Genomic DNA, 57,671 nt, shown 5'->3' with positions numbered 1-57,671 from the left:
TCAGCGAGAAGTGCTTTGGCTTTCTCCGGATCATAGGTGAAGGAAGTGACATCCTTGTAACCCGGGTAGGACGACGGCACGACGCCGTTCCATTGTTCGGCCTGACCGAAATAACCGTTCGCGATGATCTGGTCATAGGGCACGGCATAGGCGATGGCCTCGCGCAGCTTCGGATTGTCGAACGGTTCGACATCGAAGTTCATGTGAACAAAGGTGCTCTCGTTGCCCGTCACACCGGACACAGCGAGACCTGCACGGCCACGCATGCTGTCATATTCGCGTGGCGTCAGACCGGAGGCGAGTTGCGCCTGCCCGCTCATGAGGACGACGGCGCGGTTGGAGCTCTGCGGCACGCGCTGGACCGTCACCTTTTTGATCGCCGGCGCGCCGAGGAAGTAGTCCTCGTTCGCAGTGTAGACAATCTTCTCGTTCTTCGCCCACTCGGACACACAGTAGGCGCCAAAGCTTGCGGAGCTCGTGGCATTCGCCCAGTCGTGCGTCCACGGGTCGGCATCGGTCGCGTGGGCCTCCATGGTCTCTTTGTCGAACATCAGAAGACCAAAGGCCGTCAGCGCCGGCAGGAAGAGCGCATTCGGCTCGGATTGTTTGATCTGAACAGTGTAATCGTCGATTTTAACGATTTCATCGCCAAGCTCTTTGGCCGCCGGGTCATCGCCGAAGACCGAGGCATCAAAGCCTGCAATAGACGACACGTTGGAGAGGAACCAACCAATCGGAGCAGCGCCGGAGACGGACTTTGCGCGGGCGAAGGTGTAGAGCACATCGTCTGCGTTGAACGTCGCCCCACCGCAACCGACAACGCCCTCGCGGAGTTTGAAGGTCCATGTCAGGGTCTCTTCATCATAGGTCCAACTTTCCGCCAGACGCCCCTCGATGGTGCTGAAATCCGGAAGTTGCACGCCGTCTTCGTTCACTTCACCTTTGGGGTAGAACACGAGAGGTTCCATGGTGTTGACCATCCCCTGCTGGGAGGCCGGAACAGCGGCAGACGGACCATCATAGTCGAGGCCCGACGGGACGTCTTCTGCAAGGATCAGGATCTCTTGCGCAGAGGCCGCGACGGGCAAAAGCGCTGCGAGAGCCACGCTCGCCAAGAAAGGCGAAGACATATTCTTTCTCTTCATGTTTAATTCTCCTGTTGGTCTCTTTGTTTGTATTTTGTGGTTAGAAATCAGTCGGGTAACGCCACGAGAAACGGCACGATCTGCGCCACATCGGGACAGTTCTCGATTGTCTTGACGGCCTCGATCACACGGGCAGCACTCTCTTCCGGAAGCCGCCCGGCGTAACGCAGGCAGGCGAGGAACTTTTCGACATTGCGCTCTTCCGAGAGTGGCTTGTCCGGATGGCCGATGGCGGCGGTGAGGAGCACGTCGTGGGAGGTTCCATCCGACAGATAGACCTCAATCCGCTGCGGCATCATCGCGTTCTCGTCGGGGTTCTCGTCCTGCACCATCTCGACACGCCCCGCGAGGGCGTGGGTGGCCGGATCATTGAGAATGTCACGCGAGAGGAAGTGCTCGATCGTCACATCTCCGAACCGCATGGCGAGCGCCGAGACGAACGGAAGACAGAGTTTCGCGTAGTTCGGTTCGGGTTCGGGAACATCGGGCCGCCCCATGAGGCGATAGACGAGTGACGGCATGGTGAGCACGACACGCTCCACATCCGACGCACCGAAACCATGCTCGCTCATCAACGTGGTGAGAGCATCAATCGTGCCGTGGGTCAGTCTACCCGAGGGAAACGGCTTGTGCGCCATGCGCTCCATGACGTGATGTGCTTCGAGAAAGTCCTTGGCCTCCTGAAGGTCGTAGGCATCGCCCTCCACGAGGCGGAAATAGCCATGCTCCCCGAGAAAGGCCTGCTTCGGCGCGGGGATGGCGGCTTTGACCATATCGACTGAAATGAGCGCCGCGCGGGCGTTGTAGCCGATCTGAAGACCGAGTTGGGGCGAGCCCTCGACATGCGCCTGCATCGTGCCGCACATCTGGCCGTATTGATGTCCCATCGCCTGCCGCAGCCCCTCGCGATCAAACCCTTCGAGCAGGGAAATCGCCGCCGCCGCTCCGAACCCGCCAGCGGTCGCCGGACGGAAGAACCGAAGCCTCTGGCGTGAGGCGAGCCCGAGGAACACGGCGAGATCAATCCCGAGAACAACCGCACGGATCAGATCCTGACCCGACACCGGACGGCCCGCATGCGAGCGCCGTTCCACATGCGCCATGACCGCCGACATCATCGTCGCCATCGGGTGCATCACGGCCTCGTCACAGAGACAGTCGAATTCGAGGGAGTGAATCTGGTAGCCATTAAGAAAGGCTGCTGTCGGGGCGGGAACGCGTTCTCCGCTCACCCAAACCGTTGCCTCATCTCCCTGCCCCCACGCGCGGGTCAGATCGCGGATGCGGTCGAGACCGAACCCGTGACACCCAGCAACACCGACGCCAAACGTATCGAGCAGAAAAGTCTTCGTCTTCTCGATCGCGCGGTCCGGCAGGTCCTCGTAGGAGGTCTCAGCGACACGCGTCAGCAACCACTCGATGATTGCATTTTCTTCATCCGATTTGGAGGCAGTTTCAATCGTCATGAGGCAACATTCTCAGCAAGGGGGGAGAGAGTTTCGGCGACACGGCATAGCGTGGTGTCAGACCAAGGGCGGCCGATCAACTGGACCGAGGCAGGCAACCCCTCATCGGAGGCTGCGACGGGACAGGCGACCGCAGGACAGGCCGCGAAATTCGCGAGAGAGGTGAAGTCTGCCTGATTAGCAGGAACGGGTTCCCCAAATCGGAAGGCCCGCTGCGGCGCGGTCGGCAGGAGGATCATGTCGTAGGCCGCTAGCGCCCGATGCACCATCGCGCCCGCCGCCTGAATACGCAGCATGGCTTCTGCGAGGCGCGGCGCGCTGGCGGAAGCGCCATAGGACAGGAGCGCTTTGAAGTCCTCGCTCAATGCGCTCTCGGGGTTCGCCAGCTCATCCGCAAATATCCGCGCCCCGTCCGCCTCAATAAGAAGCAGCCCGCCACGGCGTGTATGGCTCGGCGTCCAATCACCGAGGGGCGCTCGCGCGACCTCAGCTCCGCAGGCCTTCAGATACGCGGCGGCGCGCTCCATGGCGGCCAGCACTTCGGGCTCACTGTCCGTTTCATTGATTTCTGTAGGGCAAAGAATGCGCAGCCCGTCGAGGCACACTCCCTCGTCTGCGCACCCGTCGGGCGGCAATAGGCGAAGCGGATCGTTCGCCTCAGCTGTTCCCGTCGCCATCAGTTGCAAAGCGGGCAGTAGCAACGCTGGATCGTCAGACAGCGGCCCGATGCAATCCAGATGCGTGCACAGAAACGCCAAACCGTCGCGCGGAACGAGACCATCTGTCGGTTTCAAACCAAAGGTCCCGCAATAGGCAGACGGAATACGCACAGACCCCATCGTATCCGTGCCGAGCGCGAGATCGACCAACCCAGCAGCGACCGCCGCACCGGACCCGCCGCTAGAGCCTCCGGGCGTGAAGCCTTCCGCAAGCGGGTTGGCGCATTTGCCATAGAACGGGTTATCGTTCGTCGCGCCGAGCGCGCCCTCGTGCATGTTCAACGTCCCAAGAACGACCGCACCACCCACGCGCAGGGCCGCGACTGACAGTGCATCGGCTCCTGCAATCACGCCGGAGAGTGCTTTGGTCCCCGCGCTATGCGGCAGGCCTTTGACAGCGAGATTATCCTTAACCGCGACGAGTTTCCCGTCGAGCGGCCCGAAGCTTTTCCCTTCCAGCGCCCGAGCATCTGCGGCGCGGGCTTCTTCCAACGCAGTCTCGCCACAAACGGAGATAAAGATGTGGTCGCGATCGTTCTCTGCAGAGATGCGCGCGAGAGCCGCTTCGGTCCGTGCAAGGACCGAAACCGTCTGCTCCGTCGCTTTGGAAGAAGACGCGCCGATCATGCATCAACCCCTTCAGCCGCACGTTTCACGAGGCGGATCGGTTTTTGACGCTTTTCGAGTTGGGTAACTTCAGCCGTGGCACCCGGTGCGCAAAGCTTCACCTCGATTTGGACGCCTAGACGCGAGCGCAGGAGGTCTTCCATCGCGGACGAGAGCTCGGTGCTCCCGTTCGTCGCCTCCACATGCACTGTCATTTCCGCGCGATCCGGATGGGTCACGACTTCGCAGAAATATTCACCGTTGGTCTCGGCAAACCCTGCCGAAAGCACGGCCCCGATGCCCTGCGGATAGATGTTGATCCCGCGCAGTTTGACCATGTTATCGGAGCGCCCAAGGAAGCCTTCGGTCTGGCGGAAAGGCAGGTTCAGAGGGTTGTCGCCCGATTTCACGCGCGTCACGTCGTGGGTGTTGAAGCGGATGATCGGGAAAACGTCGGTGGTGTAGAGGCAGGTGCAGACGAGATCACCAAGCTCGCCATCTGCGACGGGTTCATGCGTGTCTACATCGAGCAGTTCGACATATTGCGCGTCTTCCATGATGTGCTGGCCGGTGCGATCGGCGCCTTGCCCTGTGATCGCGCCTGTGTCCCCAACGCCATACCAGTCGAAGACCTGCGCGCCGCCCCAGAGCGCACCGAGGCCCTCTGCCGTTTCCGACCCGAGGTGGCCGGAGATCATCCGCACCGGGATATCGCGACCCGGCTCAAACCCGGCCTCTTTTGCAACGATGGCCAGTTTTCGAATGTAGTCCCCGAAGCCGACAATCGCGGTCACGCCAAAGTCGCGCATCAATTCGACTTGCTTGGCGGAGCGGGTTTCGATCCCCGTCCCCGCGCTCAGGAATTGCGCGCCGACCCAGTGCGACACGGCTTCGCGAATGTAGTGCCCGCCGTTCACCGTGCCGTGGCCATACACGGAATGAACCACATCGCGGTTGGTGAGACCCTGCATTTGATACAGACGGCCGAGCAGCAGGTTCTGCACCTCGCGGGTCATCGGACCGTAGAGGAGCGGCTGTGGACGACCGGTCGTGCCGGAGGTGGTTTGGAACACGAGCGGCGGACGTTGGTCTTCGGGATAGGTGTCGAACAGGTTAAAGTCGCCGAGCGGCGGATACTTTTCCACCGATGCCATCAGATCATCTTTCGAATAGGTCGGCAGACGTGTGATGTCTTCGAGGCTTTTGATATCGCCCGGCTCGATGCCCGCTGCGCCCCAGTGACGCTGGTAGAAAGGCACCTTCCATCCTGCGCCCATCAGTTCGAGGAAACGCTCGTTCTGAATGGCGAACAGTTCGTCTTTGCTCATGCCGACATAGCGATCCATGAACGCCTGCCCGACGGGATAGCGTTCGCGCAAAAGTTTGAGATCGAGGGCTGCGAAGTAATCCATGACGGACTCCTTAAATTTCGGCAAAAGTTGCGTTGAGGTCGGCAAGTCCGCGCGCCCAAGGCAGCGACAGCGTGGCGTCGATGATGCGGGAGAGCGCCTGATCAGAGACGCCGGCGTAGTCTCCGAGCATGCAGAACTTGCGAATGATGCCGTCCTGATCGAGCGGTCGCTCCGGATCGCCCCATGCATCCGCGACGGCGAATTCACGCGTCGAGCCATCGGTGAGGGTGAGGGTCGCGGACGCGCCATAGTGATCGGGATAAGCGGCGGTGATGGCAGGATCTTCGGTGACGGTGACGCGCCCACGAAGATCCGTCAGAGCGCGGTCGGCAAAGCTTTCGATCGCGAAATCTTCCATCTCCGGCTGCTCACGCAGCAGCGCGACTGCCGCCGTATGTTGCAGACTGAACTTGGCGTCGTTTTCTGTTTTCGGCTGGGGACGGTTACAAAAGCGCGTCGCATCTCGATACACCTTAAGATCAATTGAGCGCACATTTTCGGATCTAATTCCTTCCTCACGCGCCATGCGCACAGCATCGAGCGCAGGGTGGGTGTGGCGACAGGACGGCCAAGGTTTGAACGAGGTCTCGTGAATGAGCCATTCCGCATCCGGATCGGCGAGCACGTAGTCAGGATCAGCGTCAGGCGCGAGGGCTTCGAAAAATCCATCTGTTCCTTCCAGGACAAAAGTGCTCCCCGAGAAGCCGCCATCTGCCAAAGTCGCGGCACGCAGACCGGACGACGCGGCAAGCGCATTGTGCCACTGCTTTGTCATCACCTGCTCATGGATACAGCGCCAGACACCGCCTGCGGTGCCGCCTGCGTTGCCGAGCGCCCAAACAAAACGTTCCTTTTCGAGGCCGAGTGCACGCGCGACTCCAGACGCTGCGCCAAAGGTTCCGCAGGTCGCTGTCGCGTGGAAATGCCGGTAGTGCGCCGGACCAGCGGAGCGCCCGATACGGATCGTTGTCTCGTAGCCACAAATGATGCTCTCGAGGAGGAACTTTGGAGAGAGATGATGGATTTCGGCAGCTGCAAGCGCAGCGGGGATCACAATCGGACCTGGGTGAAGGATCGAACTGCGATGGATGTCGTCCATCTCGAGGATATTGCCCAACCCGCCATTGATGAAGGCCGCACCGTCGGCCGAAAGACCAGCGTTGTGACCGATAACGATGCAACCGCCCGTTCCATAGACTGGGCCGACTGTGGTCAATTTACGGCCGACCGGCGTTACAGAGCCGCCAATGGCACAGCCGATCCAGTCGAGCAGATGAAGAGGAGCACGCTGAAGAGTAGCTTCGGGAATGTCACGCTGGAGAAGGTCAAACAGCCCCTCGGTCAACGATTGCTCAGAAGTGTTAATAGTCATCTCAGGGGCCTCAGCTGAATTCAGGGCTGCGTTTTTCCAGAAAAGCGCTGTAGCCTTCGCGGAAGTCGTCGGAGGAGAAGATGTCTCCCAACATCCGGTTGACGTGCGTAGGCGCGTCGGATGTCTGGGCGACGATTGCGTTCACTGCTGCTTTGGCAACGGAGAGCGAATTTCGGGAAAGGCTTGCCAGTTTGGCGGCGCGTTCATTGACGAAGGCTGTGAGGCCGTCAGACGCGCAGACGCGGTCGATCAGACCGTCACGACAGGCATCTGACGCGGCAGCCAGTTCCGCGAAGAACAGCATCTCCTTGGCACGACCCGGCCCGACCAGTTGAACGAGACGGTTGGTGTCGCCGAAACTGTAGGCCGCGCCGATTTTCGTCGGCGTGATGGCAAAGCGGCTCCGGTCACTGGCGTAGCGGAGATCACAGGCCATGATCAGCGCACAGCCACCTCCGACACAGAGACCGTCGATCTCCGCGATGATCGGTTTCGAGCAGTGCATCAGAGCGTCCAGCGCGCCTGTGAAAATCTCTGAAAACGCGTTGGCGCTTTCAGGTGTCGCGTAGGTAACGGAAAACTCGGAGATATCCGCGCCACAGCAGAAGGCCTTTTCACCTGCGCTGGATACGACAATCGCGCGGGTTTCAGGGTCGGCATCCAGATCGGACACCATCCGCCCCAAGGCGCTCCAGCTTTCTGTATCCAGCGCATTGAGCTTGTCCGGCCGATTGAGCGTCAGACGTGCGACGGCACCGGACTTGGACAACAAGATTGAGGGTTCGTTGGTCATTTCAGCTCCGAGAAAAGTCACCGCAGCACTGCCGGCAGCCATGTGGCCAGCGCAGGGAATGCGGTCAAAAGAACGACATGCAGGATCATCAAGAGGCAGAATGGCAGCGCAGCCCGCGCTAATCGGCCAATCGGATCCCCCGACAAGCGTTTCAAAACAAAGAGATTGATGCCGACGGGCGGCGTGATCTGGGCCATCTCGATCGTGACGATCAGAAAGACGCCGAACCAGATCGGGTCAAAGCCCGCCGCCGTTACGAGCGGCAATGTCACCGGTAGCGTCATCACGATAGTGGATAGCCCGTCGATGACGCAGCCGAGCATGAGGTAGAACACCACCAAGAGGGCGATGAGGGTCAGCGGCGCGAGGTTCATCGCCTCGATGGTGGTCGCGATCTCACCGGGGATGCTGAGCCGCGCCATGGCTTTGGTCAGGAACAGTGCGCCTGCGAGGATGAGAGCGATCATGCCGCAAGTTTTCACCGTGCCCATGAGCGCCTCGGCAATTTTCGCGATCGATCTGTCCGGTTCGATGAGCAGGAGGACGAGAGCACCAGCGACACCGATGGCAGCCGCCTCTGTAATCGACGCGAGGCCAGAAAACATAGACCCCATCACGCAGAGCACCAACAGGAGGGTCGGCGCGAGTTTAGAAATCGCCCGCAGGCCGGAGAGGAAGGTCAGCGGCGCAACATCGGCTTCTTCAGGCGCTTTGGATTTGAAACCGATCCACGTCATGAAGAGGACGCACAGCAGCAGCCCTGGAACAACACCCGCCACAAAAAGGTCGAGGATCGAGACCTGAGCAATCACGCCGTAAACGATCATCGGGATGGACGGCGGGATGAGCAGGCCAATGGAGCCAGCGCCCGCCAAAGAGCCACGATTAAGCAAAGGATCGAACCCGCGGCGGTCGATCTCATCGAGCGTAATGCGTCCGACCGTGGCGGTTGTAGCCGCAGAAGACCCCGAAATTGCGGCGAAAAGCGCGGACGCGAGCACGTTCACCTGAATGAGACCACCGGGCAACTTGCGCGCAAACGGAGCCAGACCGTCGAACAGGCTTTTGGACAGTCGGGTGTGATAGAGCAACTCGCCCATCAGAACGAACAGAGGCAGTGTGACCATCTCGGCAGACGTCGCGTTCGCCCAGATGTCGGAGGCGAGAAAGCTCCCGACCTTCATGTTTTTGAACAATTCGAGGGAAAGGATTCCGACGCCCATGAGCGACAGTCCGATCCACGTCCCGCTCACCAGAAGGAGCGCCAGAAACCCGAGGATAAATGCAGCCGGAAATCCCATATCTTAGACCTCCGTCAGCGGATCGAATTCGTGCGGCGCGGCTTCTGCGAGACCGACCAATTCGAGAATGCGGGCGAAAATTCCGATGACGAGGAGCCAAAGAGAGACCGCGAGGACCATCTGCGGCACCCACATCGGCGTGCGGGAGGGGTAGAGGCTCACAGAACCGCGATCGAGGCTCTTCAGCGCGTATTCCGTCAGATGCCATGCGGCGAAAGCGGCGATTGTCAGGCCGATGAGAGCGGTGATGACAGCGAAGATGCGTTCAACCTTGGGAGGTAGTTTATCGGTGAGAAGGCTGACACGGATATGCCCCTCCTCGGTCAGCACCCATCCAGACCCTGCAAACAGACCCGCACAGAGGAAATAGCTGGCGTATTCGGTCGCCCAAGGTTGGGACGTTTTAAAGACCGAGTTCAGCACAACCTCAAGCACCAGCATGGTGGCGAGGATCGCCGTGGCGACAGCACCAAACACGGCTCCGGCGCGCGTGAGGACAAGGCAAAGACGGTGGACCGCTTTCATCGCAGACCTCTCGTTAGGGAATTGGTTAGGAGGACTGCGGGGTCTACCATCCCGCAGTCCATGAGGCGTCGCGTGGCTTATTCGCCTGCGTGGAACGCCTCGAGTACTTCTGCGGCTTTCGGACCGGCGCGTTCGATCAAAGCGCCTTCCATATCCGCTGTTGCCGCACGCATGGTGGCCAGAAGTTCCTCGGAGGGTTCTTCGATGGTCATGCCATTGGCTTCCAGTTCGGCGATGCGGGTCTCGTGTTCAGCCGCTGCGACTTCCCAGAACTCAGGTTCCATTTTCAGGGCGAGGTCTTCGACGGTCTTTTGCGTCTCCGGATCGAGATCGTTCCAGTAGTCCATGTTTACGGACATAATGTTGAGCGAAATGATGTGGTCGGTGACGTAGCCGTAGTCCATGAACTCCCAATATTTCTGTGCGACAGCCGTGGTGCCGGAGGTCATGACGGACTCAAGCTTGCCGGTCGCGAGCGCAGGAACAATGTCACCGGAGCCGAGGATCAGCGGGAGCATCCCGAGGCTGTCGGCCATCGTGGTCGTGATCGCATCGAGCGTGCGGATCGGCACACCTTTGAGATCGTCGAGTGTGTTGACCTCTTTCTTGGTGTAAATGAGCTGGGTCGGCCACGGCACAGCGTAGAGCAGTTTCTGGTTCCGTTCTTCGAGCGCCTCGGCCCAAACCGGACGGATCAGCGCGAAGAACCGGTCGAGATCCTCTTCGGACTGGATGAGGAACGGAAGGCCATCGAGACCGAGGAGCGGCACGTCACCGACATTGAGGAAGGCCGCAGTTTCGCCCATCGGAACGACGCCGTCTTCGAGGGCGCGCACGGTTTCATTCGGCCGAACGCCCAGCGCACCGGCGGGATGGATGATGAGTTCAAGCTCGCCGTCGGTGGCCTCCAACACAGCAGCAGCAAAGTTCTGCGCGTCGATTGTGTGGAATTCGGATGGACCCCAGGGAATGGAGACATCCCAGGTTTCAGCGTGAGCGGCAAATGTTCCGACCGTCAGAGCGGCCGCAAGAGCGGTAGATTTGAGGAGGTGTTTCATTGGTCTCTCTGTTGGTAGATGTTGGTGGTTTTTTATTTGGTTATGCCTGTCTGAAGCCGCTTCCCCTCCCCAAGGCGCGGCACGCCGTCAGCCCCCTGAGAAGGGGTGTGCTGACATAAAACTTTCTGCGATTTTCGCGCGGCTTGTGATCCAGACCTCGTCGCGGAACTGGTCCACGTGATCGAGGAATTTTTCGAGCGCCCAGATGCGCCCGGGTCGTCCGATGATGCGAAGATGAAGCCCGACCGAGGTCATCCGCGGACCGAGCTCGCGCGCCTCGCGCAGATACCAGTCGAAGCTCTGGATGTTGTAGGCGAGCCATTGCTCCGGCGTGTAACTCGGAGAGGTCCACATCTTCATGTCGTTGGTGTCGATTGCGTAGGGCACGCAGAGGAGCGGCTTGGTGCTTCCGTCTGTCATGGCGACCTCTTCCCAGAACGGAAGATCGCTCGACAGGTTGTCCATGTGGTAGCTGTAGCCCTCTTCGAGCAGCAGGCGATGCGTATTGTCCGTATGCAGATAGCGGCTCAGCCAACCTTGCGGGCGGGCGCCGCAGGTACTTTCGATGCTCGTCGCGGCCTTCGAGATAAACTCCCGCTCGCGCTCTTCATCAAAGGAGAACTGGTGCACCCATCGGTAGCCGTGTGAGCAGACTTCATAGCCATTTTCGACAATGCGTGCCGCGAGAGCGGGCGCACGTTCCAAGGACAAAGCCGCCGCCGTGACCGTGCAATCCATCTCGCGCGCCTCGAGCAAATCAAAGACACGGCGCGCGCCCTCGTTGATCCCGTAGGCATAGTTGCTCTCGTTGATATAGTTGCGGATTGGAATGCGCAGCGCGACTCCAAGCTCATCGACCGGCTCCGGTTTTTTGTCGCCTTCCTTGATCGAAAGCTCGGAGCCCTCTTCAATGTTCACAACAATCGAAATGGCGAGCTTCTTGCCGTCAGGCCACGAGAAATCAGTCTTCGTCATAACGTCGCCCCCGGTTCATCACTGGCCATAGGTCACAGTCAGACTGGCCTGCCCAAGCGAGTAAGCGCCCGTCAGGAACCCGACGAAGGCGGGCATACTGTCTGCGGTGATCATGTCGGCTGGGAGTTGCGGGATGCTGAGCGCGTCGAGCGTGAAGACATAGCGATGCGCGGGGCCTTCCGGCGGACAGGCCCCACCATAGCCCGGCATCCCGAAATCGGTGCGCGTTTCCAGCGCACCGGCGGGCATTGGCCCACCTTCGGGGATACCCGTCACATCCGCCGGAAGATTGACGACAACCCAGTGTGTCCACCCGCCAATTCCGGTTGGCGCATCCGGGTCGTGCATGCGTAGAACAAAACTCTGAGTGCCCTCAGGCACATCGCTCCAGGTCAGTTGCGGGGATAGATTTTCTCCGTCACATCCAAAGCCATAGGGCTCGGAGAGCAGTTGCGCGTTCTTGAAGACCCCGTCAGGAGCCGATGAAGAAGAGAGGGAGAAGTCTGCCGCCCAAGCCGATGTCGGCCCTGTGAGACAAAGCGCGGAGAGCGCAGCGGTAGCTGCAGATTTCAGAGGGGTCATAAGTGCGTCCGTTAGTCTGTTTTCTTAAACTCAGACTAACGAGCGAGACTCACTGCGTGATGCCGTTCCGATCAACCTCGGCGCTGAAACGATCAATTTCATCGGGAAGGTTGCGCACATCTGACGGAGCGAACCCGAAACGCTGCCGGAACCGAATTGCAAAGCGGGATGCAGATTCGTAGCCCACGTCGAGCGCGATGCGATTAATAGGAAGCTCCGTTTCCTGAAGCATGCTCAGCGCACAAGACATCCGCGTGTTCACTTGAATAGCAGAGAGAGATGTGCCGAGTTTCGAGAGGCGCCGTCGCAGTGTCGCCTCACTCATTGCCATGGCTTCTGAAACTTCTGCGGCTGTCCAGCTGTGTGCGATGTCTTTGGAAATCAGGGCACGCACGAGTTGGTCGATCTCTGGCTCCTTGTTCGCGAGGTGAATACCGCTCTCGCGCAGCCATGCGAGCGTCTCGAACAACCGCAGATAGGCGACGAAATCGGACACCTCATCCGCGTCAATCAAGGCCTGTCGCGTCGAGATAAAGCTTTGTTCGAACCCTTCGTATACGGGCTCAACCCGTCGAATGTGATCCAACGCCTTTGGACGTGCGAATTCCTGACGGCGTTCGTTCTCGTCGAGCACTTCGGGAGCGAAGATGATCCAGTCTGCGATATAGGGCGCGTCTTCCGCCGGCTCGTTATAGCTATCATAGACGCCTGGTGTGATGACGATGTATTCGCCGGCATTCACCGTCACTTTGCCTTTTGCGTTCCGAATGATCTTGCGACCAGACCGGATCGCCACGAGCATCGGAGCATCGACCGTGACATGCATGGCCATGAGCGCCTGACTCTGCCGGATTTGCGCAGTCAGTCCAAATCCTTCACGCTGCCGAATCTCTCGAGGCGATTGAGCCGACAGGCGCACGCCCGTGGCTTTGCCACCATGCGTGCGTGGTAAAGAGTGCTGCATCCCGTGGGGCATCATGATCATGGCAGAACCTTAAATGAAAAGAGATCAAAGAAGGGTCATAAAGGCCCGACAAACCAAAGCCGCAAAATCCGGCTCCGTCTCTTCAAGCTTGTCGCTTAGATAGAATTTGCAGAAGGACTCGCAGCGAAATGGGTCAACGCATCATAGATTTTTGGAGGAAACTGACGTAATTTTGGGCAAACCGAACCGAAATGCCGCATTTACGAACAACTTAGCGCAACCGCACGCTGCTTCTGTGCATAAGACCACGACTCAGAGAGAGAATCTCTTCGCTGGCAAATTTTGTTCACCGCCATGAAGGAAATGGCGAGTTTCCGGAACCGGGGCTTGAGCGGCGCCACACCCACAAAGCCCTAGCACCGGCCAACACCTTGATATATGTGATAAGTGATCACAAATAGGCGCTTCATATGACCAAATCCCGTTTTCAAAAGATTTCCCGCGAACCGCTTCACGACAAAGTTTATCATGAATTGCGGTCTGCCATCATGGCTGGTCGATTTGCCCCAGGCGAGCGGTTGACGGTTCGTGGCATTGCGGATGAGTTCGGTGTGTCTGCTATGCCGGTCCGTGCGGCGCTTACGCGGCTCGTCGCAGAAAAAATCGCAACACAAAACGCAACTGGCGGCGTCGAACTTCCGAAAATGTCGCACGAAGAATATTTGGAGCGTATCGAACTTCGCGCGCTTCTGGAGGGACGTGCGGCTGCCCTCGCGGCAGCGAAGGCGAACAAACGTACAGTCTCTCATCTCGAAAAGCTGGCTGACGCACTGAGCGAAGCCTCTGTGGCAGGCGATGCTCGCGGCTACGTCAACGCCAATAAGAAATTCAAATTTGCGGTCGTAGAAGCCGCAGCTTCAGAGCCCCTTCAGGACCTCGTCTCGCGCCTATGGCTACAGGTCGGCCCATTCATGTACATGTTCCAAAACGATGTCGCGCACCAAGCTGAGATTGACCGACATCACCAAGTCGTCGACGCGATCCGTGAGGGCGATGCAGAACGGGCACGCGTCGAAATGGAGCGCGATATTCTCGACGGCATTGAATTCCTCAAGCGAACAGCGCCCGAAGACTAACCTCAATCGACAATTCAATGAATGAGACGCCCTCGGGCGTCCTGTCGGCATACGCTGACAATCAAACGCTTACACAATTTTCACGTCGTTCATTGCGTGATCTGTGATCACGGATTACAGTGGCCTCGAAACATCAGATTCGGAGCCCGAAATGGACCAAACGCCCTCTACCCATAACCTCTCCCTTGAGGAGCTCGACAAAGAGCGTCTCCTGCACCCCGCGACCTCCATCGCGGATCATCTGGCCAACGGGCCACGCATCATGTCGGAGGGCAAAGGCGTCCATGTGACCGACAGCAAGGGCAACACCTTCATCGACGGCGCCGCAGGTCTATGGTGTGTGAACGTCGGCTATGGCCGTCAGGAAATCGTTGATGCCGTGAACAAACAGATTTCGACCCTGCCGTTCTTTCACTCCTTCACGTCCATGTCGAACGAGGCCTCAATCCTTCTTGGCGACAAGGTCCTGAGCCATACCCCGAAAGGCATGAGCAAGATCATTTTCGGCTCCGGCGGCTCCGACGCCAACGACACCAACATCAAGCTCGTCTGGTATTACAACAACCTGCGCGGCAAACCGGAGAAGAAGAAGATCATCTCCCGCGACCGCGCCTATCACGGCGTGACCATCGGTTCCGGCAGTCTAACAGGCCTGCCTCTCTATCATGAGAAGTTCGACCTGCCGCTGCCGCAGATGCGCTACGCTTCCTCCGTCGACATGTATCGGGGCAAACCGGATGACATGAGCGAAGCCGATTTCGCCAAGAAACTCGCGAGCGAGATTGAAGACATGATCATCGCAGAAGGCCCGGAAACCGTTGGGGCCTTCATCGCAGAACCGGTGATGGGAACCGGCGGGGTTCTTCCGCCGCCCGCCGGCTACTTCAAAGAAGTTCAGAAGGTCCTCGACAAGTACGACGTGCTGATGATCGCCGATGAGGTGATCTGTGGCTTCGGGCGTCTCGGCCGCTGGTTCGGCTCCGATCTCTACGAAATTCGCCCGGATATTATGACGATGGCGAAAGGCCTGTCCTCCGGCTATCTCCCCCTCTCCGCCAGCGCGATCAGCGAACGCATTTGGGACGTGCTGCGTGACACATCTTCGCAGATGGCAAGCTTTGGCCACGGCTTCACCTACTCCGCGCATCCCGTTTGCGCCGCAGCAGCGCTCGCAAACATCGAGATCATGGAACGCGAGAACCTGATTGAGAAAGCCGCAACGACAGGCGCATACATGATGAAACGCCTGAAAGAAGAACTGGGCGACAGCCCGATTGTTGGTGACATCCGTGGTGAGGGGATGATCTTCGGTGTCGAATTCGTAAAAAACCGCGACACCAAGGAAGCTTTCGAACTGGGCCTCAAAACGGCAGGCAAGGTTCAGGCACAAGGCTATGAGAATGGTCTGCTTGTCAGGACACTTCCCCACCGCGACGTGATCGCCATGTCTCCGCCGCTCACGATGACCGAGGAAAACGTCGAAACTCTCGTCTCCGCCCTCAAGACATCCGTCGCGACCGTGACAGACCTGCACAAGACAGCAGGCGAGATTTAAGTCCCCTCATAACAATAATCTCTTCCCAAACATCTAGACCGGAGGCTCGCCTCCGGTCCTTTTCATTTGTGCGTCACTGGGAACAAAAAAGGCCGGACGAAAATCATCCGGCCTCTTCAAAGGTCTTCTTGATGCTAAATCACCCAACCCGCATCAAATAATTGCTTTCGGTATCCAAGGTGATCGAAACGCCCTCCGGCACATAGATCGTTGTCGTCGGCTCCTCAATCAATGCAGGCCCTTCGATCATATCGCCCGCGATGAGATCGCCCCCCATGTGCACAGGACACTCCACTTTGGCCCCTGCCGAATAGAGATACAGCGGGCGTTTCTGCCGGACTGTCGCCTCTTTTGTCTCTGAAGGTACTTTGCCTGCAGGCGCAATTTTCTCTGCGCATTCTCCCGTCACACGCACTTTCCAGGTGGTGAACTCGACCACATCCTCATCCATACGAACTGAATAGATGCGCTCGTGCATATCATGGAAGGCCTTCACGAGCCGCTCCAAATCTGCTTCCGTCAGCCCCGCATCCGTGAGCGTGAACGGCACCTCGATTTCCCAGCTCTGATAGCGATAGCGTCCGAGGAAGATAAACTCGAAGCGGTGCTGTTTCTCCGCGACGCCCGCGGCGTCGAGGAATGCCTTACCCTGCGCTTGTAGCGACATAAGCGCCTCCGTCACGCGGTCAGCGTCGAAGGCTTCAGACGATTGCATAAGCGTCGCAGTTTCCTCACGCCGAATATCGGAGATCAGACCGCCGAAGGCGGAAAGTCCCGCCGCAAAGCGTGGGATCAGGACTTCGCGAATACCCAATTCTCGCGCAATCTCTGCGATGTGTAGCGCCGTCGCACCGCCACCGACGACGATCGAACTATCGCGTGGGTCGATCCCCTCTTTGACGGTCATGTCATTGATCAGGCCGACCATGGCATTGTTCGAGGTCGTGTAGATCGCATGGGCGGCCTCTTCGAGACTGACGCCCATCTCTTCCGCGAGCGGGGTCAGGACCGCGATGGCTGCCTCTTTGTCGAGCGGCATTGTCCCGCCAAGGAACTGGTCCGGATCGAGCAGCCCCATCACGAGGTTTGCGTCCGTGATTGTCGGTTTTGTCCCCCCGCGCATGTAGCAGGCAGGCCCTGGAACCGCAGAAGCACTCTCTGGGCCAACGCGCAACATGCCGCCCGCATCGAGACGCGCGATGGACCCGCCACCCGCACCGACAGAGCGCACATCGATCTTCGAGATGCCCAACATGTCATGGCCGATCCGCGCCTCTGGTGAGACGACGAGAGCGCCATCACGAAGGGCGGACACGTCAAAGGTCGTGCCCCCCATGTCAGCCACAATCACGCTCTGCCCCGGCATAAGCTGTTGTGCCGCAACGGGAGCTAGCGTCGGCCCCGACATGACCGAGTAGATCGGCTGGCGGATGAGGTCCTCGGGCGGCATCATGCCCCCAACACAGTTCGCCAGAAGCAATTCACCGTCCCACCCCGCATCTTTCAGTGCACCAGTGAGCGCACTCACATAGCGCGAGACGATGGGCTGCAAGGACGCATCTGTGACTGCCGCAATGGTCCGACGATATTCACGGCCGATCGGGTTGAGCTCATGGCCGAGGGTAACAGGCACCTCCGGCCAGATTTCGCGGATAATCTCGCGCGTGCGCAGCTCGTGTGCAGGATTCGCAATCGACCAAAGATAGGAGACGGCAATCGCCTCAACATCAGCGGCTTTCATTGCGGTCACAGCGTCGGCAACTGCGGCTTCATCAAGTGGTTCGATTTCGTCGCCCGTCGCGGTCATCCGGCCAGCGACACCAAAAGTTCGGCTGCGCGGAACATAAGGATCAGGGTAATCGAGACGCCATTCGAAAACGGGCTTCGGAAGCGCCTCTCGGATGGTCAGCACATCGAGGTGTCCTGCATTACACAGGTAGCCTGTCTTGGCGACTTTTCCCTCAACGAGGGCATTCGTCGAGACGGTCGAACCATGGACAATGCGATCCACCTGATCGAGGAATGCGCCGATCTCAAACCCGAAACCTTCGGCAGCTTTGCCAATCGCGTTCATGAATCCGTTCTGGAACACGCCCGGCGTCGTCGGCGCCTTGAAAATGTGGCGTGCGCCTTGAGAGTCTTCAACGAGACAGTCGGTAAAGGTCCCGCCGATGTCGATGCAAATCTTGTAGGTCATCGAGCATCTCCAGCTTTCTCGCGCAACCGTTGCGTTTCTGTTTCGTTCAATGTCCAGTCCAAGGCGCTCGCATCCCATTCAACTGCGACGCAATGGACATCCTGCGCTCTCGATGGGCTGACCCATCCACGTCTGACAGAACGCACCACGCTGTCGGGATCGCGCTCGGACGGCGCACCGTAACCCCCGCCACCGCATGCGCGGAAGCGGACCGCTTGGTCAGACGAAATCGTCGTGTCACCGAATGCAGGCAAAACCCTCTCGGCTCCGTTTTGCTCGCGCATCCAGTTGCCGGAGGTTGCCGCCGCCCCCGCGCCCGCCACACCTTTGGCCGGCGTCACATCTCCATCCGATCCCCAGTAAACAGTCATCTCGCCTGCAAGAGGACGGAAAGTGCCTTCAATACCAGGAGCACCGTCCCACTGCCCGGGGCCACCTGAGTCTTCTGCACAGCCCCTTTGTTCGATGAGCACGGGATACATTCCCTCCGTGATTTCAATGGAGTCGATTTGCATCTGGCCGCCATCACAGGCCGCACCCGATGCCAACCAGCCATCGAAACCATGCGAGGCCCCACCTCCGCCGTAACCGATGAATACCTGATTCACATAAGGCAGACCGTCACGCGTCGGGTCTTGGCCGGATATCACAGCCTCGCCCAGTGCTTGTGAATACGCGAACTCGCCCATCCCGTTTTTCTCGCCGATCTGTGCGAAACAGGACGCCACGGCGGTGATCAGCCGAGAGGTCAGGTTGGTTGTCGCGACAGAGGTCCCAACGGGATAACGCGGGATGCCGACGGCACAGTTTTCGCGCAGCCGGATCTGTATGCGATCCGCACTCCCCTGATTGTGCGGAAGGTCCGGATTGAGGTTGTAGAAGACACCAATACGACACGCGGCGGTCGCAGTTGCTTCGGTTAGGTTTAGCCCGCCCGGAACACAATCGACGTTATCCGTCGCATCAACCGTGATCGTCGCCGCTACTGGATCGATCTCCACTTCGACGTTCACGGGAATTCCGTCATCAGCAACACCGGGAACAGGATCATGGCGCGTCTCAAACCGCCACCGCCCCGCAGGTAGTTTACGGATTTCAGCCTCCATCATGCGATCGCCATAGTCGATCCACTTTCGGATAAATGCCTTCAGAACATCCTTTCCATAGCGGTCCGCCAACTCTTGCAAACGGCGCTCGCCCGTCCGGCAGGCGCCGACTTGTGCGAGGTAGTCACCATACCAGAGATCCGCGACACGAATTTTCGTGCGGCACATCCGAATGATGTCGTTGCGGTCGCGATAATCTTGCTGGATTTGCACACAGGGGAGGTGCACACCCTCCTCATAAATCGTCGCGGCCTCCGTCAAATACGTCGTCGGAATCGGTGCTCCGATATCGGCGTGGTGCGCCCGGGACAAAGTCCAAAACAGGGGTTCACCATCGACGAACACCGGCACACACAACGTCATATCGGCGTGGTGCGAGTTCCCCGTGTAAGGGCAATTATTCATAAAGGCATCGCCAGGGCGGATGTCGTCGAAAAACTCGGTGATCGGTTTCGTCGCATGCTCAAGCGCAGCGATGTGGATCGGAATACAATCCTCGACCGAGAGCAATCTGTGATCATATGTCAAAAGGCCACATGAAAAGTCTTTTGAGTTTTTGATGACCGAGGACCGGCTGCACTTCATCAGAGTCGCGTTCATCTCTCGCACAATCGCGGAGAGGCGCGCAGACAGCACCGGCAGGAGGTGTGCTTCGAGTTCGGGAGCGTCGGTTTCACGCCCCATATTTCCGGCCGCTTCCGTCATGGTCGGGCACTCCATGTTTTTGCTATTGCGTGATCACAGATCACAATCTACGGTTAGCGGCGAGCCACCCATACAGCAAGCGGAAAATCCTTCCGCGTGACTGAAAAATTCAGATTGAACGAAAGAAAGCTATGCCCGCACACAATTACGCCGAGACAATTGAACTCTACATCGGCGGCGAATGGATCGGCCCTGATTCACGAGAAAACAGCCCTCTGGTCGATCCGGGCTCGGGGCGCACCCTCGCATCGATTCCCCATGCGACGACTGAAGACTTAGATCGCGCGGTCGCGACGGCAACCGACGCATTCCTCATTTGGAAAGATATGCCGCCGATCGCACGCGCAAAGATCATGGAAGCAGCGGCAGATCTGATCGAAGCACGCGCTGATGCAATTGCCGAAGTTCTGACTCTGGAGAACGGCAAGCCACTCGCGGAAGCGCGTGCGGAAGTCATTTTCTCCGCCGAAGCAACGCGTTGGTATGCCGAAGAAGGAAAGCGCACCTATGGCCGGATGGTCCCCGCACGCATTCCCGGCGCGCGCCAGATGGTACTCAAGGAACCGGTCGGTCCGACCGCCGCATTTGCGGCGTGGAACTTCCCTGCATCGAACGTCATTCGCAAAATTTCCGCAGCCCTCGGCGCGGGGTGTTCGCTGATTCTAAAAGCAGCCGAGGAAACACCAGGCACAGCGGTCGCGTTCACACGTGCCTTTGAGGATGCAGGGCTGCCCGCTGGCGTTCTCAACCTCGTATTCGGCGTGCCAGATGATATTTCAAAGCATCTTCTCGCAGCGCCTGAAATCAAAAAGGTGTCCCTAACCGGCTCAACACGCGTCGGCAAACTCCTTCAAGCGCGCGCGGCCGAAACTCTCAAACGCACCACGATGGAACTTGGCGGACACTCTCCCGTCATCGTCTATGGTGATGCAGATGTCGATCATGCTGTCGGCACACTTGCGGCCGCTAAATTCCGAAACGCGGGACAGGTCTGCACATCGCCGACGCGCTTCTTCATTCACAGCTCGATCTACGAAGAATTCTGTCAGAAAATGGCAGATGCGGCCAATGCCGTCGTTATTGGCCACGGAATGGACGACGGCACCCAGATGGGTCCAATGATCGCCCCCCGCCGCGTCGACGCGATGCGCGACCTCGTGGAGGATGCGGTCGAAAAAGGCGCACGCCTTATGGCGGGCGGCACAGCTCTCGAACTTCAGGGATGGTATTTCGCACCGACTGTTCTGGCAGACGTTCCCTCTACAGCGAAGATTATGAGCGAAGAACCCTTCGGCCCCATCGCCTCCGCAGTGCCGTTCGACACGTTCGATGAAGTGATCAAGAAGGCGAACGCCCTCCCCTACGGCCTCGCCTCCTTCGTCTTTACTCGTGACGGCGGCCTCGCACAGAAAACCGAACTCGCGCTTGATGCTGGACTTGTCGGCGTGAACCATACGGCCGTTTCGACACCGGAAACTCCGTTCGGCGGCGTAAATGAATCCGGCTTCGGATCAGAAAGCGGGATTGAGGGCCTAGAGGCCTATTTGCGCACCAAGTTCATCTCGGAGCTGTTCTGAGGGGACTTGCAATGATCGAACAGCCGCCTCGCAATCACCTCTCACGCCCCTCCGCCAGAGGGCCCGAGATCGTTGATTTTGTTGTAAAGCTGTTCGATCCGCGCAACCCGGTCCGCACTCTTGGAGCCGAGAGCATCCGTCAACTGAGAGACAATCGTCTCGACACACAAGAGCGTCGAAAGTCCTGTATCGAAGAGAGAGGGGCTCGCGACCGGCAAGGCAATGACCTGATCCGCGTGAGCGGCACAGGGGCTTTGCCAGCGATCTGTAAACAGGATCAGGCGGGCACCTGCCGCGCGCGCTTCTTCGGTAAAGTGGACGATGTTGCTCTGGTATCGACGAAAATCGAACACGACGACAATATCCCGACGCCCGATGTCCGCGAGAGTTGTGACCATGTCACGGGCTTCTGCCTCAACTTCGCGCACTTGACCTCGGACAGACGAGAGGCCGTAACCGAGGATCGTCGCGTGCCCCCGCGAATATCGCCCACCGATGAGATAAACCGGCCGCTTAATATCCGCGAGAATATCGACAACTTCAGCGATGGTTTGGGGCGGAACCATATCGATCGTTTCTTGGACCAACTCCATCGCATAGCGCCCGTATTTCTCAAGCGGCGCCCCACCATCGGTCTCCCCCGCCGCCGCACGCAATCGGCTCAAGGGCGTATCCAACGCCCCCTGAATTTCGTCACGCAGAAACTTTTGAAACTCGGGATAGCCGGAGTACCCCAGCTTCCCGACAAAGCGCAGCACAGTCGCCGGGCTGGTCGCGGCGTCTTTGCCGAGATCCGCCAGCGTCTTCATCGCAGAGACGGGATAATCCGAGAGGATGACACGCGATATTCGCTGCTCCGCCTTGGTCAGACCTGTGTCCAAATTCTGGATGCGTTCTCGAATCGTCACTGGCGCCTCACTCTTTTCATTTCGCGACATTTTTTAGCATATCCATTCGGTTCTGCGTCGAGCATTGGCAGAAAAGCCGGTCGCGCTTTGGAAAAATTTGTTTCATTAATATCCATTGACAATTTTTTTGCAATATTTATCCCATTAACTCAAACCTCGACCGCGGGCATCCTCGGTCGCGCCACAAGACGACCGCAATACCAGGGAATGATATGACGAACACCTCACAAGACCGGATACTAGAGGTCAAGACTCTCTGGCATTACTACGGAAACACACCGGCGCTTCGCGGCATTGATCTCGAAGCACGCCGCGGGGAGTTCGTCACGCTCCTCGGCCCGTCCGGTTCCGGCAAATCGACACTGCTGCGGATTCTTGCGGGCCTTGAGCTACCGACGGATGTGAATGTGATGACGCTTGACGGTCAGGACGTGTCCAACATTCCGGCAAACCGCCGAAACGTCTCCACCGTCTTCCAGCACTACGGCTTGTTCCCGCACCTGAACGTGCGCGAGAACGTCGAATACGGCCTCCGTGCGCGAAAGGTGCCTGCTGCCGATCGACGAGAGCGCGCTCTCAAGATGCTCGAGCAGGTGCAGTTAAGCGACTTTGCCGAGCGCCCCATCGCTCGCCTGTCCGGTGGACAAAAGCAGCGCGTTGCGATTGCGCGGAGCCTCGTTCTCGAACCCGTCATCCTGTTGCTCGACGAACCGCTCGGCGCACTCGATGAAAAGCTGCGGATCGACATGCAGGTCGAGCTGCTCGAATTGCAGCGACGCCTCGAGATGACTTTCATTTACGTCACGCACTCTCAGGAAGAAGCGCTCACCATGTCTGATCGCATCCTTCTGATGAATGACGGCGACATTGTCCAAACAGGGACGCCCGAAGACATGTTTGACCGGCCGAACTCACGCTTTTCGGCGAGTTTCATGGGGGTCGAAAATCTATTTGACGCGAAGGTCGTTGCCGTGTCGGACGCGGGCCTGACCGTCGAGGTCAACGGGGCCTCTATCGAAGGGGTCTGGACCGGCGCCTCCCTGCCTTCAGTGGGCGAGACAATCTGCTGCGGGTTCCGGTCTGAACGGGTTCAGATTGCCGACGACAGCACCACGTCCATGAACAGCCTCGAGGGCAAGCTCACCAGCCATATCTACAAGGGTAAATACCTTGATCTGACATACCAGACCGCGCTCGGACCGATCCGGATGCGGAGCTGGCAATCCCATGCTGCGCCGACCGAAACGGCCCGCATCGCTTGGCACAAGGATCAGACGATCCTTTGCCCAAAATCATAAAACTCTCCTCCAACTCAACGTCCAACAACAGGAACTCCTCCCATGAAAAAGTCCTCTTCTTCGCTGCTGACGCGCCGCTCCGTGCTGCGCGCTGGCGCTGCTCTTGGCGGCGCTGCACTCGCTTCTCCTTTCTATGCCCGCAATGCGTTCGCCGCGACCGGCAAGGTTCGCGTCCTTGGCGTGACCACCGTTGCGCTTCCGGCCTGGGATGGCTTCATGGCCGACACCGGCCTCGAAATCGAATTCGTGCCAATCGAGTCCAACCCTGGCCTCTACGTCCAGGAAGTGATCGCGAACGAAGCTGGCGATGACTTTGACCTCTTCATCTTCGACGGCGGCATTGAAGACCGTCTTGGGGCATCCGGTCACTTTCAGGCCCTCGACCCTGCCGCAATGAAGATGTGGGACAAGGTGTCCGCAGACGTGAAAGCCAGCCCGCTTCTCCAAGGTCCGGACGGCACCCAATACGGCGCCCCGATCGTGTTCAACGCAGACAGCTTCGGCTACTGGGTCAGCGACGACATGCCTGCTGGCGAAGACCTGTCCTGGGGAATGGTTTTTGAAAATGAAGCCATGCTCGGCAAAGTCGCGCTCGAAGACACGTGGCTCACCACCATGCCCAATGCCGCACTCTACCTGAAAGGCAAAGGCGCTGCGATTGGCGACCCGTCGAACATGACGCCGGAAGAAGCCAAAATGGTTGTCGACTTCCTCATTGAGCGCAAGAAAGCCGGACAGTTCCGCGCCTTCTGGCACTCCTACGAAGAATCTGTCGACATGCTCGGCAACCAGGAAGCCATGATCGAAGAATGCTGGGAGCCGGTGGTCAAACAGCTTCAGCGCGAAGGCAAAGACGTGGCCTATGCCAACTGTAGCGAAGGCTATTCCAAGTGGATGATCGGGGCCTATCTGCCGTCGCAGGCAGAAGATGAACGCCTCGCACGTGCCTACACAGCTATCGACTGGTTCCTCGGCGGTGACTACGGCGCCCAGATTGCTGTGAACCAAGGTTACGCAACTGCAAACCCGGAAGCTTCGCTCCAGTTCGCGGCCGATAACGGCTGGGATGCGGAACAGACCGCCGCGATCGAAGACAACATGGCGAAGGTCGAGCGCAAAATGGCGCTGCCGGATTACTGGCAGAACGCATCGCCAGACCACGTCGACGTCATCGAGAGCGAATGGGCCCGCTTCAAGCAGGCTTGATCCAAAGGCGCCGGGCTTTACGGCCCGGCGCACTCCAATCCCTTCCGACCCCAGGAGGCTCCGAGCCTTGTTCCGACCGCCCACTCACGTCGCGCCAGCGAGCTATATGTCTTTTGTCCTGATTTGGGGGCTTGTCGCCCTCCTCCCGACGGCAGGACTTCTCCTCTGGTCAACCCTCACGATGGAAAACTTTCAGATCGTCTGGGAGCCGTCCTTGCAGGCATATCGGGATGTGCTCTCGTCAGGGCGTTGGCAGGTCACGATCCGCACACTCGAAATTGCGGCAATTGTCACGCTGATCGAAATCTTGCTCGCCGTCCCGTTTGCGCTCTGGCTCGCGAAGGGCACGAAAAGTGCGGGCGTCCGCACCGTGAGCCTCGCACTTCTGACTATTCCATTTTTCCTCTCCCTTTCCTCGCGCACCATCGTTTGGCGCGGTGTGCTTGGCTTGAACGGCCCGATCAATGCCGCCTTGCTCCAGCTCGGTATCATCCAGGAGCCGCTTGACTGGCTCCTGTTTTCACAGTTCTCGGTGATCCTCGGCCTGATTGGGCCCTACTTCCCGACTATGGTCTTCCCTCTCTATCTCGCATTCATGCTGATTGATGATGAGGTGCTGGCGGCCTCCAAAGATCTTGGCGCCTCTCCGGCATTTACGTTCTGGAATGTCATTGTGCCGCTCGGCTTGCCCGGCCTTGGCGCTGGCATCGTCTTCACATTCGTGCCGATGATTGGCGATCCGGTAGTGCCCGAACTCCTCGGGGGTGGGAACGTGGTTGTGCTCTCGGCCTCGGTGCAGAGCTTGCTCCGCATTCTGAATTACACCGTTGCCTCGGCACTCTCTGTGCTCATGCTCGTCATCCTTGTGGCCATGATCTCACTTGTCGCGGCCATCACCGCCCGCTTTGCGAAGGGAGGTCTGTGATGTCCAACCGGCAACCCACAATCAATCCGATCCCCCACTGGTCCGAGAAACATGGCTGGCGTCGTCTTGGTGCAGTGACAGGCTTCATTGCACTGTCCTTTATCTTTGCCCCGATCCTCTGGCTGGTCGTAATGTCTGTGTCCGAAGACCCGCTCAGTGGCTTTCCCGGGCCGTTCACCCTTACTTATTATGGCCAACTCCTCGAACAAACGGGCTGGGTTGATCCGCTCCTCAACAGTGTCGCGATCGCGCTCGGCGTAGCCGTCGTCTCCATGATTGCCTCGACCCTGATAGGCCGTGCGATCCCTCGCATTCGCCGCGGGCAATTTACGCTCACAGGTGTGATGTTGCTCCCGATGATGATCCCGGGTGTAGTGATCGGCACAGCGCTATTCCTCTATTTCCGCGTTGGTCTCGATATGAAACTCGGGCTTTGGTCCCTGTTCCTCGGGCACCTGATTTGGGCGTTTCCCTTCAGCTTCCTGTCGGTTCTCATTGTCGCGCTGCGCTTCGATGTGCGTTTGCTCGATGCGGCTGCGGATCTCGGCTCCGGTCCGCTTGAGCGTTTCTGGCGCGTCGAGCTTCCCCAACTCAAAGACGGAATCATATCCGGTGGCCTCTTTGCCTTTCTGCTCTCCTTTAACGAAATCGCGCGTTCAATCTATCTACGCGGGAAGACCGAGACACTGCCCATCTACCTTTGGCAGCAAGCTGCCTCACACTCTTCTCACGTTCCACTGATTTATCCGCTGAACGTCCTCATCCTGATCGTGAGTTCCGCCTTGGTGGCGCTCGCGTTCTGGGTCCTGTTCGGCCGCACCAAAACCTAAGGCAACATTATGACGACTGCTCAAGACCTCCTCGCCCGCGACGCCGCTGCCGTCGCAGGCATCGAAAAACTGCGCTTTTTCCCGATCGCTCTAGAGAGTGGGAAGGGCTCATGGCTGACAGAAGTCGGCGGGCGCAAGCTGCTTGATCTTTCGGCCACATGGACCGCCTGCGGTCTCGGGCATGGCCATCCGAAGATCATCGAAGCGATGACCCGCGCGGCACAATCGCCTGCGGGGGCCGGAGGCCTATCCGCAACGCATCCGGATTCAGTTGGGTTTGCAGAAGAACTCCTCGCACTGACGCCCGGAGAAGGCGAGCGGCGAGTTTACTTCGGCCATGCCGGGACGGACGCGAACGAGGTCATCTTCCGCGCGGCGCGAATGGCGACTGGAAAGCGCCGGATCGTGACCTTCAAACTCGGCTATCACGGCGGCATCGGCATCTCCATGGGCGTCTCCGGCGTGCACATCGACGCGGGTGCTGCGCCGGACCCGGACCTTTACCTCGCAACTTACCCGAACCCGTTCCGCCCCCATGCCGAGGGTCCGGATCCGGTGCAGGCGTCGCTTGAGGCGTCAATTGCAGAGATTGATCGCGAGCTTGCGAAGGGCGATGTTTGCGTTCTGATGGCAGAGCCAATCCTTTCGGACGGTGGCATGATCCTCCCGCCGAAGGGCTTTTTGACCGCGCTCCACGCGACCTGCCGGAAACATGACGTGCTCCTCGCGATTGACGAGGTGAAGATGGGGCTCGGGCGCCCTGGTGTGCTCCACGCCTTCCAGCTTGACGGCATCACCCCAGAGATCGTCACCTTCGGCAAGGTAATCGGATCGGGCCTTCCACTTTCCGCCGCAGTTGCCCCCGCATGGGTGATCGACGGCCCGCCTGCAACCGCACTGCTCACCACCGCAGGCAACCCGATTTGCACTGCCGTGGGCCGTCAGGTCATGCGCACGCTCATTGAGGAAGACCTGCCTGCGCGGGCCGGACGTGCGGGTGAGCGGTTCATCGCAGGCCTGCGTGAGGTGATGGCACAGAGCCCCGTGATCGGCGACGTCCGGGGCGCGGGTCTAGCCATCGGGCTCGAGCTTGTGACCGACAAAGAGACAATGGCCCCCGATGCGAAGCTCGCGGCAAAAGTGGTGTATCGCGCGTTCGAACTTGGCGCGGTTGTGCATTACGTGGGTGGCAACACGCTCGAGATCACTCCGCCGCTCGTCATCACCGACGACGAGGTGGACACGGCTGTCTCGATCCTTGCCCAGGCGATTGCTGACGCCGCTGCGGGGAAAGTCTCGGAAGAAGATGTCGCGCCCTACGCAGGCTGGTAAAACGAGAATGCCCCGCACGGTTTACGCCGTGCGGGGCTCGACTTGGCCTGAAGGGGAGGAGGCATTAGTCGATTTCTGAAAGGACCGCGTCCGTGGTTGCCTGTCGGCAGTATCCTTTGAAAAGAGACAGCGCCCAGTCATGGCGCTCTTGCGTCTCTGTCGTGCAACCGTCGGTGATGCACGTCATGAAATACCCGCGATCCGCGCCATCCCGCACCGTCTGATCGACGCATTGATCGGTCAGGAAGCCGGTGACGAGGATCTGACTCACACCCAAATTCCGCATCACGTAGTCAAAGTTCGTAGAATTGAAGAGCGAAGAGGACGTTTTGGGGAGTACAATCTCGTCGCCCTGCGGCGCGATATCGTCGATGACCTTGGCCTCCCAACAGCCCTTCGGGTAGTTGAAGTTGCTGAGCTTGTAATCGAGGCTCCGGTCGCGTCCGTCGAGCGTCAGGCTTTCCATAACCGTATAAATGACTTCGATCCCCGCCGCCCTGCACGCTGCCATCAGTTTCTGGATGTTCGGCACCACTTTTGTCGTGGCCTGTTCATAGAACCATGGCTTTGTATCTGCGAGACGGTCATTCAGCGTGCCGTTCTGAACATCAATGATCAGCAAAGCTGTGCTGCCTGCTTTCATCGGGACGTGACGGTTTTGGTTAGACATTTTGTCGCTCCATCGGTTCAATTTCACGAAGCGCTGCGAGCATCGCCCGTCGCATCGTCGACGCCAGACGCCTCTGCCCCGCGCAGGTCTCGATCAGATCCTGACAGATTTCGATCTCGACATAGGGAATCCCCTTCGCGATGGCCTGCAGCGGCACAGTAAAATCCTCCTCAATGCCAACGCTATAGGGTTCGTTCCGCCGCACGACATAGGTCTCGTTCGCAAGGTGCTTTTGCAAAGCCGCTGCGAAAGCGCTCTCACCCTCGTAGATCACGCCGATATCAACCTCGCGCCTCGCCCCGCTCTTCATCCGGCGCGTGAAGGAATGCATGGTCATCAGGATCGGCCACTGTCCGAGCACCTCACGCTGGTCTCTGAGCAGGGCGCCGAGGGCCTCCTGATAAGGCATCAGGATTTCCTGCTCACGCTGAAGACGCGCAGCGTCATCCAAGTCCTCATTCCCGGGGATCGCCCGCGCATCACTAACTGCGGGAATGGAGGTCGGGTTTCCGGGTCTGCGATTGTTGTCGATGACAAGCCGGGAATAGGGCTGCGCCACCATCGGGGCCAGCATCAAGCCGGAGAGCCAGCTTGTCACCGCGAATATCCCTATATCAACGCCGATATGATCGTTCAGATGTTCCTCATCCAGCCCGAGATCGGCGAGCTGTGCGGGAACGAGAGCCCCCGCATGATCACAGCAAAAAACAAAAGGGCTCTTGCCTGGCCGGAAGACCTGAATGAGCGGCGCAGGATCATCCTGCGAGAGCAATTGCTCAGAAGCAGTCGACATATTTTGCCACCTGTTCATCGAGATCGAGACCGTCGAGAAGCGAGAGTTCGCTGCGTTTGTTCATCACGTAGGCACCGAGGAACTCATCCCCCATCCACTCGCGCACGACAGGAGAGGCTTCCATGAGATCAAGCGCTTCTGAGAGGCTCATGGGGAGACGCTTGAGGCCGCGCTTTTCGGCCTCTGCCTGGGGAACGGCACTTGGATCCCCGTCGGTCGGCTGCGGCGCGGGAAGGTCTTTCGCAAGCCCTTCGAGGCCCGCCCAGACGAGTGCGCCCAAAAGAAGGTAGGGATTCGCGCTAGCGTCCGAGGCGCGGTATTCGACATTGAACCCAGCTTTCGATGCGCCCTCCGCCAGCGGACAAATCCGCAGGCCCGCCTCGCGGTCTTGAACCGAGAGATTATTGTAGGCCGCACTCCAACGGTTTGGTTGCAGACGTTCGTAAGAAATCGCCGAGGAGGCCGTGAGGGGCAGAAACTCCGACATATGCGCCAAAATGCCCGCGACGAAGGCCGACATCGGGGCGGACATTTCATGCGCGCCAGTCGCATCATATGACATCGGCGTGCCGTCTCGATCCTGTAGGCTGAAGTGCACATGGACGCCATTCCCGACGAGCCCTGCGCCCATCACCGGCGAGAAGCAAGCTTTCTCGCCCTTGGCACGGGCGACAGACCGCGTGACTTCACGCAACTGGACGGCGCGATCCGCGGACGCTACGCCAATCGCTGGAGAATTCGTCACCTCGAACTGGCCTGCGCCATATTCGGGCATAACCATCTCTGGCTCGATCCCCGCCTCATCCAAGGCGCCAACCAAGCGTGACAGAAAATCCCCCTGCTGACGGAAACTGTCCAGCGCGTAGGCATTGCCGCCGCTCTCGGACACGCCGGTGTAATGGAACTCATGCTCGAACGCCGAATAGAGCCGCAGCCCGTATTCGCCCTCCAAACGCGCAAGACCCGCTTTGAGCCAACTGCGCGGGCAACAGGCCCACGGCGCGCCATCGAGCGTCGTCAGATCACACAAGACAAAGCGCTCGGCAGGCCACGCATCACCATGATCCACCACAACTTCCGTCGCCGGATCCGGCATCATCAAGAGATCCCCACGCGGACCCCACGGGCTGTTCACAATCGCCCCGAAACTCGTGATCATCAGGTTCGTCGGCGCGAGACCGACGCCACGGCGAACATACTTCTCTTTTTCCGCGACCGGATAACCCTTGCCGCGCACGCGCCCACCATAGTCCGCGATACAAGCCAACATGACGTCTGACTGTTTCATGGAATACCCTCTCTGATAAATGTTATCTTTTTTTCTTATTTTTTATTTATAAATACAAATGAATTTTTTATTTCATTTTTGATTTGTCATCCATACGGGCTGAACTGCTGAGTTTTTGGTCAGAAATCTCGCCATCCATCCGAAACTCACACATGCCACAGCTTTGCTCAATCCCTGAAGCTATTCGACCCGTTGCAGGAAATCTTGAATAGCCTGCGCCATTTCTTCGGCCGCCTGCGGCTCAAGGTGGAAATGGTGATCCCCCGCAAGTTCAATCGCCTCATACCGCAGGATGAGGTCCGCGCCCAAGCGAGCCAACACCCCGTTGTCGGGGCGCGTCTGCAGCATCCCCTCTTTTGCCCAAATGTTCAGAACCGGACATTGGATCGCTTTGAGCACGGCCTCGACATCGGACGGGGTCAGTTTGACTGCGGAGCTGGCAAACAGCCTCGGATCGCCGCGCAACCGGAAACCACCCTCGTGACTTTCGAGGGCGCGGGCTGCGAGCGCCTCTGCCGTTGCTCTGGCATTCCCCTGACCAGAGCGGCGCTGGATATAGTCTTCGTGTGTTTGAAAGGTTCTCGGCGGGCGGCTCTTTTGTTTTTGCGTTTGCTGAAGAAACGCGCGGAGCGTCGCGACGATGTCGTTTTCCGTCGGCATGGAGACAAGCGAGTCGAGAGAGATGAGGGCTTTCACCCGTTCCGGCAGCGAGGCGGCGAGAAGGGCCGCGATGTTTGCCCCGCGAGAGTGTCCGAGAAGAACGCACTCCTCCCATCCGAGGAGGTCCAGAAGGCCTACGATCTGCGGTAGGTCATCCCAGATATTATAGGTCGCATGGGCCGCACGATGCCCGCTAAGTCCCTGCCCACTCAGGTCGAGCGCGACCACATGACAGCCCGTCAATCGCGGCGCCAACTCGCGAAAACTCTCGGCGTGATCCATCCAGCCGTGAAGGGCCAAAACGGGCACACCGTCCTCGGGACCCCATGCCAGTCCCGTCAGATGCAGATCATCCACATCCCATTGGCACTCCCGCCCTTGTGCACTCATCTTTGCCCTACCTCTTAAAATCTTTTCGAAAGCATAGACGAGATAAGTCACCGAGTTGAACACCTCTCTCCGCACGAGCCACCCGCAGGCCCATTGGAAATGGTTAATGTTCACTTTATGTTCTTTTTATGCGAGTCGATTTCCATAGCTGCTTTCCCCTGCGCCGGTCCCGGGTCCATGAGGTCTTTGGCCCGAGCGCGATGACCTTTGCCGCAATGGCGGCACAGGGAGATCTGCTCTGGATTCGGGAAAGCTGGCTGTCTGACACAATGACACCGCAGGGCCTGTTGCCCTTCTGTGATCCGAGCCGCCTCCTCTTGGCGCGCCCGAAGGAACAGATCGACAGTCTCGCCGTTGCCGAAGAGGCTCTCAAAGACGGTGCATTGCCATTTGTTGTCATTGAAATAACACGACCTCTGAACCTCCGCGAGGGACGTAGGCTGCAATTGGCGGCCAAGGCGGGCGGCACCACAGGACTCTGCATCATCCCCGAAGGCATGGGATCGAACGCGGCCGAAACACGTTGGCTCGCCGCTCCGATGTTCAACCAAACCCCCGATCCTTTGCAGGAAGACTCGACTCTGATGCGGTGGGAAATTAAAAAGAACAAATCAGGAACATTAGGTGTCTGGAATGTTCGATGGAATCAGAAAACGCGTCGTGTGCATGTGGTTCCCCCGGCTGTCGAGTGACCGGGTTCTCCGCGCGCATCCCATTGATGGACCCTTCGCGCTCACGCTGAAAACCAACAACACAGAGCGGGTCTACTGCCTCAACGAGGCGGCAGAGCGCCTCGGTCTCTCGCGCGGGATGAGCTTTGCCGATGCCCGCGCCTTTTGTCCCGACCTCGTCAGCCGCCCAGCGCGACCAGACCTCGACGCGCGGTTCCTCGCCACCCTGCGCCGGTGGGCGACACGCTATTGTCCGTGGGTTGGCTATGAGGGCGAGGATGGTCTCGTGCTGGACGTCACCGGCTCCACCCATCTTTGGGGCGGAGAGGTCGATATGCTCGCGGATATGCGTGACCGCGCCGCCCGTGCAGGTGTCGCCCTCCACCTCGGATGCGCCGAGACGCGCGGCGCGGCATGGGCCTTTGCGCATTTCGGGAACGGGCAAACCCGCTTGGATGACCTCCCCGTCGCGGCGCTACGCCTTGACGACCAAACGATCACCTCACTTCAACGGCTGGGCCTGCGCACCATTGGCGACTTAAACGCCGCTGCCCGCGCCCCTCTGGCCCGACGGTTCGGACCCGAGTTGATGATCCGACTTGATCAGGCCGTGGGGGCGATCCCCGAACCCGTCACGCCCGAAAGTGATCCACCGCATTACGCCACGCGCATGAGCCTTCCCGAACCCATCGGCCTCACCGAAGATGTGATGGGGATCACCATGCGGCTCCTCGCCCCCCTGTGTGACAAGCTCAAAGCCCAAGAGGCCGGCGCACGGCGGCTCTGCCTCACCCTGCGGCGCGTCGATCAGGGCGAGCAGCAGGTCGAATTGCGTCTGGCCGCACCGATGCGCGATCCGCACCGGATTTTGCCGCTGTTCGAACGCGGTGTGGGGGAGGTCGACGCAGGGTTCGGGATCGACCAACTCCGTCTAGAGGCAACACAGGTCGAACCTCTCCCAGTCCAACAGATCGGATCGCGGCAAAGCTCTCCGGATCAGTTGAACGACCTGATCACGCGCATCGGCACGCGGATCGGGCTGGAGAACATTCAGCGGTTTCTCCCTGCGGACAGCCACATCCCCGACCATGCCTTCACTATCGCGCCAGCGGCCTTCAGCCAGCCGGACAGCGGATGGTCCACCCTACGCCCGCGCCCTCTGCGCCTGTTCCCGCCGGAACCGATTGCCACCACAGGATCACAGCCCCCGACACGCTTTCGATGGCGGCGCATGACCCTCACGTCAGGGCGGATCATCGGCCCCGAACGCATCGCACCAGAGTGGTGGATGGCGGACGACGGATGGCGGTCCGGCGTGCGCGATTACTGGCGGGTCGAGACGCGGGAGGGGCGGCGGCTTTGGCTCTTTCACACGCCGCAAAATCCCGGCTGGTTCGTGCAGGGGGAATTCGCATGACCTATGCCGAGCTTTGCGTCACCACGAATTTCACGTTCCTCACCGGCGCCTCGCACCCCGAGGAGCTGATGCTGCGGGCGGTGGACCTCGGCCTCGACGCCATTGCGATCACGGACCGCAATAGCCTCGCCGGTGTGGTGCGCGCTTATTCCGCGCTCAAGACTCTGCGCGAGGACGCCGCCGAAAAGCTCCGCATCCGCTCCTCGCATCAGGTGGACCCGTGTTCGCGCCAAGAGGTCGGTTCGCCGATCGACCTGCCCCGCCCTGCCGTACCGAAGTTTCCCAAACTCATTGTCGGCACCCGCCTCGTGCTCATGGATAGCCCCGTCGAATGGCTCGCTCTCCCGACGGATCGCGCGGCCTATCACAGGCTTGCCCGTCTTCTGACCCTTGGCAAACGGCGAGCGGAGAAGGCGGAGTGTCATTTGGAACTGCGTGATCTGGAACAGGGCTGCGACGGCATGATCCTGATCGCGCTTCCGCCACGAGACCTGCGTCGCGCCTATCCGCCAATTCAGCGACTCCAACGTCGTTACCCCGCCCATGTCTTTCTCGGGGCCCCACCCCTTTATGACGGCTCGGATCAGGCGTGGTTCGATGCGTGCTCTGCTATGGCGCTCCGGTGTTCGACCCCGATGGTGGCGGTCGGGGATGTGCTCATGCATCACGCCAAACGCCGCAAGCTCGCCGATGTGCTCACCTGCTTGCGCGAGGGGATCACCATCGACCGGATCGGGACCAAGGCGCTCCCCAATGCCGAACGTCGTCTCAAGGGCGCGGCGGATATGGCGCGGCTCTACCATCGGCACCCTGCCGCCCTGAAACGCACGCTGGAGATCGCGGCGCGCTGCGGATTCGACCTCTCGGAACTGAGCTACGAATATCCCGACGAGATGTCGAAAGGGGAAACGCCTCACGAACGCCTGGACCGATTGGCCCGCGACGGGATCAAAGCACGCTATCCCCACGGCGCCTCGCAACGGGTGCATGATCTTATGGAAAAGGAGTTGAGCCTCGTCAGAGAACTCAACTACGCCCCCTATTTCCTCACCGTGCATGACATTGTGCAGGAGGCGCGATCCCGTGGCATTCTCTGTCAGGGGCGCGGATCGGCGGCGAATTCCATCCTCTGTTATCTCTTGGGCATCACCGACGTGTCGCCCGACATGATCGGCATGGTGTTCGAGCGCTTCATCTCCCGACACCGAGGAGAACCGCCCGACATCGACGTGGATTTCGAACACGAGCGCCGTGAGGAAGTCATTCAGTGGATCTATGAGAAATACGGTCGCCACCGCGCGGGCCTTTGCGCCACGGTGATCCATTTCCGCACCCGCGCCGCGATCCGCGAGGTTGGCAAAGTCATGGGCCTATCCCAAGATCTGACCGCGCGTCTGTCGGGTGACATTTGGGGGCTGACCAATTCCGGGGCGGATATGGAGCGGGCCAAGGAGCTTGGCCTCAACCCACAGGACCGGCGGCTCGCGCAAACCATCCAGTTGATTGGTGAGATCATCGGCTTTCCCCGCCACCTGAGCCAGCATGTCGGTGGGTTCATCATCACGCGCGGGCGGCTCGATGAACTCTGTCCGATCGAGAACGCCGCGATGGAAAACCGAACGGTGATCGAGTGGGACAAGGACGACATCGACGCGCTCGGCATTCTCAAGGTGGACATCCTGAGCCTCGGGATGCTGACCTGCCTGCGCAAGAGTTTCGCCCTCTTGGAGCAGCATGAGAAAACAGAACTCACCCTCGACACCGTCCCACAGGAGGACACGGACACCTACGAGATGCTGCAACGCGCCGATGCCGTTGGTGTATTTCAGGTCGAAAGCCGCGCGCAGATGAATTTCCTGCCCCGCATGAAGCCCGCGACCTTCTACGATCTGGTGATCGAGGTCGCCATCGTGCGGCCCGGCCCCATTCAGGGTGGCATGGTCAAACCCTACATCCGGCGGCGGCAGGGATTGGAAGCGCCGGAGCCTTTCGGCCCCGCCCTCGCAGAGGTCACGCGCAAAACACTGGGCGTGCCGCTATTTCAGGAACAGGCCATGCAGATTGCCGTCGTCGGCGCGGGATACACGGCGGAGGAAGCCGATAAACTCAGGCGCTCGCTCGCCTCATTCCGGCGTATGGGCACCATTGGGGAACACCGCGACCGCTTCGTGCGTGGCATGATGGACAACGGCTATTCCGAAGAGGTCGCCCTCGCCTGTTTCGGCCAGATTGAGGGCTTTGCCGATTATGGTTTCCCGGAGAGCCACGCGGCCGCCTTTGCCATGCTGACCTATGTCTCCTCATGGCTCAAATGCCACCATCCGGCGATCTTCGCATGTGCTCTCCTGAATTCACAGCCCATGGGATTTTATGCCCCCGCGCAGATCGTGCGGGATGTACGTGAGCATGGTGTCGAGGTGCGCCCAGTCTGCGTGAACCATTCCGAATGGGACAATGTGCTCGAACGCCGCGCCGACGGGGCCTTGGCCCTCCGGCTCGGGTTTCGGCAGATCAAAGGCTTTCGCGAAGAGGATGCGGGCTGGATCGTCGCGGCGCGGGGCAATGGCTATCAGGACCCCGAAAGCGTCTGGCTCCGCGCGGGCGTGTCGCCCTCGGTGCTCGAACGTCTCGCGGAAGCGGATGCGTTCATCGGCATGGGACTGACTCGCCGCGATGCCTTATGGCAAGTGCGTGCGATCCGCGCGCCGAAGCCTCTACCGCTGTTCTCGGACCCGCTCGATGGCGAAGGCATTCGGGAGCCGGAGGTGATCCTGCCGAACATGCATTTGGGCGAAGAGGTGGTGGAGGATTACGTCGCCCTGCGCCTGACGTTGAGGGCACATCCTATGGAACTGCTGCGTCCGACCATCTCCGGCCTGACGCCCCACGACCGCCTCATCGAAGCCCCTCTGAAACGCACCTCCGTCTGCGGTCTCGTCATCACGCGCCAAAGACCCGGCACCGCGTCGGGAGTGATCTTTCTAACCTTGGAGGATGAAACCGGCGTGTCGAATGTGGTGGTCTGGCCAAAGGTTTACGAACGGTTCCGGCGCACCGTCATGGGCGGGCGTCTCCTACGTGTCACGGGTCGGTTGGAGCGCGAGGGGATCGTCGTGCATCTCATTGCCGACCACATTGAGGACCTGTCGCACAAGCTCGCCGAACTCGGCCACCCGCTCGATGACGTGATTGGCGTCACCCAGCCCCAAGCCGACGACGCCCCCCGTGCCCCACGCTATCCCGCCCGCGCGCGCCATCCGCGTGAGCAAGCAAAACGGCTCTTCCCAAGTCGAGATTTTCACTGAGCAAAAGGCGGGGAAAGACTTCCCTCCCCGCCCTCAGATCAATCAGGCCACGTCCGGCAGCGGAAAGCCATTGCGCCCCGGGAACTCCGGCGCAAGCACCCGCGCATTCGGCATCTTCAGCCACAGACGGAGCAATTTGCGCCGCTTCTCCGGCTCTTCATGATCCTCGAACGCATTGCGCGAATGCAGCACCGCGTAGTTGTTGGCAAACTGCAGATCGCCGGGTTCAAGCATCATGTCGAGGCGCAGTTCTTCTTTGCCGATGATGCTGTCGAAGAGATCAAGCGCCTCGACTTCAACCTTGGAGAGCGGCTGTTCCATCACCTCATGCCCGAGTTCGATATACTGGCGCAGATAACGGCAGCTCAGTTTACCCTCGTTCACGCTAAAGATCGGCGACAAGCTCGGCGTGTCTTCGCAGAGATGCGAGAAATACCATGGGCGATAGAAGAGTCCGAGAAACTCACGGTGGTTTTCCAGAACCTCGTTGTAGATCGACGCGACGCTGATCAAGCTACTCAGCCCACCCTGCCGCGCCTTGCGCACCGACAGAAGGCCCACAACATCCGACGGATCGGAGTGGTAAGGCAGATAGAGATTGGTCTCGTAAACGCGCGTCTCTTTCTTTGTCACGTCCCCGACGTTCATCACCTTCCCGATCAGATCGCCGCGCGGGTTTTGCCCCACGGGCTGCCCGAGGTGGAGGCCGATTGCATAGTAGATCGTGTCGATTTGCTCATCAGTATACTTCTCAACCGGCAATCCGCGCAGGACGCAAAAGCCGCGCCCACTCTCCAGTTCGTCGGCACAGAGCGCCAGTTCCTCCTCTAACTTGCCAAGCGGGAAATCCTCCCGCGTGAATTTGGGAAAGCTTTTCCCGCTCGCCTCAAGGCCCACAAGGGCCGCATCAATCGCCGCGATATTTTCTTCGGTCAGCGGATGGATCCAGCTCTGATCAGCCTCGAAATCCGCCGCGACCCATGCAGCCGGGTTCGTAATTTTGTCGGTCAAGATGATGCTCATGTCTTCGTCCTTCCATCATTCAGATTTCATCTTTGCGTGCGTAGGCAGGAAGCGAACGGGGCCATCACGGGCCAATCCGAATCTCCATACCATATGGTATGGACTTGATAGATATGTCTGACACCCGTCAATGAAAATTCTTGGCGATTGCGCTAACGAACGCCGATTTATGGACAGGTCATTGCGACGCACTAGCATTTGGGCAAATGTAGCCCCGATATTGAACGCCAAAGACGCCCGAAAGGATTGCAGGCACGATGCGGCAAGCAGGCCAAGAACCACGCACCCAGGTTTCATCCGGGCGCATGAAAGAAGATCGCCTCTCAAAAGAGGACTGGCTTGAGACGGGCCTCAAGATCTTCGGCCAATCCGGCCCAGGGGGGCTGCGGATCGCCACCGTTTGCAACGCGATGAAAGTCAGCAAAGGCAGCTTCTACTGGCACTTCAAAGATCGTCAGGACTTTCTGATTTCTCTATTCGAATTCTGGCGCAAACGAGAAACGACCGCGCTCATCGTCTTTGTCGAGAACGCCTACTCGGAACCGCGTGATCGCATCTGGCACGTTGTTGAACTTGTCACTCTCGGTGACTACGATTCGGCCACCGAACTCGCGATGCGGCAATGGGGGCAGTCAGACGAAAACGTGAGTGCAAGCTTGGAGAAAGTGGACGCCGAGCGGATCGCCTTCTTCACGCGACAGTTCGAAGCATCAGGGTTCGACACAGAGACCGCCCACCTACGCGCCATCGCGATTTATGCACTGACGCTTAGTAGCGACTACATGCAAACCAACGAAACCAAAGCGGCACTAGAGGCACGACTGCAAACCAGCCTAGATATGCTGCTCGAAATGCGCTGAACATCAAATGACGCGCGGCTGGTCTAACAGCACGCGCGCCAATTCAGATCTCAAACTTTACGCCTCGTAGGACGCGGCATAGCTTTCTGCGATGGCCATCACGACCGCATGGATCGGGCCAGCCGTGATCTCCGGAATGACGGAAGAATCCACGATCGACAAGTTGTCGAGACCTCGCATCGACAGATTGGCATCTACAATAGCCTCGGCATCTGCGCCCATCCGGCAGGTCGCAACGGGATGGTGGTGCGTGATGACGGCATTTGCGACGAATGCATCGAGTGCGGCGTCACTCTCTAAATCCGCTGGCGTCGGCTGAACCTCTTCTGCGACCCACTCCGACATAGCCTCAGATTGTCCAACCATGCGCGCGCGCTTCACTGCGACGCGGAACAGATCACGGTCCCGTTCGGTCTCAAGGTAATTCGGATTGATCACCGGCGGGTCGGACACGTTCGGACCCGTGATATACAGTTCACCTCGGCTCGTCGGGTTGGTCACACCGAACAAGAGGGTAAACCCTTCGCCAAGCTCGGGCGCCGTCAGCATCTCCGACGCACTCGGCGCACAAACACAGCCGACAACGATGTCGGGGCGTCCGGTCGTCTGCGCCGGGTCTTCAGCCTGATAACTCAAAGACTCGGAAATCTGGAGTTTCGACGGACCGACGTGTTGCTTCGCACGATAGATATTGCCCGCACCGAGCAAGTGGTCATGCAGGTTCTTACCGATCTCACGACGTTCGAGCACACACTCGACGCCCGCCGCCTTCAGAATTTCCGGATCACCAATGCCCGACCGCATGAGGGTCAGGGGGCTCCCGATCGCGCCAAGAGACAGAACGACATGATCGCCGGAGTAGCGTTCGATTTCACCGCTGCGCTCAACTTCGGCCGCCGCAACACGCGATCCATCGAGGACCAAGCGATGCACGAGGCCATTTTTCACAATCGTCAGGTTCGGACGCGCCAAAACGTCTTCCGTGAGCCAAGCATCCGCAACACTCACCCGTTTTCCATCACGGATCATGAGGGCGTTCGGCGCCGTGCCGATGAGTTCCTCACCACAATGGTCATGGAGACGTGGCATCCCCAGCTCTTCCCACCCTTTGATATAGGCGCTCACAAGCGGGTGCGTTTGGTCGGTCGGCAGCATGATCGGCATCGGGCCGCTGCCACCATGAAGTTCATCTTCACCACTGCTCCAGCTTTCTGTCGCCTTAAAATGGGGAAGAAGCCCGTCAAAGCTCCAGCGGTCATCGCCGGTCAGTTCTGCCCAGCGTGCAAAATCTTCTTTGTGTCCGCGTACGTGGAACATAGCGTGCAGGTTACTCGACCCGCCGAGAACCTTGCCACGCGCCCAGCGATGGCTGCGCCCCGCCGTGCCCGGTTGTGGGGTCGTCTCGAAATCCCAATCGAACTCACGGCCTTGAATGAACGGCCACATGTCGGGCTTCGCAATATCAGGATCGGTTGCCTCAGACCCTGCTTCGATCAACGTCACGTTTCGGGACGGATCTTCACTCAGACGAGCAGCGAGAATACATCCGGCCGAGCCGCCACCCAAAATCAGAACATCGGTCTCACGCGGCATCGCCGGACCTCAGGCCGAGGCCCATCAATTTGCGTTGTGTTCTTTCGAGGTGTTCATACATCGCCTTTTCAGCCTCAATTGCATCGCGTGCAGCAATGGCTTCCGCGATCTGTTGGTGTTCTGCGTCGCGCGCTTTCACACGCTCATCGGTGGTGCGTTCATCCGCATCGCTATCGGTGAAACGCAGCCGTGCGTCGTTTTGAACTCGGTGCAACAGGATGTGCAGTTCAGATGCCAAACTGTTTCTGGAGCCCGCGGCAACCGCGCGGTGAAAATCTTGGTCAGCCTGGGCAGGGCTCATTTCTTTTGGCGAATGCGCAGTTTGCAGAATTCGTGCGATCTCGTCCGGTGACGCGCGCATCGCCGCGAGTCGAGCAAGCGCTGGCTCGATCATGAGGCGCATTTCCATTACTTCGAGCGGGTTCGTCGACTGGACCAGCTTTGCACTCGCCGAACGCGTCTCCGAGCTGGCACGGCGACCGCTTTTGGCAGGCGTGAGTTCCCCATTGTCCCGCAGCGTTTTCAGCGATTTCCGGAGGCTGTGACGGGAGACGCCAAGCTGTTCTGCAAGCACCCGCTCCGGAGGCAATTCATTTGCTTCTTTGAGCATCTCGCGAAGATGTTCGATCGGGTCTGAAACCTTTTCCATACGCTTTTCAACTTCCTGTCCGCTCATGGCACTCACTCCCCCCAAGAGACCAATTAATACTCGCATCCGGAATGACACAGAGCCCACCGGTTTCGACAATACTGAGTGAATTTTCAGCGCACCGCAACCAAAAAAAATAAAATGGTCAAATTATGGTTGAGTCTGGTTGAGGGCTCGTGTCTCACTGGCTGCAGAGAGGACGGCGAGCGCCGTTTCGCGCCCATAAGCCTCGAGAAAAATAGGAAGATATCCATGACACCCACGAACACTGCAGCAGAGGCGCCCGCCCTGTTCACCCTGACCACCGGTCCGGTCAATTGCTACCCTGAAGTGCTCTCCGCATTGGGGAAACCTGTTCTTTACGACTACGATCCAACCTTTATGGCTTTCTATGAAAAAGTGATGAGAAAGGTCGGAAGCGCCCTCGGCGTCAAAGACACTCCAATCATTTTGCAGGGCGAGCCGGTATTGGGTCTCGAAGCCGCGGCGCATTCTCTCGTGGCACCGGACGACACGGTTCTAAACCTCGCGTCCGGCGTTTACGGCGCTGGTTACGGGGAATGGTTGAAGCCGCGGGCGGGCAGCTTTCACGAAATCCGCACCGTCTATAATGACGCGATTGATCCGGCCGACGTTGATGCCTTTCTGACCGCACATCCGGAAACTGCCCTCGTTGCGGTGTGCCACCACGACACCCCCTCGGGAACGATCAACCCGATCAAGGAAATCGGCCAGATCGTGCGCAAACACGGCGCGCTCTACGTCGTCGATTCCGTGTCGGCATGGGCCGGTGTCGAAGTCGATGTCGAGGCCTGTTGCATCGACGTGCTCGTGACGGGGCCGAACAAATGCCTCGGATGCCCGCCGGCCCTCTCCATCCTCACAGTGTCGGAGCGTGCTTGGGCGAAGATGGAGGCAAACCCCGCCGCACCGCGCGCATCGATCCTGTCTATCCTCGACTGGAAAGACGCTTGGAAAGCGACCGAAGGATTCCCCTTTACCCCATCCGTCTCCGAGATTTACGGACTTGAGGCTGGGATCGACCTCTATCTCAAGGAAGGGCCGCAAAATGTCTGGGCGCGTCATGCGAAAACAGCGGCGGCCATGCGGGCGGGCGTAAAAGCCCTTGGGCTTGAATTGTGGGCCGCGCGCGAAGAAATCGCCTCGCCCACCTGCACGACGATCAAACTGCCGGAAGGCGTCGACGAAACAGTGCTCCGCAACACGATGAAAGAGAAATACGGCGTGATGATTTCGTCGGGCCGGGCGGAAACGTTTAACAAGCTTGTTCGCGTCGGACATATGGGACCGACTGCGCACCCGATCTATACCGTTCTCACCCTGACGGCGCTGGCCGGTGCCCTGTCCGAAATTACAGGAAAAGATTTTGACCTCGGCGGCGCAATTGTTGCGGCGAATGCCGTTATCGCCGCCTGACGAAACAAGAAAGGCGGCCCAAACGGCCGCCTTTTTTTTCGGTATTCTCGAAAGGTCCAAGATCAGTCGTGAACGACGACACCGTCTTTGGTCATCGGCACGCCGTCAAGCGACAAGGAACAACCGCGTAGCGGGATATCCATATGGCATGGCGTATCGCGGCTTCCGCCCGCCTCGGTGTTCGGACCGGTCGAGAACAGGAAGTTCCCTTCAAAACACCGCGCATCCATCGAGAGCGCAGCCTCACGGTCATAAAGTCCAAGCGTCGTCCAGCTCGCACGGCTCTCCAGACCCCAGCCGACGTGGGCCATCGCATAGGCGTCAGGATCGTTAAAGCTGTCCATGAACGACTTCATATATTCGGCGGTCCAACCGCCTTCGATCTTGGTCACAAAGCCCTTCTCAATGGTCAGGATGACTTTATCTGCGGCGTAGCGCTTGAACGGAAGGAGGATGTCGCCCTCATCAATGACGATCACACCCTCGGCGCTGCCTTCATCGGGCCAACGCGCAATCATACAGCTCGGCCAGTGGTCCCAGCGCCCCGGCTCGTCAGCAAGACCGTATTGCAGCAGGACAGGATATTGACCGAGGCTGCAGCGGAAATCCGTGCCCGCCTTGGACGTCACAGTCATCTCCTTCGCCGGCTCCATATACTTGTTCGCGGCGATCACCTTGTTCTTCGCTTCCGGCGACGGGATCATGCGCAGCATGGTTTCCGGCGGCTCGACGGCCAAGAGCATCCGCGTGCCGGTTTTCAGGATTTCTTCCTGCTCGTGAGAGAACAGTAGCTGCATCGTGTCAATCACGAGATCTGCCGCCTTTAGCCCCGCAAGCGCCGCCGTATTGAAGGCAAGCGGTGTCTTTCCGACATAGCCGGATTTATCGCGCGACAGTGCCTTGTCACCGTTAATTGCGGGCAGGTTGATCATCGTCAGAACACCGCCGAGCAAACCGGTTGCGATACGGGCGCACTCGACGATCTGCATGTTGCTATCGTCAGAGGTCAGGATGGCAACTTGCTCCCCCGGCTTGAGCTGGCATTGTTCAAGGACGTTTTTCCAAGCAATGACAAAGTCTGCGTTGCTAATCGACATGGGAGGTCTCCTAGGACGTTATTTGAGGGCACCAACGGCATGAAAGCCGCGGTTGAAATACAAAAGCGGGCTGCGATCCGGATTGGTCGCGGCTTCCTGAACTTCACCGATAAAGATGCTGTGGCTTCCGGCCTCCATCGCCTGCGTCAGGGTGCAGGCCACAGCCGCCTGAGCGAACGCATAGGCGGGGGCGCCAACGGAGGTCTCGATCCATTCGAAACCTTCGAACTGATCAGCGCCTTCCTTTCCGGTCATCCCGGCGAAACTCTCAGCAACATCGCGGGATGCCTCGCAAAGGATATTCACACAGAAATGCCCATTCTCGACAATCGCATCATGCGCCTGTCCATTGCGGTTTACACAGACCAGCACAGTGGGCGGGTCCATCGTCACCGACGTGAACGCCGTGGCGGTCAGGCCGCGTCGCTCGTCCCCCTTTCCAGCGGTGATCACTGTGACCCCCGCCGCACAGAGGCGCATCGCGGATTTCAGGCCTTCGGTTATATCTGCTTCGGGAAAGATCGTCGACATGATCATGTCTCACTCCTTGAAGGTGCGCATTTATTCCAGATCGGAAGACGCATGAGTTGGTCCACAATGAAGGGCCCGAGAAGCACAACAGTGAACATTCGCACGGTTTGAAATGCCAGAACGGCGGCAACATTTGCCTTGGTCGCAATCGCCACGAGCGCGACAGTTTCGATGCTCCCGGGCGCGGCTGCAAGAAGTGCGGTCTTCATATCAAGATCGGTCACGGCCATGAGCACCAGACCCAGACCCGCACTCAACACGATGAGCGCCAGAGACGAGAGCAGAACAGCGGGCACGAGGCGAAGGACATGGCCGAGGACATCACGGGTGAATTTCAAACCGACCTCGAGGCCGATAATTCCGAACGTCGCGAGGATCATGAGATGCGGCATTTGCAGGTGCATCCAACCCGTTGCCTCAATCGTGGCGCCGATGATCATCGGAATGAGCATCCCCGCAGCGGGAAGCACCTTAATTCTCACCGCAACGAGTGCCAATGCGGCAAGCGCAGGTGTGACGATCGGAGAGAGAGGAGAGATTTCCCGATCCGGCATTTGCGCAATCTGGCTGTCAGGCAAGAACGACGCGAAGAGAGCAACAGACACAATTACCGCGGCAAGTCGAACATACTGCATCAGCGCGACGATCCGCGCGTCCGCACCACGTTCGTTTGCAATGATCACCATCGCGCCCGACATACCCGGAAGGCTGCCATAAACCGCAACATCCTCAGAGATGCCTGTCGTCCGGTTCATGATCCAGCCGATAGAGAAGGCGACCGTCAGCGTGGCGATGGTCAGCGCCACGAGCAAAGGCCACTCCTGAACCGCATCGACAAAAATCGCAGGCGACATGGAGGTTGCGATGAAGACACCTGCGGCCCCCTGCGCCAGCAGATAGGCAGGACGTGGAACGCGAATGGGGCTCCCACTCGCGCCGAAGGCAATTCCGGCGATCATTGCACCGAGAAGCGGAGCTGCCGGAAAATGGATCAGACCGAGTATGGACGCGAGAAAGATCGCAAAGGCAATCAAACCGATCCACTGCACACCTTTGCGCAGATCGGACGAGCCTATGTTCTCAAGAGGATTCATTTCCGTCATACCGCGACTTTCGCACCATCGAGCGCGGCCTCGACGAACCGCGCAGCCTGAAGCGTGCGCGCATCCTCGCCAACGCGTCCGATCACTTGCACTCCAACGGGCAAACCATCTTTGAAAATCGCAGGCACATTAAGCGCGGGCATGTGCAAAAGAGTCCAGGGCGTGTTAAACGCAGGGGCGCCGGTTGACGCAAACCCTTCCGGCGCGACACCCGGAGCGGATGGCGCGAGCAAGACATCCACATCAGCCATCGCCTCAGCCAAGGCTGCCCGAACCTTCGGAAGTGCAGCCAAGGCAGCATCGTAAGCGGGCGCATCGACCAGCGCCTTCTCAGTCAGAAAATCGCGCGTTGTCTGCGTCAGTTGATCCCAGAGGACCGTACGTTCGTAAGACAGAGCGCGTGTCACTTCCCACCCCATCACAGCGGCATGAAGGTCATGCGTCGTCACGAAGTTCTCAGGCACATCAATCTCGACCACCGTTCCGCCAGCGGCCTCAATGCGCTTGATCGCGTAGTCCAATGCTTCCGTTGTGCCATCTTCGGCCAGATCGAAAGGCGGTGTCTTGAAGAGGCCAACGCGGGGGGCGGCTGGAAGCGCATCCCTGAGTGAGAGACTTGGGCGACCGGCGAGGACAGAAGCCACGAGAGCCGCGTCACACACGGTTCGCGTCACGACACCGAGCGTATCGAGTGAGTGCGCGAGAACTTTCACTTCCGCTGGCTCAAGCAGACCGAAAGAGGGTTTATAGCCCACCACACCACAGTAAGACGACGGGCGAATGATGGAACCGGCTGTCTGCGTCCCGAAAGCCATGAGCGCCATTCCTGCGGCGACAGCCGCACAGGACCCCGACGACGACCCTCCCGGCGTATGTCCAAAGTTCCATGGGTTTCGTGTCTTGCCCGAACTCGCCATCGCGAATTCCGTCGAGACCGTTTTCCCGAGGATCAGACCACCCGCCGCTTTGGTCTGAACCACGCAGGGCGCATCCCAATACGGTTGCTTTCCGGCATAGGCCTCAGAGCCATAGCCCGTTGGCATATCGGCCGTATCGATCACATCTTTGACGCCTGTCGGAAGCCCCGCCAGAGGCCCCGCACCCGCTGCATCAAGAGCATCGGCAGCAGCGCGCACCTGCTCCGGATCATGGTAGATATAGGCCTCGACGTCAGAGTCCTTTTCGGCGATCCGCTCAATGTAAGCTTCTGCCACATCGCGATGACGGATCGCACCGGAACTGACCTTTGCGATGAGGTCGGTCGCGTCGAGTTTCAGAAGATCGTTCATGCAAGAAACTCCGAAAGATCAGGGCGCATATCTCGCCATGGGGCCGCGCGCTCGAACTGACCTGCGAGGGAAAACAGGAGGTTTTCACCGCCAAGAGCAGCTCCAAATTGAACGCCGATTGGAAGGCCTTCCTCTGACAAACCAAACGGCACACTCATGGCGGGGAAACCAGAGGCATTGAAAGCGCAAGTGAATGGGCTGTGCGACCAGAAGCGATCATAGAACGCGTCGAGCGTTCCCTTCTCACTCGACAGCTCACCGATTTTCGGCGGGAGCTCAGCGCTTGCCGGAGACATCAGAATATCGAAACGCTCGAAGAAACGACCGAGGCCGCGCGCCGTTGCGTGCAGCTGGTTCACCGAGGCGAGATAATCCATGCCCGTCAACGTAAGCGCCTTGCGGATCCATTCCTCATTGACGGGTTCCAATTCTGCAATCGGATCGTCGATCCCGAGTGCGCGTCCACGGGCCAGCACGGCGCTTGCAACATTCACACCCGGAATAACCTGCCAAGCCGTTTTGAGGGCGTGAGCATCATATCCCGCATCCTCAACTATCTCGACGGAGTGCCCGAGGCTCTCCATCAGCTTCGCGGCCTCTTCACAACGGGCACGGATTTGCGGATCGACAGGAGTTCCGAGCGGGGAATTGAGTGTGAGACCGATACGGAGCGCCTTCGGATCGCGATTGACCGACGCGGCATAGCTCTCTGTTTTTACAGGCTGCGCGTAGGGATCACCAATGTCCGCGCCGCCGGAAATATCGAGCAAAGCGGCACTATCACGCACAGACTTTGTCAGCGCGTGCGGCGTCGACATGCCCGCGATGCCCTCGACCATGACTGGGCCGATGGGGTTGCGCATACGGCTCGGCTTAAACCCAAAGAGACCGGTGTGCGCAGCGGGAAGACGCGTGGACCCTGCCCCGTCGGAACTGTTCGCAAACGGAACGAGACCTGCGGCGACGGCAGCGGCGGAGCCACCCGACGACCCACCAGGCCCATATTCTAGATTCCACGGATTGCGGGTCTTTTCAAACTCACGCGGTTCCGTCGCAAAACTCAGGGCGAATTCAGGGGTATTGGATTTACCCATGAGCACGACACCAGCGGCACGATAGCGCGCCACGAGGGTGCAGTCGGACTGATCAACGTGTCCTTTGAACAAACGGCAGCCCGTCGACATCTCCATGCCGCGCACCGCGATGCCCGTGTTTTTGACCAGAAACGGCACGCCTTTAAAGGGGCCGTCCGGAAGACCGGCATCAATGTCCTGTTCGGCCAGATCGTAGTGCGGATGAACGATCGCATTGAGATGCGGCTCAAGCTTTTCAATGCGGGCAAGCGCGGTCTCGAAAACTTCTTTTGCGGAGACTTCCTTGCTCGCGACGAGCGCAGCAACCTCGGTCGCGTCGAGACTGTCGTATTCAGTGATCATCTTTATCCGATCTGGGCAAGGAAGGCATCCTTGCTCCAATAATCTTGTGTGATTTCGATCCTGCCGCCGACCACTTTCAGCAGATGCAATCCGTCCAGAGCGACCGACTTTGGTGACGGCGACGGAGCGCCCTCTTTCGCCCGAGGGGTAAAGGTTCCGGTCATGCGGTAGCTGACAGCCAACCAATCGGCGGAACGGATCACCTCTTTCGAGGTCCACTCAACGTCCGGCAACATGCCGAAAAATCCTTCCAGTCCTTCCCTGAGAGCGGCGTGCCCGGTGCGCGATTTACCCATCGCGATCTCGTCATGGCGCCCGTCCTCGACGTAGAGGTCTGTCGCAGCCTGCGCGTCATGAGAATTATAGGCGGCATAAAATGCCGTCAGCACATCTTGGTCAGTCATAAGTTCGCTCGAAAGGAGGGAGTAGTCTCAAAGGGCGCGCCCTAGTTCAGGGAAGGCGCGCCCGAGGGTCATGGATGGTCAGGGGTTACCAATCCATGCCGGAGATGGTTTTCACCTGATCAACGAATGCTTCGCGTTTCACTTCGTCGAAGAGACGTGCACGCAGGCGCGGAGCCGGCGAGGAGTTCACGTTCTCGAAGAGAGCCACACGACCAGCAAGAGAGCCGCTCGTCATGTCCCAGATGAAGTTCATCAGGAGCTCTTTCTGCATTGCGCTGACACCGTGACCCGGGAGCAGATCGTGCAGGTAGTGGCCGATATCGGGGTTCTCGAACGCGGATTTACCGAAGCGCATGACGAGGCCCTGACCACACATTTCCTGCAGCGTGTGAATGATGCGCGGGTAATGCTCGATGGAATAGAGACGACCAGCGGTCAGCATCGATACGTCAGGAGTTACAACACCAGAGGTCAGCTGCTGCGGAGTGGCTTCTGCGGCAACGACAAATGCACGAAGCGTTTGTGCGTACTGGATGAGTTCACCGAGCATCTGCTGAACCGCAGGGATTTTGCCCGTGCCAAGCACATCGAGGACGAGTTGACCAGCACCAACGAACAGCTCGGCCTTCACAGCCATGCGGGTCAGAACGTGCCAGTGCGCGAAAACGGTTGCGCGACCATACCACGACATCCCGTCCGGATCACCGAGGTTGAAAATGCGCTCTTTGGGAACGAAGACGTTGTCGAACACGATGAATTGGTCGGCTTCTTCACCCATGGAGGAAACCGGGTGATCGAACTTGTCTGCGTTCGGCTGCGACACCATCTCGCGGGAGATCATGCGAATGCCGTCCGTGTTGATCGGCACAGCGCCCCAAACACAGGCCTCAGGGGGAGTGGTCGTCAGACCGCCAAGGTTGGTGAAGAAGATGTCGTTTGCCTGAGCGGCGATGGAACCAACGGTTTTCGCGCCGGAGACATAGATCCCGTCTTCGGTGGCCTTCTTCACGCGAAGGAACGCCATCTCTGCCGCTTTCGGGTTCGAGCGGTCGGTTTGCGGACCAGCCAAGCTCTCGGAAGCAGTGAGGTTGTTGTTCCGACCGAAGTCCATGTAAGCTTCGATGTTTTCCGCGAAATCCGGATTACAGCCGTCGATCATGGATTTTTTCTCTTTGAAAACATCCTGATAGGCCATGAGACCCGCAACGATGGCAGGCGAAAGATCCGGCGGACGACCGAAGGTGCCAGCGGTCTTGAGGCTGGTGTATTCGATCATCTTGCGGCGGTCAGCCAGCTCCTCAACCGTGGTCGGAAGCTGCCATGCGCGGCTGACGACTTCGCCAGACTTCGGATCAACATAGGTTGTCGCGTCTTCGAATTCCGGCTTGAACTGATCGTCGAACATCTCTGCAATCAGATCGACACCATTAGAGAGCGCAGGCTCATCAGTTACTTTGTCGAGCTTCTTTCCACCGATCCAGATCTGGCGGCCATCATCGAGAGATGCCTTGAATTCTGCCCCCGTCTTGAGGCGATGCGCGGGCTTGGCCGCGTCTGTAGAGGTTTGTTGAACTGTCATAACGTCTCCTGAACGTCCCTGTTGGTGAGGGCGGCTCTACCGAATTTCGGTTCGCCGATTGCAAGTCTGTGCCTGCGATGATCTCAACGTGAGACGCCAACCCAAAAAGTGCAACCAAAAAATAATGGTTGAGGCAAAAAACTGAAAAATTTTCGCAACCACGCCAAAATTACAATCGCACAGGAAAGCCAAATTTTCAAAAATTGCTCAATTATAAAGCGTTTATCTGAGAAAATGGTGGCGTTTGGCGGAAATTTACGCACTTCAGCGCAACCATTTCCAAACTGAACAATTTCAACCATTAAAACGGTTGAGACTTATTGACGACCAAAAGCGCGTCGATATGGTTCACTTAAATTGGTTGACTGAGCGAGTCCGCAAAAGATGGTCCGCACACACCCTTACGAACGCACAACACTTCTCTCAGCTGTCATGGACAGGGAAAGTCACAGGGACATGGTGAGCACTTACGCTCCGACCTCAAAATCGATTTCGAACACGACCCGCCAAATCTCCGGGCCGCGTTCCGTCTCTCTTCTGCGAGCCCTTTACGGTGCAACGCAGACTGTCTCTACGATTTCCTCCGAGACCGCATTCTCCGGCGATGTTGCGCAAGAAAAAATCAGGTCTTCCTCGGCAATTCCGGCACGGCGGATGAGCGGCATCTCGAATCGTGTGTCCCAGCTGCGTCCGGCGAGACCGCACCATAGACGCTCGACCGGCATCTGGTCCCCGATGGGATTGAGGAAGAAAACTTCCCCCGTCTCAGCGTTGGACCACAGCGTTGCAGACAAGGTGACACCATGTGCCGCCAGCCCGAGTTCAAGCGAATACCAATGCGCCAGCTTCACTGTGCAGCTGAGCGGCAATTCCCCAGTGTTTTCAATTTCAAACGCAACTGGCGACAAGCCATCCGTCCCACGCTCCGGCGTCGGGCCGTGCCCCTGCGCAACGGCCGAGAAAGTGCCGGCAGCGAAGAAGGCGACGGAGGAGAAAATGCGGATGAAGTTGGTCACGGGAGGAGCCTCTTTTGGGGGAACGAAATTCGATGCGCGGCTGCGCAACGATAGAACCGGAAACGGAAAACTAAAAAAAAGATTTGTCAACAGATGGAGTGAATCATGACAAACAAGACCACCAAAGGTGCGGTTCGGCTGATCTCGGCCCTCGCGCTTGCTGCCGGGCTGGGAACGTCCGCCATGGCAGAAGAGATCACCAGCATCGCGATCCTGACGCCTGAAACCGGGACCGACTTCGGCTGGAACCAGCAGGGTATCGACGGCGCGAAAGCTGCGGGCGACGCACTCGGCGTCGAGGTCATCGTCGCGGAAAACCTCGGCTACGGCGACGTCCGTCCGACCCTGCGCGAACTGTCTGAAGAAGAGCCGGGCCTCATCATCGCACACGCCAGTGGCTACAACACCGCCGCCCCTGAAATCGGCACTGAAGCCGGCGTAAAAGTCGCAATCGTGGACAGCCCGAGCGCACTGACCGAAGGCGCAGTTGTCGACTACACCGCTTCCGGACACGAAGGCGCATATCTCGCAGGCGTTCTTGCTGCGAAAATGACCCGCTCCGGCACTGTTGGTATCGTCACCTCCGGTGAGCCGCCGTCATGGAACTCCCAATCCGCTGCATTTGCAGAAGGCGTCAAAGCCGCGAACCCCGATCTCGTGATCCGCTATGCGGTGATTGGACCGGCTGCTTACTCTGACGCAGCAGGCGGCAAACGCGTAACCGAATCCCTCATCGCTGCGGGCGCTGACATCATCTTCGGTCAGGGCAACGGCTCTTCCTTCGGCATGCTGCAAGCTGTGGAAACCACGCCGGCTGCCGACGGTGGCAAGGTCATGTTCATCGACGTGATCGGCGACAAGACCCCGATCGACAAAGGCTACCTCCTGTCCTCCGTGCTCTGGAACCTGACGCCGGTTTACGAGGCGATGATCGAAGACATCCGCGCCGACAAATTCGGCACCCGGAACTACGACATCAACCTCGCAGACGGTTCTGTTGCGCTCCTGAAAAGCCCGCAGATCCCGGACGATGTCTGGGCTGAAGTGATGGAAGTGCAGGACGAGATCATCGCAGGCTCTCTCGTCATCGAACCGAAGTTCGACGCCGACTCCGTGCACGCCCTCGTTACAGGCGAGTAATCGTACCCCATACGAACCGGACGGGCCCAACGGCCCGTTCTGCCTATTTTCCGGAGACGACCATGTTAGATGCATCCACCCCAGAACACTCGGCCCAACCGAGCACGGAAGCGCCCCCGATTGTCACATTTGAAGGCGTTACCAAACGCTATCCGGGCATCATCGCCAATGACAGCATCGACATGGAATTTCGTGCGGGCGAAGTTCATGTCCTTCTCGGTGAAAACGGCGCGGGCAAATCCACGCTCGTCTCTATGCTTTCGGGGCTGCAGCAGCCCGACGATGGCCGCATCCTGATCGACGGCGTTGAGAAACCGATTTCCTCCCCCGCAGACGCGCTCGACATAGGGATCAGCACGGTCTTTCAGCATTCGATGCTTGTGCCGAGCCTGACGCTTGTGGAAAACGCGACCCTTGGTCGCAAATGGTGGCAGGCGCCGGACCGCGCGGGCACCGCTGGTGCGATGAAAACAGCTGCTGAACGGATCGGTGTCACACTTGATCCCATGGCGCTCACCGGCGATCTGTCTCTCGGCGAACGTCAGCAGGCAGAGATCACACGCGCCCTCATGCGCGGTGCACGGTTCCTCATTCTCGATGAAGCGACCGCAATGCTCACCCCCAACGACGCCGCGCGTCTGGGCGAGCTGATGCAACGCCTTGCCGCCGAAGGTATGGCCGTCGTGTTCATCACCCATAAGCTTAACGAAGCGGTCGCATATGGCGACCGGATTTCAGTGCTGCGCCTCGGCAAAAAGGTTGGCGGCCTCACGCCCGAAGAGTTGAAGAGCCTCGATGCACAGGAGGCCACCAATCAAGTTGTCCGCCTTATGTTCGGCACCCAGGGCGCTCAGTCCGGTGATGCGGAACGCCCCGACATGTCGACCGTTGACCGCGACGCGAAACCGACGCTCGAATTGCTCGCCCTCTATGCCGACAGCGGGCGCGTTCCTCTGTCGAACATCGAATTCAAAGTCTGGCCAGGAGAGATCCTCGGCATCGCCGGGATCGACGGCAACGGTCAGAAACAACTGGCCGCGGCCCTCGCAGGACAGGCCCCCATTTCGGACGGGCGTGTCGTTCTGGACGGCGATTACATCGACCGGATGTCCATCGGACAGCGCCGTGCGAAAGGCATGAGATACGTCACGGATGACCGGCTCGGCGAAGGCACCGTCGGGACATTTCCAATGTCGATCAACCTCTTGCTCAAAGAAATCGGCGAAGCGCCGTTCTGGCGCAGTGGATTGGAACAACCCGAAGCGATCCGCGAAAACGCACGCCGACAGGTTCGCGACTACGACATCCGCACCCCGTCGATTGAAACACCGATTGGCAAATTGTCCGGCGGCAACATCCAGAAAGTCTTGCTCGCCCGCGAATTGTCGGGCAGCGCCCGCGTCGTGATTTTTGAGAAGCCGACCTACGGTCTTGACCTCGCAAATATCGCGGCAACACAAACACGCATCCGCGAAACCGCACAAAGCGGCGCGGCTGTCATCCTGATTTCCACAGAACTCGACGAAATCCTCGCCCTGAGCCACCGGATTGCCGTGATGGATCAGGGCGAAATCAAAGGCATCGTCGAGAACACAGATGGCGCGCGGCACAAGATCGGCGAGCTGATGAGCGGAGTAAAGAAATGAGCACGCAAACCATGACCGAAACCGGTAGCACTGATCGTTTCCGCGCCAAGTTGCAGTCCATGTCCGGCGTCTTACTGATGAGCCTCGGCCCTGTGGTCGCCGCCTTTATCCTCTCTGGGATTATCCTGCTCATTCTCGATGTAAACCCGTTCTCCTATTACGGCTACGTCTTCGGGCGCGGCCTCCTGTCCCCGACGGGTGTGCAGGCGACGCTGACCCGCATGGGGCCGCTCCTTTTGATTGCGGCCGCTCTCATCGTGGCGTTCCGTGCGGGGATCTGGAACCTCGGCGGAGACGCACAATTCCTGATCGGGGCTGTGTTCTGCGCCGCATGGACCCCGCTGATGGCACCTCATGTTCCCGTTTGGCTCGGTCTGCTTGCGGGCGCTGCGATCTCTGCTGTTTTCGGAGGGATTTGGGCTTTGGTTCCGGCATTCCTGAGGGCGTATCAGGGACTGAACGAAATCATCACGACTTTGATGATGAATTTCCTCGGAATCTCATTCGCATCGGTACTTGTAAAGCTCGTGTTCCTTGATCCGACTACGACCGTTCCGCAAACACGAACACTCGCTGTCGATGACCGCCTGCCAACTCTTTTCGGCACAACAATTTCGAGTGGCTTGGTCATTGGCCTAATCGCTATCCTGGGCGTCCACTTCATGATGACGCGCACAGCCTTTGGCTTGCGTCTTCGGGTCGTTGGCGGCAACGCAAGTGCTGCGGTTCATGCCGGTTTAGCTGTGCCGCTGCTGACTGTTGCTGTCTTTGCCATCTCCGGCGCTCTTGCGGGTCTTTCAGGCGGCGTCGCGATCCTCGGCCAATACGGCAACGTCCGTGCCGATTGGAATCCGGGTTACTCGCTCGCCGTTGTTCCACTCGTCTTCCTCGCGCGCTTCAACGGCTTCGCAGCCATCGGCTTTGTCGCCCTGTTCTCCATCCTCTCGATTGGTGCAGAAAGCGCCGCGCGCCGCACGGGCATCCCGAACTACTTCACCCTCGTGACCATCGGCATCCTGCTCGTAATGCTCGCAATCTCTGAATACTACGGCGCGAAGCGTCAGAAAGCTGGGGCGTGATATGACCCTTTTCACAGATACATTCCTGATCGCTCTGATCGCAGGCATCGCTGCCTCCGGCGTCCCACTCCTATTGGCGGGTCTCGGCGAACAATTGTCGGAGAAAGCTGGCGTTCTGAACGTCGGGATCGAGGGCATGATGCTCGGCGGGGCCTATCTCGGGTTCTATATCGCGTGGGCAACCGAGAGCACTGCGCTCGGCTTTGTAGGCGGCATTGGCGGCGGCATTCTGGTGGCATCACTGATGGCGCTCTTCTGTGTCCGCATGGGCCTCAACCAGATTGTTATCGGCATCGCGCTGACCCTCGGCGCGGAAGGGGCCACCGCGCTATTGCACCACGTCCAATTCAGCCGCCTTTACCCGCGCCTGCCGGATGTGAGCACGTGGCGCATCCCGTTTCTGGCGGACATTCCGATTGTCGGGCCTGCACTCTTCGATCGTGAACCCGTCGTCTATCTCGCCATCGCGCTCGTCCCGATCCTCGTCTACGTCTACCGCCGCACGCACCTCGGCCTTGCGCTGCAAGCCGCTGGTGACAAGCCCGCTGCTCTCGACTCTGCGGGGCAAAACGTCCTCGTCATCCGCACATTTGCAGTCCTGTCCTGCGGCGCATTGGTCGGCCTCGGCGGCGCATTCATGTCCATTGTCGGCGCAGGCGTCTTCGTGCCGTTCATGACCCACGGCAACGGTTTCATTGGCATCGTGCTTGCGATGCTCGCACGTGGCCGTCCGCTTTGGGTCTTGCTCGGAGCGGCCCTCTTCGGTGCCTGCCTCTCTGCGGCAACAGCGCTCCAAGTCGCAGGTGTCGATATCCCGACCGACGTCGTGCAGATGCTCCCCTTTGTCGCCGTGATGATCGTTCTGCTTCTGGCAGGTCGGAATGCCAAGCTGCCCGCCGCGCTCGGCGCCGCATATGTGCGGGGCGAGCGGTGATCTAAGCCAAGCCACATAGAAACAAAGCCAAAAGCCGCGCAGCAGCGCGGCTTTTTTGTTCGATTGCCTCGAATGCCGGAGCAGACGCACGCGACTTCATAAACCTTTGTGGACGCCTCCTTGCTGACGCCTCCCTAGCAGCATTGACCATTCAATTGAGGTAATCCCTGCGCTGGCGACGATGGAAAGACGCTACTGACGCTCACCATATCGATGCGAGTAACAAAAAACGGGGACCCGAAGGCCCCCGTCTCTCATTCGATTTGCCAATCGGCTTAGGCGTCTTGGTCTTTCACGAAGGTCTTGTCGACCTCGCCGCGGAAGAAGTCTTTGCCGTAGACCAGCGCACAGAGCACAACGCCCACACCAAAGGCCCAAGCCGCACCACGGGTCGCCAGAACTGCCGCAACGATACCGGCGATACCGAGGTCGCGTTGCGAGCGGGCTTCCATCACACCGATGCGGACAGACACGTAGCCTTGGATCAGCAGCGTCAGCGCCAGAGCGATCCCGAGGATCGGTTGAACGAGCGTCACGATCGGCATCAGCAGGAGGCCGGTGTTTGTGCCCCAGCGGAATGAGCCAGCACCACCAAAGATCGAGTCCATGGTCTTCTTGCCTTGAGTGAAACGCTCGACGATCACAACGTGCATGGCTGCCCAGAGCGGGCCACACATGGCGACGTCCGGACCGATGATCGACATCACCGAATTACGAGCACCAAAGATCATGTGCGCTCGGTCAGGGTTATAGTCGATCTTCTCGTCGGGACGCTCTTGATCGGCTTCTTCGAGGATCGCCTTGCTCTGCAGAACGTCACCGAAGAGAACGATGTAAGCAGCCAGAACCGTCGGCACAGCCGAGATGAACATGCTCAGCGGCGGTAGGCCGAGACCGAACACGGTGTATTCTTTCCAGAGCGTTGTGAAGTCCGGCTTGGAAATGCCCCACTCAATGGTCGGCCACGGAGCTTCGCCAAAGATCGGAGCCACGACAATAGCGAGAGCCACGATCGGGAAAATGCCGAGCTTGCCAACTGCGCCAAAGATCTTGTTGGTCGATTTCAGTTTCGCGAAATGGCGGGAGAAGATCACATAGAACGCAATGCCGACAGCGATAGAGATCGTGTAGGGGAAGCTGTCGAAACGACCGCCAACCTTAAACACGGAGATCACAGCCGCGATACCTGCGCCAATGATAACGCCGGATTTGATCGCTTGCGGGATCAATTGAACGACACGGTGAGCGAGCCCCGAAACCCCGATGAAGATCGAGAACAGCCCGAGCATCAACTGGAAGGCAATGAGCGCGTGAACACGTTCCGGCCCTTCCGGGAAAGCCGCACAGTAGGCCATCAAAAGCGGAATTGCCGGCGTAATCCAACCCGGAACGACCGGGTCACCGAGCAGGTGGTGCATCAGGTAAAGAACACCGTTCATCATGACAACAGCAAGAGCCACCTCAAAGGGCATCCCTAACAGTTCAACCATGAGCGGGATTGCGGCCAAGTCCACGGCACACATCAGAAGGCCCTGGAAATAGTCCGGCCATTCAAATCGGTAGTGCAGGAACGGCAGGCGGATCTTGAACGGGCCCGCCGGCCAATAGGGCGTTTCCTGCCCATCGACGCGTAGTTTTCTCACTGTGTATTTCTCCTCACTTTGCGCAGAAATACCCCTCCCTCAGGGGGCGTTTTATAGTTTGTGTCAGGGGGCTCACCTGCGGTGCGTTTTGCCCCCTGACATGAGGGTCAGAACGCTTCGCGATAGAGTGCGAGCGCATCTTCTTCTGTGACTTCGACCGGGTTGTTGATCAGAAGTCGGGTTTGCAGCATGGCATCCTTGGCGAGCGTCGGCAGGCTCTCTTCGGTCACCTTGCAATCACGCAGGCGACGCGGAGCACCGGAGCGATCCATCAGGTCTTCCATGAATTCGACGAATTTTGCGGAGCGTGCCTGAACGCCTTCGTCAGACGGGCCCATCACCACTTCAGCGAGTTCCGCGTAGA

Annotated in this window: 50 protein-coding genes (2 of these 50 cut by a window edge); 17 read left to right on the top strand and 33 right to left on the bottom strand. The window is 58.9% G+C overall.

Annotation, left to right across the window (positions count from 1 at the left end):
* From LA304_RS03355 to LA304_RS03300, 12 genes are all read right to left on the bottom strand, one after another.
* Positions 1-1,130, bottom strand: partial view of an ABC transporter substrate-binding protein gene (locus tag LA304_RS03355; RefSeq protein ID WP_224501706.1) — the 5' portion only. Its footprint begins 532 nt before the window's first position; 1,130 of the gene's 1,662 nt are visible here — the first part of the coding sequence; its start codon is at positions 1,128-1,130; its stop codon lies off the left edge, out of view.
* 62 nt (positions 1,131-1,192) lie between these two features.
* A complete protein-coding gene (locus tag LA304_RS03350) occupies positions 1,193-2,611 on the bottom strand; it encodes an MmgE/PrpD family protein (RefSeq protein ID WP_224501705.1) in 1,419 nt (472 codons plus the stop codon).
* Positions 2,608-3,957 carry an amidase gene (locus LA304_RS03345; protein WP_224501704.1) on the bottom strand — a complete coding sequence of 450 codons (1,350 nt, stop codon included), beginning with the start codon at positions 3,955-3,957 and terminating at the stop codon, positions 2,608-2,610. The genes LA304_RS03350 and LA304_RS03345 overlap by 4 nt, the downstream gene beginning before the upstream one ends.
* The gene (locus LA304_RS03340; protein WP_224501703.1) at positions 3,954-5,348 is read right to left on the bottom strand and encodes a phenylacetate--CoA ligase family protein; all 1,395 of its coding nucleotides are present in this window, start codon (positions 5,346-5,348) and stop codon (positions 3,954-3,956) included. Before LA304_RS03340 ends, LA304_RS03345 begins: the two co-directional genes overlap by 4 nt.
* A gap of 10 nt (positions 5,349-5,358) precedes the next feature.
* Positions 5,359-6,720, bottom strand: a complete 1,362-nt coding sequence (locus LA304_RS03335) for an MmgE/PrpD family protein (RefSeq protein WP_224501702.1) — start codon at positions 6,718-6,720, stop codon at positions 5,359-5,361.
* A 10-nt stretch (positions 6,721-6,730) separates the two neighbouring features.
* Positions 6,731-7,513, bottom strand: a complete 783-nt coding sequence (locus tag LA304_RS03330; protein WP_224501701.1) for an enoyl-CoA hydratase/isomerase family protein — start codon at positions 7,511-7,513, stop codon at positions 6,731-6,733.
* A gap of 17 nt (positions 7,514-7,530) precedes the next feature.
* Positions 7,531-8,814, bottom strand: coding sequence for a TRAP transporter large permease (locus LA304_RS03325; RefSeq protein ID WP_224501700.1), 1,284 nt, complete (start codon positions 8,812-8,814; stop codon positions 7,531-7,533).
* 3 nt (positions 8,815-8,817) lie between these two features.
* Positions 8,818-9,339 (bottom strand): TRAP transporter small permease, encoded by a 522-nt coding sequence (locus tag LA304_RS03320; RefSeq protein WP_224501699.1) that lies wholly within the window; start codon positions 9,337-9,339, stop codon positions 8,818-8,820.
* A gap of 77 nt (positions 9,340-9,416) precedes the next feature.
* A complete protein-coding gene (locus LA304_RS03315; RefSeq protein ID WP_224501698.1) occupies positions 9,417-10,397 on the bottom strand; it encodes a TRAP transporter substrate-binding protein in 981 nt (326 codons plus the stop codon).
* Positions 10,398-10,484: 87 nt separating this feature from the next.
* Positions 10,485-11,372 (bottom strand): polysaccharide deacetylase family protein, encoded by an 888-nt coding sequence (locus LA304_RS03310; RefSeq protein ID WP_224501697.1) that lies wholly within the window; start codon positions 11,370-11,372, stop codon positions 10,485-10,487.
* Positions 11,373-11,390: 18 nt separating this feature from the next.
* Positions 11,391-11,954: a YbhB/YbcL family Raf kinase inhibitor-like protein gene (locus LA304_RS03305; protein WP_224501696.1), complete on the bottom strand. Its 564-nt coding sequence runs from the start codon at positions 11,952-11,954 to the stop codon at positions 11,391-11,393.
* Positions 11,955-12,003: 49 nt separating this feature from the next.
* Positions 12,004-12,939: a helix-turn-helix transcriptional regulator gene (locus LA304_RS03300; RefSeq protein ID WP_224501695.1), complete on the bottom strand. Its 936-nt coding sequence runs from the start codon at positions 12,937-12,939 to the stop codon at positions 12,004-12,006.
* Between the two features lie 410 nt (positions 12,940-13,349).
* On the opposite strand from LA304_RS03300, the gene LA304_RS03295 reads away from it, so the two are divergent.
* Both LA304_RS03295 and LA304_RS03290 read left to right on the top strand, forming a co-directional pair.
* Positions 13,350-14,015, top strand: a complete 666-nt coding sequence (locus LA304_RS03295; protein WP_224501694.1) for a GntR family transcriptional regulator — start codon at positions 13,350-13,352, stop codon at positions 14,013-14,015.
* 151 nt (positions 14,016-14,166) lie between these two features.
* On the top strand, positions 14,167-15,570 hold the full coding sequence (locus LA304_RS03290) for an aminotransferase (protein WP_224501693.1): 1,404 nt from the start codon (positions 14,167-14,169) through the stop codon (positions 15,568-15,570).
* 139 nt (positions 15,571-15,709) lie between these two features.
* On the opposite strand, the gene LA304_RS03285 is transcribed toward LA304_RS03290, so the two are convergent.
* Together LA304_RS03285 and LA304_RS03280 are read right to left on the bottom strand one after the other, a co-directional pair.
* On the bottom strand, positions 15,710-17,767 hold the full coding sequence (locus LA304_RS03285; protein ID WP_224501692.1) for a hydantoinase/oxoprolinase family protein: 2,058 nt from the start codon (positions 17,765-17,767) through the stop codon (positions 15,710-15,712).
* Positions 17,764-19,593, bottom strand: a complete 1,830-nt coding sequence (locus LA304_RS03280) for a hydantoinase B/oxoprolinase family protein (protein WP_224501691.1) — start codon at positions 19,591-19,593, stop codon at positions 17,764-17,766. The genes LA304_RS03285 and LA304_RS03280 overlap by 4 nt, the downstream gene beginning before the upstream one ends.
* Before the next feature lie 116 nt (positions 19,594-19,709).
* On the opposite strand from LA304_RS03280, the gene LA304_RS03275 reads away from it, so the two are divergent.
* Positions 19,710-21,155 (top strand): NAD-dependent succinate-semialdehyde dehydrogenase, encoded by a 1,446-nt coding sequence (locus tag LA304_RS03275; protein WP_224501690.1) that lies wholly within the window; start codon positions 19,710-19,712, stop codon positions 21,153-21,155.
* Between the two features lie 41 nt (positions 21,156-21,196).
* On the opposite strand, the gene LA304_RS03270 is transcribed toward LA304_RS03275, so the two are convergent.
* Positions 21,197-22,093 (bottom strand): MurR/RpiR family transcriptional regulator, encoded by an 897-nt coding sequence (locus LA304_RS03270; RefSeq protein WP_224501689.1) that lies wholly within the window; start codon positions 22,091-22,093, stop codon positions 21,197-21,199.
* A gap of 182 nt (positions 22,094-22,275) precedes the next feature.
* Between LA304_RS03270 and LA304_RS03265 the strand changes: the two genes are divergently transcribed.
* The 5 genes from LA304_RS03265 (at position 22,276) to LA304_RS03245 (ending at position 27,654) form a co-directional block, all read left to right on the top strand.
* On the top strand, positions 22,276-23,361 hold the full coding sequence (locus tag LA304_RS03265; protein ID WP_224501688.1) for an ABC transporter ATP-binding protein: 1,086 nt from the start codon (positions 22,276-22,278) through the stop codon (positions 23,359-23,361).
* Positions 23,362-23,403: 42 nt separating this feature from the next.
* Positions 23,404-24,567 carry an ABC transporter substrate-binding protein gene (locus LA304_RS03260; RefSeq protein WP_224501687.1) on the top strand — a complete coding sequence of 388 codons (1,164 nt, stop codon included), beginning with the start codon at positions 23,404-23,406 and terminating at the stop codon, positions 24,565-24,567.
* A 106-nt stretch (positions 24,568-24,673) separates the two neighbouring features.
* Positions 24,674-25,492 (top strand): ABC transporter permease, encoded by an 819-nt coding sequence (locus LA304_RS03255; protein WP_224501686.1) that lies wholly within the window; start codon positions 24,674-24,676, stop codon positions 25,490-25,492.
* Entirely contained in the window at positions 25,492-26,322 is an 831-nt protein-coding gene (locus tag LA304_RS03250) for an ABC transporter permease (RefSeq protein ID WP_224501685.1), read from the top strand. Before LA304_RS03255 ends, LA304_RS03250 begins: the two co-directional genes overlap by 1 nt.
* A gap of 9 nt (positions 26,323-26,331) precedes the next feature.
* Complete coding sequence (locus LA304_RS03245; RefSeq protein WP_224501684.1) at positions 26,332-27,654, top strand: aspartate aminotransferase family protein; 1,323 nt, start codon at positions 26,332-26,334, stop codon at positions 27,652-27,654.
* Between the two features lie 64 nt (positions 27,655-27,718).
* Here LA304_RS03245 and LA304_RS03240 read toward each other — a convergent pair whose 3' ends face one another.
* The 4 genes from LA304_RS03240 to LA304_RS03225 all read right to left on the bottom strand — a co-directional run bounded on the left by LA304_RS03240 (position 27,719) and on the right by LA304_RS03225 (position 31,455).
* Complete coding sequence (locus LA304_RS03240; protein ID WP_224501683.1) at positions 27,719-28,324, bottom strand: cysteine hydrolase family protein; 606 nt, start codon at positions 28,322-28,324, stop codon at positions 27,719-27,721.
* Positions 28,317-29,117: an N-formylglutamate amidohydrolase gene (locus tag LA304_RS03235; protein ID WP_224501682.1), complete on the bottom strand. Its 801-nt coding sequence runs from the start codon at positions 29,115-29,117 to the stop codon at positions 28,317-28,319. Before LA304_RS03235 ends, LA304_RS03240 begins: the two co-directional genes overlap by 8 nt.
* Positions 29,101-30,405, bottom strand: coding sequence for a glutamine synthetase family protein (locus LA304_RS03230; protein WP_224501681.1), 1,305 nt, complete (start codon positions 30,403-30,405; stop codon positions 29,101-29,103). The genes LA304_RS03235 and LA304_RS03230 overlap by 17 nt, the downstream gene beginning before the upstream one ends.
* 180 nt (positions 30,406-30,585) lie before the next feature.
* A complete protein-coding gene (locus LA304_RS03225; protein ID WP_224501680.1) occupies positions 30,586-31,455 on the bottom strand; it encodes an alpha/beta fold hydrolase in 870 nt (289 codons plus the stop codon).
* A gap of 128 nt (positions 31,456-31,583) precedes the next feature.
* On the opposite strand from LA304_RS03225, the gene LA304_RS03220 reads away from it, so the two are divergent.
* From LA304_RS03220 to LA304_RS03210, 3 genes are read left to right on the top strand one after another with little or no spacing between them, the layout of a single operon-like run.
* A complete protein-coding gene (locus LA304_RS03220; RefSeq protein ID WP_396022171.1) occupies positions 31,584-32,147 on the top strand; it encodes an ImuA family protein in 564 nt (187 codons plus the stop codon).
* Positions 32,089-33,543 carry a Y-family DNA polymerase gene (locus LA304_RS03215; RefSeq protein ID WP_224501678.1) on the top strand — a complete coding sequence of 485 codons (1,455 nt, stop codon included), beginning with the start codon at positions 32,089-32,091 and terminating at the stop codon, positions 33,541-33,543. Before LA304_RS03220 ends, LA304_RS03215 begins: the two co-directional genes overlap by 59 nt.
* On the top strand, positions 33,540-36,848 hold the full coding sequence (locus tag LA304_RS03210; RefSeq protein ID WP_224501677.1) for an error-prone DNA polymerase: 3,309 nt from the start codon (positions 33,540-33,542) through the stop codon (positions 36,846-36,848). The genes LA304_RS03215 and LA304_RS03210 overlap by 4 nt, the downstream gene beginning before the upstream one ends.
* 42 nt (positions 36,849-36,890) lie before the next feature.
* On the opposite strand, the gene LA304_RS03205 is transcribed toward LA304_RS03210, so the two are convergent.
* Complete coding sequence (locus tag LA304_RS03205; protein ID WP_224501676.1) at positions 36,891-37,871, bottom strand: TauD/TfdA family dioxygenase; 981 nt, start codon at positions 37,869-37,871, stop codon at positions 36,891-36,893.
* Positions 37,872-38,176: 305 nt separating this feature from the next.
* On the opposite strand from LA304_RS03205, the gene LA304_RS03200 reads away from it, so the two are divergent.
* Complete coding sequence (locus LA304_RS03200; protein WP_224501675.1) at positions 38,177-38,731, top strand: TetR/AcrR family transcriptional regulator; 555 nt, start codon at positions 38,177-38,179, stop codon at positions 38,729-38,731.
* A gap of 57 nt (positions 38,732-38,788) precedes the next feature.
* Here the strand turns inward: LA304_RS03200 and LA304_RS03195 are convergent, their stop codons facing one another.
* Both LA304_RS03195 and LA304_RS03190 read right to left on the bottom strand, forming a co-directional pair.
* Positions 38,789-40,324, bottom strand: coding sequence for a GMC family oxidoreductase (locus LA304_RS03195; RefSeq protein WP_224501674.1), 1,536 nt, complete (start codon positions 40,322-40,324; stop codon positions 38,789-38,791).
* Positions 40,314-41,000 carry a FadR/GntR family transcriptional regulator gene (locus LA304_RS03190; protein WP_224501673.1) on the bottom strand — a complete coding sequence of 229 codons (687 nt, stop codon included), beginning with the start codon at positions 40,998-41,000 and terminating at the stop codon, positions 40,314-40,316. Before LA304_RS03190 ends, LA304_RS03195 begins: the two co-directional genes overlap by 11 nt.
* A 225-nt stretch (positions 41,001-41,225) precedes the next feature.
* Between LA304_RS03190 and ppaT the strand changes: the two genes are divergently transcribed.
* Positions 41,226-42,410, top strand: coding sequence for a pyridoxamine--pyruvate transaminase (gene ppaT, locus LA304_RS03185; RefSeq protein WP_224501672.1), 1,185 nt, complete (start codon positions 41,226-41,228; stop codon positions 42,408-42,410).
* A gap of 62 nt (positions 42,411-42,472) precedes the next feature.
* Here ppaT and LA304_RS03180 read toward each other — a convergent pair whose 3' ends face one another.
* The 9 genes from LA304_RS03180 to LA304_RS03140 form a co-directional block, all read right to left on the bottom strand.
* Complete coding sequence (locus tag LA304_RS03180; RefSeq protein ID WP_224501671.1) at positions 42,473-43,507, bottom strand: M29 family metallopeptidase; 1,035 nt, start codon at positions 43,505-43,507, stop codon at positions 42,473-42,475.
* Positions 43,508-43,525: 18 nt separating this feature from the next.
* Complete coding sequence (locus LA304_RS03175) at positions 43,526-44,044, bottom strand: flavin reductase family protein (protein ID WP_224501670.1); 519 nt, start codon at positions 44,042-44,044, stop codon at positions 43,526-43,528.
* Entirely contained in the window at positions 44,041-45,141 is a 1,101-nt protein-coding gene (locus LA304_RS03170; protein WP_224501669.1) for an AbrB family transcriptional regulator, read from the bottom strand. The genes LA304_RS03175 and LA304_RS03170 overlap by 4 nt, the downstream gene beginning before the upstream one ends.
* The gene (locus tag LA304_RS03165; RefSeq protein ID WP_224501668.1) at positions 45,138-46,430 is read right to left on the bottom strand and encodes an amidase; all 1,293 of its coding nucleotides are present in this window, start codon (positions 46,428-46,430) and stop codon (positions 45,138-45,140) included. The genes LA304_RS03170 and LA304_RS03165 overlap by 4 nt, the downstream gene beginning before the upstream one ends.
* Positions 46,427-47,866, bottom strand: coding sequence for an amidase (locus LA304_RS03160; RefSeq protein WP_224501667.1), 1,440 nt, complete (start codon positions 47,864-47,866; stop codon positions 46,427-46,429). The genes LA304_RS03165 and LA304_RS03160 overlap by 4 nt, the downstream gene beginning before the upstream one ends.
* A 2-nt stretch (positions 47,867-47,868) precedes the next feature.
* On the bottom strand, positions 47,869-48,270 hold the full coding sequence (locus LA304_RS03155; RefSeq protein WP_224501666.1) for a nuclear transport factor 2 family protein: 402 nt from the start codon (positions 48,268-48,270) through the stop codon (positions 47,869-47,871).
* An 85-nt stretch (positions 48,271-48,355) separates the two neighbouring features.
* Complete coding sequence (locus tag LA304_RS03150; RefSeq protein WP_224501665.1) at positions 48,356-49,849, bottom strand: 4-hydroxyphenylacetate 3-hydroxylase N-terminal domain-containing protein; 1,494 nt, start codon at positions 49,847-49,849, stop codon at positions 48,356-48,358.
* A gap of 83 nt (positions 49,850-49,932) precedes the next feature.
* Complete coding sequence (locus LA304_RS03145) at positions 49,933-50,151, bottom strand: hypothetical protein (RefSeq protein ID WP_224501664.1); 219 nt, start codon at positions 50,149-50,151, stop codon at positions 49,933-49,935.
* 246 nt (positions 50,152-50,397) lie between these two features.
* Positions 50,398-50,865 (bottom strand): hypothetical protein, encoded by a 468-nt coding sequence (locus LA304_RS03140; protein ID WP_224501663.1) that lies wholly within the window; start codon positions 50,863-50,865, stop codon positions 50,398-50,400.
* Between the two features lie 105 nt (positions 50,866-50,970).
* Between LA304_RS03140 and LA304_RS03135 the strand changes: the two genes are divergently transcribed.
* From LA304_RS03135 to LA304_RS03120, 4 genes are all read left to right on the top strand, one after another.
* Positions 50,971-52,005, top strand: coding sequence for a putative B6 ABC transporter substrate-binding protein (locus tag LA304_RS03135; RefSeq protein WP_224501662.1), 1,035 nt, complete (start codon positions 50,971-50,973; stop codon positions 52,003-52,005).
* A 62-nt stretch (positions 52,006-52,067) separates the two neighbouring features.
* Positions 52,068-53,651 carry a putative B6 ABC transporter ATP-binding protein gene (locus LA304_RS03130; protein WP_224501661.1) on the top strand — a complete coding sequence of 528 codons (1,584 nt, stop codon included), beginning with the start codon at positions 52,068-52,070 and terminating at the stop codon, positions 53,649-53,651.
* Entirely contained in the window at positions 53,648-54,730 is a 1,083-nt protein-coding gene (locus LA304_RS03125) for a putative B6 ABC transporter permease subunit 2 (RefSeq protein WP_224501660.1), read from the top strand. Before LA304_RS03130 ends, LA304_RS03125 begins: the two co-directional genes overlap by 4 nt.
* A 1-nt stretch (position 54,731) precedes the next feature.
* The gene (locus tag LA304_RS03120) at positions 54,732-55,664 is read left to right on the top strand and encodes a putative B6 ABC transporter permease subunit 1 (RefSeq protein ID WP_224501659.1); all 933 of its coding nucleotides are present in this window, start codon (positions 54,732-54,734) and stop codon (positions 55,662-55,664) included.
* Between the two features lie 275 nt (positions 55,665-55,939).
* Here LA304_RS03120 and LA304_RS03115 read toward each other — a convergent pair whose 3' ends face one another.
* Positions 55,940-57,307 (bottom strand): hypothetical protein, encoded by a 1,368-nt coding sequence (locus tag LA304_RS03115; protein WP_224501658.1) that lies wholly within the window; start codon positions 57,305-57,307, stop codon positions 55,940-55,942.
* A gap of 107 nt (positions 57,308-57,414) precedes the next feature.
* On the bottom strand, positions 57,415-57,671 hold the 3' end of the coding sequence (locus LA304_RS03110) for an iron-containing alcohol dehydrogenase (protein ID WP_224501657.1). It continues 910 nt past the right edge of the window; 257 of the gene's 1,167 nt are visible here — the last part of the coding sequence; its start codon lies beyond the right edge, outside the window; it ends in the stop codon at positions 57,415-57,417.

Origin of the sequence: Celeribacter litoreus, assembly GCF_020165855.1 — a bacterium.
In the GTDB taxonomy this organism is placed as follows: domain Bacteria; phylum Pseudomonadota; class Alphaproteobacteria; order Rhodobacterales; family Rhodobacteraceae; genus Celeribacter; species Celeribacter litoreus.
Note: the sequence above shows the minus strand (reverse complement) of the source record. Positions and strands in the feature narration are given on the sequence as shown.

What these genes read in the sequence shown, in the direction of transcription:
- LA304_RS03350 (WP_224501705.1), bottom strand. Translation starts at nt 2,611, where the DNA reads ATGACGATTGAAACTGCCTCCAAATCGGATGAAGAAAATGCAATCATC.
- LA304_RS03345 (WP_224501704.1), bottom strand. Translation starts at nt 3,957, where the DNA reads ATGATCGGCGCGTCTTCTTCCAAAGCGACGGAGCAGACGGTTTCGGTC.
- LA304_RS03340 (WP_224501703.1), bottom strand. Translation starts at nt 5,348, where the DNA reads ATGGATTACTTCGCAGCCCTCGATCTCAAACTTTTGCGCGAACGCTAT.
- LA304_RS03335 (WP_224501702.1), bottom strand. Translation starts at nt 6,720, where the DNA reads ATGACTATTAACACTTCTGAGCAATCGTTGACCGAGGGGCTGTTTGAC.
- LA304_RS03330 (WP_224501701.1), bottom strand. Translation starts at nt 7,513, where the DNA reads ATGACCAACGAACCCTCAATCTTGTTGTCCAAGTCCGGTGCCGTCGCA.
- LA304_RS03325 (WP_224501700.1), bottom strand. Translation starts at nt 8,814, where the DNA reads ATGGGATTTCCGGCTGCATTTATCCTCGGGTTTCTGGCGCTCCTTCTG.
- LA304_RS03320 (WP_224501699.1), bottom strand. Translation starts at nt 9,339, where the DNA reads ATGAAAGCGGTCCACCGTCTTTGCCTTGTCCTCACGCGCGCCGGAGCC.
- LA304_RS03315 (WP_224501698.1), bottom strand. Translation starts at nt 10,397, where the DNA reads ATGAAACACCTCCTCAAATCTACCGCTCTTGCGGCCGCTCTGACGGTC.
- LA304_RS03310 (WP_224501697.1), bottom strand. Translation starts at nt 11,372, where the DNA reads ATGACGAAGACTGATTTCTCGTGGCCTGACGGCAAGAAGCTCGCCATT.
- LA304_RS03305 (WP_224501696.1), bottom strand. Translation starts at nt 11,954, where the DNA reads ATGACCCCTCTGAAATCTGCAGCTACCGCTGCGCTCTCCGCGCTTTGT.
- LA304_RS03300 (WP_224501695.1), bottom strand. Translation starts at nt 12,939, where the DNA reads ATGATCATGATGCCCCACGGGATGCAGCACTCTTTACCACGCACGCAT.
- LA304_RS03295 (WP_224501694.1), top strand. Translation starts at nt 13,350, where the DNA reads ATGACCAAATCCCGTTTTCAAAAGATTTCCCGCGAACCGCTTCACGAC.
- LA304_RS03290 (WP_224501693.1), top strand. Translation starts at nt 14,167, where the DNA reads ATGGACCAAACGCCCTCTACCCATAACCTCTCCCTTGAGGAGCTCGAC.
- LA304_RS03285 (WP_224501692.1), bottom strand. Translation starts at nt 17,767, where the DNA reads ATGACCTACAAGATTTGCATCGACATCGGCGGGACCTTTACCGACTGT.
- LA304_RS03280 (WP_224501691.1), bottom strand. Translation starts at nt 19,593, where the DNA reads ATGGAGTGCCCGACCATGACGGAAGCGGCCGGAAATATGGGGCGTGAA.
- LA304_RS03275 (WP_224501690.1), top strand. Translation starts at nt 19,710, where the DNA reads ATGCCCGCACACAATTACGCCGAGACAATTGAACTCTACATCGGCGGC.
- LA304_RS03270 (WP_224501689.1), bottom strand. Translation starts at nt 22,093, where the DNA reads ATGTCGCGAAATGAAAAGAGTGAGGCGCCAGTGACGATTCGAGAACGC.
- LA304_RS03265 (WP_224501688.1), top strand. Translation starts at nt 22,276, where the DNA reads ATGACGAACACCTCACAAGACCGGATACTAGAGGTCAAGACTCTCTGG.
- LA304_RS03260 (WP_224501687.1), top strand. Translation starts at nt 23,404, where the DNA reads ATGAAAAAGTCCTCTTCTTCGCTGCTGACGCGCCGCTCCGTGCTGCGC.
- LA304_RS03255 (WP_224501686.1), top strand. Translation starts at nt 24,674, where the DNA reads ATGTCTTTTGTCCTGATTTGGGGGCTTGTCGCCCTCCTCCCGACGGCA.
- LA304_RS03250 (WP_224501685.1), top strand. Translation starts at nt 25,492, where the DNA reads ATGTCCAACCGGCAACCCACAATCAATCCGATCCCCCACTGGTCCGAG.
- LA304_RS03245 (WP_224501684.1), top strand. Translation starts at nt 26,332, where the DNA reads ATGACGACTGCTCAAGACCTCCTCGCCCGCGACGCCGCTGCCGTCGCA.
- LA304_RS03240 (WP_224501683.1), bottom strand. Translation starts at nt 28,324, where the DNA reads ATGTCTAACCAAAACCGTCACGTCCCGATGAAAGCAGGCAGCACAGCT.
- LA304_RS03235 (WP_224501682.1), bottom strand. Translation starts at nt 29,117, where the DNA reads ATGTCGACTGCTTCTGAGCAATTGCTCTCGCAGGATGATCCTGCGCCG.
- LA304_RS03230 (WP_224501681.1), bottom strand. Translation starts at nt 30,405, where the DNA reads ATGAAACAGTCAGACGTCATGTTGGCTTGTATCGCGGACTATGGTGGG.
- LA304_RS03225 (WP_224501680.1), bottom strand. Translation starts at nt 31,455, where the DNA reads ATGAGTGCACAAGGGCGGGAGTGCCAATGGGATGTGGATGATCTGCAT.
- LA304_RS03220 (WP_396022171.1), top strand. Translation starts at nt 31,584, where the DNA reads ATGCGAGTCGATTTCCATAGCTGCTTTCCCCTGCGCCGGTCCCGGGTC.
- LA304_RS03215 (WP_224501678.1), top strand. Translation starts at nt 32,089, where the DNA reads ATGTTCGATGGAATCAGAAAACGCGTCGTGTGCATGTGGTTCCCCCGG.
- LA304_RS03210 (WP_224501677.1), top strand. Translation starts at nt 33,540, where the DNA reads ATGACCTATGCCGAGCTTTGCGTCACCACGAATTTCACGTTCCTCACC.
- LA304_RS03205 (WP_224501676.1), bottom strand. Translation starts at nt 37,871, where the DNA reads ATGAGCATCATCTTGACCGACAAAATTACGAACCCGGCTGCATGGGTC.
- LA304_RS03200 (WP_224501675.1), top strand. Translation starts at nt 38,177, where the DNA reads ATGAAAGAAGATCGCCTCTCAAAAGAGGACTGGCTTGAGACGGGCCTC.
- LA304_RS03195 (WP_224501674.1), bottom strand. Translation starts at nt 40,324, where the DNA reads ATGCCGCGTGAGACCGATGTTCTGATTTTGGGTGGCGGCTCGGCCGGA.
- LA304_RS03190 (WP_224501673.1), bottom strand. Translation starts at nt 41,000, where the DNA reads ATGAGCGGACAGGAAGTTGAAAAGCGTATGGAAAAGGTTTCAGACCCG.
- ppaT (WP_224501672.1), top strand. Translation starts at nt 41,226, where the DNA reads ATGACACCCACGAACACTGCAGCAGAGGCGCCCGCCCTGTTCACCCTG.
- LA304_RS03180 (WP_224501671.1), bottom strand. Translation starts at nt 43,507, where the DNA reads ATGTCGATTAGCAACGCAGACTTTGTCATTGCTTGGAAAAACGTCCTT.
- LA304_RS03175 (WP_224501670.1), bottom strand. Translation starts at nt 44,044, where the DNA reads ATGATCATGTCGACGATCTTTCCCGAAGCAGATATAACCGAAGGCCTG.
- LA304_RS03170 (WP_224501669.1), bottom strand. Translation starts at nt 45,141, where the DNA reads ATGACGGAAATGAATCCTCTTGAGAACATAGGCTCGTCCGATCTGCGC.
- LA304_RS03165 (WP_224501668.1), bottom strand. Translation starts at nt 46,430, where the DNA reads ATGAACGATCTTCTGAAACTCGACGCGACCGACCTCATCGCAAAGGTC.
- LA304_RS03160 (WP_224501667.1), bottom strand. Translation starts at nt 47,866, where the DNA reads ATGATCACTGAATACGACAGTCTCGACGCGACCGAGGTTGCTGCGCTC.
- LA304_RS03155 (WP_224501666.1), bottom strand. Translation starts at nt 48,270, where the DNA reads ATGACTGACCAAGATGTGCTGACGGCATTTTATGCCGCCTATAATTCT.
- LA304_RS03150 (WP_224501665.1), bottom strand. Translation starts at nt 49,849, where the DNA reads ATGACAGTTCAACAAACCTCTACAGACGCGGCCAAGCCCGCGCATCGC.
- LA304_RS03145 (WP_224501664.1), bottom strand. Translation starts at nt 50,151, where the DNA reads ATGGTTGAAATTGTTCAGTTTGGAAATGGTTGCGCTGAAGTGCGTAAA.
- LA304_RS03135 (WP_224501662.1), top strand. Translation starts at nt 50,971, where the DNA reads ATGACAAACAAGACCACCAAAGGTGCGGTTCGGCTGATCTCGGCCCTC.
- LA304_RS03130 (WP_224501661.1), top strand. Translation starts at nt 52,068, where the DNA reads ATGTTAGATGCATCCACCCCAGAACACTCGGCCCAACCGAGCACGGAA.
- LA304_RS03125 (WP_224501660.1), top strand. Translation starts at nt 53,648, where the DNA reads ATGAGCACGCAAACCATGACCGAAACCGGTAGCACTGATCGTTTCCGC.
- LA304_RS03120 (WP_224501659.1), top strand. Translation starts at nt 54,732, where the DNA reads ATGACCCTTTTCACAGATACATTCCTGATCGCTCTGATCGCAGGCATC.